55 protein-coding genes and 1 riboswitch (1 of these 56 only partly in view) are annotated in these 57,671 nt (G+C 45.4%); of the genes, 44 read left to right on the top strand and 11 right to left on the bottom strand.

Annotation, left to right across the window (positions count from 1 at the left end):
- The 7 genes from pepV to DESPCE1_RS0110900 form a co-directional block, all read left to right on the top strand.
- Positions 1-712, top strand: the 3' portion of a protein-coding gene (gene pepV, locus DESPCE1_RS0110930) for a dipeptidase PepV (protein WP_019850499.1). 686 nt of this gene lie to the left of the window's left edge; 712 of the gene's 1,398 nt are visible here — the last part of the coding sequence; its start codon lies off the left edge, out of view; it ends in the stop codon at positions 710-712.
- A gap of 35 nt (positions 713-747) precedes the next feature.
- Positions 748-1,809, top strand: coding sequence for a M42 family metallopeptidase (locus DESPCE1_RS0110925; protein WP_019850498.1), 1,062 nt, complete (start codon positions 748-750; stop codon positions 1,807-1,809).
- Positions 1,800-2,819 (top strand): M42 family metallopeptidase, encoded by a 1,020-nt coding sequence (locus tag DESPCE1_RS0110920; RefSeq protein ID WP_014794058.1) that lies wholly within the window; start codon positions 1,800-1,802, stop codon positions 2,817-2,819. Before DESPCE1_RS0110925 ends, DESPCE1_RS0110920 begins: the two co-directional genes overlap by 10 nt.
- 36 nt (positions 2,820-2,855) lie before the next feature.
- Complete coding sequence (locus DESPCE1_RS0110915; protein ID WP_019850497.1) at positions 2,856-3,866, top strand: M42 family metallopeptidase; 1,011 nt, start codon at positions 2,856-2,858, stop codon at positions 3,864-3,866.
- A 165-nt stretch (positions 3,867-4,031) separates the two neighbouring features.
- Positions 4,032-4,856, top strand: coding sequence for an AraC family transcriptional regulator (locus DESPCE1_RS0110910; protein ID WP_019850496.1), 825 nt, complete (start codon positions 4,032-4,034; stop codon positions 4,854-4,856).
- A 23-nt stretch (positions 4,857-4,879) separates the two neighbouring features.
- A complete protein-coding gene (locus tag DESPCE1_RS0110905) occupies positions 4,880-5,797 on the top strand; it encodes a DMT family transporter (protein ID WP_019850495.1) in 918 nt (305 codons plus the stop codon).
- Positions 5,798-5,941: 144 nt separating this feature from the next.
- On the top strand, positions 5,942-6,538 hold the full coding sequence (locus DESPCE1_RS0110900; RefSeq protein ID WP_019850494.1) for a 4Fe-4S dicluster domain-containing protein: 597 nt from the start codon (positions 5,942-5,944) through the stop codon (positions 6,536-6,538).
- Positions 6,539-6,542: 4 nt separating this feature from the next.
- Here DESPCE1_RS0110900 and DESPCE1_RS0110895 read toward each other — a convergent pair whose 3' ends face one another.
- Entirely contained in the window at positions 6,543-7,247 is a 705-nt protein-coding gene (locus DESPCE1_RS0110895; protein WP_014794053.1) for a Crp/Fnr family transcriptional regulator, read from the bottom strand.
- 142 nt (positions 7,248-7,389) lie between these two features.
- Positions 7,390-7,526, top strand: a riboswitch (molybdenum cofactor riboswitch).
- Between DESPCE1_RS0110895 and DESPCE1_RS0110890 the strand changes: the two genes are divergently transcribed.
- Positions 7,519-8,541, top strand: coding sequence for a molybdopterin-binding protein (locus DESPCE1_RS0110890; RefSeq protein ID WP_019850493.1), 1,023 nt, complete (start codon positions 7,519-7,521; stop codon positions 8,539-8,541). (Overlaps the previous riboswitch by 8 nt.)
- Before the next feature lie 59 nt (positions 8,542-8,600).
- Here the strand turns inward: DESPCE1_RS0110890 and DESPCE1_RS0110885 are convergent, their stop codons facing one another.
- On the bottom strand, positions 8,601-10,010 hold the full coding sequence (locus DESPCE1_RS0110885) for a VWA domain-containing protein (RefSeq protein WP_019850492.1): 1,410 nt from the start codon (positions 10,008-10,010) through the stop codon (positions 8,601-8,603).
- The gene (locus tag DESPCE1_RS0110880; RefSeq protein WP_014794050.1) at positions 10,007-10,903 is read right to left on the bottom strand and encodes a MoxR family ATPase; all 897 of its coding nucleotides are present in this window, start codon (positions 10,901-10,903) and stop codon (positions 10,007-10,009) included. Before DESPCE1_RS0110880 ends, DESPCE1_RS0110885 begins: the two co-directional genes overlap by 4 nt.
- Positions 10,904-11,165: 262 nt before the next feature.
- Here DESPCE1_RS0110880 and DESPCE1_RS0110875 point away from each other — a divergent pair, with 262 nt between their 5' ends.
- The 5 genes from DESPCE1_RS0110875 (at position 11,166) to pyk (ending at position 16,126) form a co-directional block, all read left to right on the top strand.
- Positions 11,166-11,567: a NifB/NifX family molybdenum-iron cluster-binding protein gene (locus DESPCE1_RS0110875; protein ID WP_019850491.1), complete on the top strand. Its 402-nt coding sequence runs from the start codon at positions 11,166-11,168 to the stop codon at positions 11,565-11,567.
- A 102-nt stretch (positions 11,568-11,669) separates the two neighbouring features.
- The gene (locus tag DESPCE1_RS24005; protein WP_014794048.1) at positions 11,670-11,801 is read left to right on the top strand and encodes a hypothetical protein; all 132 of its coding nucleotides are present in this window, start codon (positions 11,670-11,672) and stop codon (positions 11,799-11,801) included.
- Positions 11,802-11,984: 183 nt separating this feature from the next.
- The gene (locus tag DESPCE1_RS0110865; protein WP_019850489.1) at positions 11,985-13,085 is read left to right on the top strand and encodes a PRK06851 family protein; all 1,101 of its coding nucleotides are present in this window, start codon (positions 11,985-11,987) and stop codon (positions 13,083-13,085) included.
- A gap of 185 nt (positions 13,086-13,270) precedes the next feature.
- Entirely contained in the window at positions 13,271-14,281 is a 1,011-nt protein-coding gene (gene gap / locus DESPCE1_RS0110860) for a type I glyceraldehyde-3-phosphate dehydrogenase (protein WP_014794046.1), read from the top strand.
- A gap of 111 nt (positions 14,282-14,392) precedes the next feature.
- Positions 14,393-16,126 carry a pyruvate kinase gene (gene pyk / locus DESPCE1_RS0110855; protein WP_014794045.1) on the top strand — a complete coding sequence of 578 codons (1,734 nt, stop codon included), beginning with the start codon at positions 14,393-14,395 and terminating at the stop codon, positions 16,124-16,126.
- Positions 16,127-16,233: 107 nt separating this feature from the next.
- Here pyk and DESPCE1_RS0110850 read toward each other — a convergent pair whose 3' ends face one another.
- Both DESPCE1_RS0110850 and DESPCE1_RS22545 read right to left on the bottom strand, forming a co-directional pair.
- On the bottom strand, positions 16,234-16,497 hold the full coding sequence (locus tag DESPCE1_RS0110850) for a hypothetical protein (RefSeq protein ID WP_014794044.1): 264 nt from the start codon (positions 16,495-16,497) through the stop codon (positions 16,234-16,236).
- A 99-nt stretch (positions 16,498-16,596) separates the two neighbouring features.
- Positions 16,597-16,770 carry a DUF896 domain-containing protein gene (locus DESPCE1_RS22545; protein WP_014794043.1) on the bottom strand — a complete coding sequence of 58 codons (174 nt, stop codon included), beginning with the start codon at positions 16,768-16,770 and terminating at the stop codon, positions 16,597-16,599.
- 91 nt (positions 16,771-16,861) lie between these two features.
- On the opposite strand from DESPCE1_RS22545, the gene DESPCE1_RS0110840 reads away from it, so the two are divergent.
- From DESPCE1_RS0110840 to DESPCE1_RS0110790, 11 genes are all read left to right on the top strand, one after another.
- On the top strand, positions 16,862-18,313 hold the full coding sequence (locus tag DESPCE1_RS0110840) for a M23 family metallopeptidase (RefSeq protein WP_019850488.1): 1,452 nt from the start codon (positions 16,862-16,864) through the stop codon (positions 18,311-18,313).
- A 162-nt stretch (positions 18,314-18,475) separates the two neighbouring features.
- Positions 18,476-18,925 carry a thioesterase family protein gene (locus tag DESPCE1_RS0110835; RefSeq protein WP_014794041.1) on the top strand — a complete coding sequence of 150 codons (450 nt, stop codon included), beginning with the start codon at positions 18,476-18,478 and terminating at the stop codon, positions 18,923-18,925.
- Positions 18,926-19,209: 284 nt separating this feature from the next.
- A complete protein-coding gene (locus DESPCE1_RS0110830; protein ID WP_019850487.1) occupies positions 19,210-19,629 on the top strand; it encodes a hypothetical protein in 420 nt (139 codons plus the stop codon).
- A gap of 146 nt (positions 19,630-19,775) precedes the next feature.
- A complete protein-coding gene (locus DESPCE1_RS0110825; RefSeq protein ID WP_242835386.1) occupies positions 19,776-20,162 on the top strand; it encodes a hypothetical protein in 387 nt (128 codons plus the stop codon).
- A gap of 172 nt (positions 20,163-20,334) precedes the next feature.
- A complete protein-coding gene (locus DESPCE1_RS23280; protein WP_019850485.1) occupies positions 20,335-20,472 on the top strand; it encodes a hypothetical protein in 138 nt (45 codons plus the stop codon).
- Positions 20,473-20,628: 156 nt separating this feature from the next.
- Complete coding sequence (locus tag DESPCE1_RS0110815) at positions 20,629-21,474, top strand: DegV family protein (RefSeq protein WP_019850484.1); 846 nt, start codon at positions 20,629-20,631, stop codon at positions 21,472-21,474.
- A 14-nt stretch (positions 21,475-21,488) separates the two neighbouring features.
- Complete coding sequence (locus DESPCE1_RS0110810; protein WP_014794036.1) at positions 21,489-22,772, top strand: D-alanyl-D-alanine carboxypeptidase family protein; 1,284 nt, start codon at positions 21,489-21,491, stop codon at positions 22,770-22,772.
- Positions 22,773-23,003: 231 nt separating this feature from the next.
- Positions 23,004-24,092 carry a hydrogenase small subunit gene (locus DESPCE1_RS0110805; RefSeq protein WP_019850483.1) on the top strand — a complete coding sequence of 363 codons (1,089 nt, stop codon included), beginning with the start codon at positions 23,004-23,006 and terminating at the stop codon, positions 24,090-24,092.
- A 3-nt stretch (positions 24,093-24,095) separates the two neighbouring features.
- On the top strand, positions 24,096-25,652 hold the full coding sequence (locus tag DESPCE1_RS0110800; protein WP_014794034.1) for a nickel-dependent hydrogenase large subunit: 1,557 nt from the start codon (positions 24,096-24,098) through the stop codon (positions 25,650-25,652).
- Between the two features lie 71 nt (positions 25,653-25,723).
- Positions 25,724-26,347 carry a Ni/Fe-hydrogenase, b-type cytochrome subunit gene (cybH, locus tag DESPCE1_RS0110795; protein ID WP_014794033.1) on the top strand — a complete coding sequence of 208 codons (624 nt, stop codon included), beginning with the start codon at positions 25,724-25,726 and terminating at the stop codon, positions 26,345-26,347.
- An 81-nt stretch (positions 26,348-26,428) separates the two neighbouring features.
- Entirely contained in the window at positions 26,429-26,923 is a 495-nt protein-coding gene (locus DESPCE1_RS0110790) for a HyaD/HybD family hydrogenase maturation endopeptidase (protein WP_014794032.1), read from the top strand.
- A gap of 69 nt (positions 26,924-26,992) precedes the next feature.
- On the opposite strand, the gene DESPCE1_RS22540 is transcribed toward DESPCE1_RS0110790, so the two are convergent.
- Positions 26,993-27,169, bottom strand: a complete 177-nt coding sequence (locus DESPCE1_RS22540; protein WP_014794031.1) for a DUF1540 domain-containing protein — start codon at positions 27,167-27,169, stop codon at positions 26,993-26,995.
- 167 nt (positions 27,170-27,336) lie between these two features.
- Here DESPCE1_RS22540 and miaB point away from each other — a divergent pair, with 167 nt between their 5' ends.
- From miaB to DESPCE1_RS0110710, 15 genes are all read left to right on the top strand, one after another.
- Positions 27,337-28,677, top strand: a complete 1,341-nt coding sequence (gene miaB / locus DESPCE1_RS0110780; RefSeq protein WP_014794030.1) for a tRNA (N6-isopentenyl adenosine(37)-C2)-methylthiotransferase MiaB — start codon at positions 27,337-27,339, stop codon at positions 28,675-28,677.
- A gap of 73 nt (positions 28,678-28,750) precedes the next feature.
- Positions 28,751-29,146 (top strand): YlbF family regulator, encoded by a 396-nt coding sequence (locus DESPCE1_RS0110775; protein WP_014794029.1) that lies wholly within the window; start codon positions 28,751-28,753, stop codon positions 29,144-29,146.
- Between the two features lie 807 nt (positions 29,147-29,953).
- Positions 29,954-32,506 (top strand): DNA mismatch repair protein MutS, encoded by a 2,553-nt coding sequence (gene mutS / locus DESPCE1_RS0110770; RefSeq protein ID WP_019850482.1) that lies wholly within the window; start codon positions 29,954-29,956, stop codon positions 32,504-32,506.
- A 172-nt stretch (positions 32,507-32,678) separates the two neighbouring features.
- Positions 32,679-34,358, top strand: coding sequence for a hydantoinase/oxoprolinase family protein (locus DESPCE1_RS0110765; protein ID WP_014794027.1), 1,680 nt, complete (start codon positions 32,679-32,681; stop codon positions 34,356-34,358).
- Positions 34,355-35,680: a histone deacetylase gene (locus DESPCE1_RS0110760; RefSeq protein ID WP_019850481.1), complete on the top strand. Its 1,326-nt coding sequence runs from the start codon at positions 34,355-34,357 to the stop codon at positions 35,678-35,680. Before DESPCE1_RS0110765 ends, DESPCE1_RS0110760 begins: the two co-directional genes overlap by 4 nt.
- On the top strand, positions 35,677-37,725 hold the full coding sequence (gene mutL / locus DESPCE1_RS0110755; protein WP_019850480.1) for a DNA mismatch repair endonuclease MutL: 2,049 nt from the start codon (positions 35,677-35,679) through the stop codon (positions 37,723-37,725). Before DESPCE1_RS0110760 ends, mutL begins: the two co-directional genes overlap by 4 nt.
- Before the next feature lie 12 nt (positions 37,726-37,737).
- Positions 37,738-38,577, top strand: coding sequence for a class I SAM-dependent methyltransferase (locus DESPCE1_RS0110750; protein WP_014794024.1), 840 nt, complete (start codon positions 37,738-37,740; stop codon positions 38,575-38,577).
- Positions 38,574-39,518 (top strand): tRNA (adenosine(37)-N6)-dimethylallyltransferase MiaA, encoded by a 945-nt coding sequence (gene miaA, locus DESPCE1_RS0110745; protein WP_019850479.1) that lies wholly within the window; start codon positions 38,574-38,576, stop codon positions 39,516-39,518. Before DESPCE1_RS0110750 ends, miaA begins: the two co-directional genes overlap by 4 nt.
- 34 nt (positions 39,519-39,552) lie before the next feature.
- Positions 39,553-39,804 (top strand): RNA chaperone Hfq, encoded by a 252-nt coding sequence (gene hfq / locus DESPCE1_RS0110740; RefSeq protein WP_014794022.1) that lies wholly within the window; start codon positions 39,553-39,555, stop codon positions 39,802-39,804.
- A gap of 822 nt (positions 39,805-40,626) precedes the next feature.
- Complete coding sequence (gene typA / locus DESPCE1_RS0110735; RefSeq protein ID WP_014794021.1) at positions 40,627-42,459, top strand: translational GTPase TypA; 1,833 nt, start codon at positions 40,627-40,629, stop codon at positions 42,457-42,459.
- A gap of 68 nt (positions 42,460-42,527) precedes the next feature.
- Positions 42,528-43,493: an AAA family ATPase gene (locus DESPCE1_RS0110730; RefSeq protein ID WP_014794020.1), complete on the top strand. Its 966-nt coding sequence runs from the start codon at positions 42,528-42,530 to the stop codon at positions 43,491-43,493.
- Between the two features lie 38 nt (positions 43,494-43,531).
- A complete protein-coding gene (gene hflX / locus DESPCE1_RS0110725) occupies positions 43,532-45,124 on the top strand; it encodes a GTPase HflX (protein WP_014794019.1) in 1,593 nt (530 codons plus the stop codon).
- Positions 45,125-45,318: 194 nt separating this feature from the next.
- Complete coding sequence (locus DESPCE1_RS0110720) at positions 45,319-46,581, top strand: methionine gamma-lyase family protein (protein ID WP_019850477.1); 1,263 nt, start codon at positions 45,319-45,321, stop codon at positions 46,579-46,581.
- Between the two features lie 9 nt (positions 46,582-46,590).
- Complete coding sequence (lepB, locus tag DESPCE1_RS0110715) at positions 46,591-47,145, top strand: signal peptidase I (RefSeq protein ID WP_014794017.1); 555 nt, start codon at positions 46,591-46,593, stop codon at positions 47,143-47,145.
- Positions 47,146-47,279: 134 nt separating this feature from the next.
- On the top strand, positions 47,280-48,365 hold the full coding sequence (locus DESPCE1_RS0110710) for a D-alanine--D-alanine ligase (RefSeq protein WP_019850476.1): 1,086 nt from the start codon (positions 47,280-47,282) through the stop codon (positions 48,363-48,365).
- An 82-nt stretch (positions 48,366-48,447) separates the two neighbouring features.
- On the opposite strand, the gene DESPCE1_RS0110705 is transcribed toward DESPCE1_RS0110710, so the two are convergent.
- Both DESPCE1_RS0110705 and lexA read right to left on the bottom strand, forming a co-directional pair.
- Positions 48,448-49,566, bottom strand: coding sequence for a hypothetical protein (locus tag DESPCE1_RS0110705; RefSeq protein WP_019850475.1), 1,119 nt, complete (start codon positions 49,564-49,566; stop codon positions 48,448-48,450).
- A gap of 43 nt (positions 49,567-49,609) precedes the next feature.
- Positions 49,610-50,224: a transcriptional repressor LexA gene (gene lexA / locus DESPCE1_RS0110700; RefSeq protein WP_014794014.1), complete on the bottom strand. Its 615-nt coding sequence runs from the start codon at positions 50,222-50,224 to the stop codon at positions 49,610-49,612.
- A 170-nt stretch (positions 50,225-50,394) separates the two neighbouring features.
- Between lexA and DESPCE1_RS0110695 the strand changes: the two genes are divergently transcribed.
- From DESPCE1_RS0110695 to DESPCE1_RS0110675, 5 genes are all read left to right on the top strand, one after another.
- Positions 50,395-50,757 carry a LysM peptidoglycan-binding domain-containing protein gene (locus DESPCE1_RS0110695; RefSeq protein ID WP_014794013.1) on the top strand — a complete coding sequence of 121 codons (363 nt, stop codon included), beginning with the start codon at positions 50,395-50,397 and terminating at the stop codon, positions 50,755-50,757.
- A gap of 59 nt (positions 50,758-50,816) precedes the next feature.
- Positions 50,817-51,668: a M23 family metallopeptidase gene (locus tag DESPCE1_RS0110690; protein WP_019850474.1), complete on the top strand. Its 852-nt coding sequence runs from the start codon at positions 50,817-50,819 to the stop codon at positions 51,666-51,668.
- A 124-nt stretch (positions 51,669-51,792) separates the two neighbouring features.
- Positions 51,793-52,839, top strand: a complete 1,047-nt coding sequence (locus DESPCE1_RS0110685) for a D-alanyl-D-alanine carboxypeptidase family protein (protein WP_019850473.1) — start codon at positions 51,793-51,795, stop codon at positions 52,837-52,839.
- A gap of 100 nt (positions 52,840-52,939) precedes the next feature.
- Positions 52,940-53,161, top strand: a complete 222-nt coding sequence (locus DESPCE1_RS0110680) for a hypothetical protein (protein WP_014794010.1) — start codon at positions 52,940-52,942, stop codon at positions 53,159-53,161.
- A gap of 752 nt (positions 53,162-53,913) precedes the next feature.
- Entirely contained in the window at positions 53,914-54,897 is a 984-nt protein-coding gene (locus DESPCE1_RS0110675) for a tyrosine-type recombinase/integrase (protein WP_014794009.1), read from the top strand.
- A gap of 2 nt (positions 54,898-54,899) precedes the next feature.
- On the opposite strand, the gene DESPCE1_RS0110670 is transcribed toward DESPCE1_RS0110675, so the two are convergent.
- The 3 genes from DESPCE1_RS0110670 to DESPCE1_RS0110660 all read right to left on the bottom strand — a co-directional run bounded on the left by DESPCE1_RS0110670 (position 54,900) and on the right by DESPCE1_RS0110660 (position 57,385).
- On the bottom strand, positions 54,900-55,109 hold the full coding sequence (locus DESPCE1_RS0110670; RefSeq protein WP_242835385.1) for a hypothetical protein: 210 nt from the start codon (positions 55,107-55,109) through the stop codon (positions 54,900-54,902).
- Between the two features lie 54 nt (positions 55,110-55,163).
- On the bottom strand, positions 55,164-55,700 hold the full coding sequence (locus DESPCE1_RS0110665) for a GNAT family N-acetyltransferase (protein WP_019850471.1): 537 nt from the start codon (positions 55,698-55,700) through the stop codon (positions 55,164-55,166).
- A gap of 482 nt (positions 55,701-56,182) precedes the next feature.
- On the bottom strand, positions 56,183-57,385 hold the full coding sequence (locus DESPCE1_RS0110660) for an MFS transporter (RefSeq protein WP_019850470.1): 1,203 nt from the start codon (positions 57,383-57,385) through the stop codon (positions 56,183-56,185).
- Between the last annotated feature and the right edge of the window lie 286 nt (positions 57,386-57,671).

Here is a 57,671-nt window from a genome sequence, read left to right as displayed (position 1 = left end):
AGATCTTTCGCAGAAGCTTTCCCATTACACTTTCCCGGAGGGAGTCACGGGAAAACTTGAGACATCTTCCGGAGAGGATGGACTGGTCCTTAGGTTTAAGGGAGTGGGGGCTCATGGCAGCCTCCCGCAAAAGGGTAAAAATGCCGTACTCCATGCTCTTCAATTCCTCGCAAGCCTGGATCTGAGCCAAGAGGAAGCTGAACTCATTCACTGGTTAAATAACAGGCCGGGAAAGGGATATTTTGGGGAAGGCTTTAATGTTGCTTTTGCTGATGAACCCTCAGGAAAACTAAGTTTAAATTTAGGTATTATGGATCTTTCCGCCCGACATATTCGCTTTGTTATAGATGTAAGATATCCTGTAACCATTAAGGAAGATCAGATCCTCAAGCCGGTTACAGCATGTGGGCAGGAGATCGGGCTGCAAATGCTAACCCTGAGCCATCAGAAGGCCCACCATGTTCCGAAGGATAGCCCTTTGGTAAAGTCTCTTTTAAAGGCTTATTCCGATGTGACAGGCCTTGAAGCTTATGCCTTTGCGATTGGAGGGGGAACTTATGCTAAGGTATTACCCCAAGGAGTAGCTTTTGGCCCCTTACTTCCAGGGGAACCGGAGGTCATTCATTGTCCGGATGAATATATGGCTATTGACAGTCTAATCCTGGCATGCAAGGTCTATGCTCAAGCGATTTTGAATCTGGCAGGAGCTTAAACTTACAACACGAAGCTGGAAGGAGGCTGAGTCTATTGAATAACGCGCAATTATCCAGCGCGAAGGATTTTTTAAAACAACTCTCGGAAAATTCCGGTGTATCAGGATATGAACAAAGTCTGGCTCCTTTAGTTCTGGAATCATTCACTCCTTTAGCCGACCACGTCCGCCAGGATTCCTTGGGTAATATTTATGCTCATAAAAAGGGGACTCAGGGACGATATAAAATTATGCTGGCAGCCCATATGGATGAAATAGGCCTCATGGTAAAAGGGATCGAGCCAAGCGGATTCATTCGTTTTACCGCAGTGGGGGGAGTGGACCAGCGCACCCTGCTTTCTCAAGAGGTTATCATACATGGCAGGAAACCTATTCTTGGGGTCATAGGCTCCATTCCACCTCATTTAATGACCACGGATGAAGAAAAAGCAGTAAAAATTGAACAGATGGGAATAGATGTGGGAATGCCCTCTGAGCAGATCAAAGAGGTCATTCAGGTAGGAGATATCATCACCCTACGGCGGAAAACCTTGGAATTGCTGAATCATGTCCTAGCCGGTAAATCCTTTGATGACCGAGCAGGAGTGGTCGTCATGAAAATATGCCTGGAAGAATTGCAAAGACTGCAGCATGTTCATGATGTCATTGCGGTCAGCACGATTCAGGAAGAACTTGGGTACAGGGGGGCAACCACCGGTGCTTATACCTTAAATCCGGATTTGGCCATTGCTATCGATGCAACTCATGCCAGCACACCGGATACCAAGGGACAAGTGGAAAGAGAGTTAGGGAAAGGGCCAGCTATTGCCTTAGGTCCTAATATCCATCCTTTAGTCTATGAAGAATTGCTTAAGGCAGCAAAAGAAGCTCGTATTCCCTATCAAATATTACCTGTTCCAGGTCGCAGCGGCACGGATGCCTGGGCTATTCAGGTGGCTCAAGCCGGTGTACCTACGGGCTTAGTGTCCATACCTTTACGCTATATGCATACCTCCGTAGAAACTATAGATATGCAGGATGTGATCCTTACCGGAAAACTGCTGGCCTATTTTATTGCCGGACTTCCTGAAGACTTGGAGGGAAGAATATGCTACTAAAGACATTATCAGAACTCAATGGTACCTCGGGAGATGAAAAGGAAATCCGCCGTACCCTTGCCACGGAATTAGAACCTTTCGTGCATTCTGCGAGTATAGACAAAATGGGCAACCTCATCGTCCAAAAGAATCCCCAGATTTCAGGTCCCAAGGTGATGATAGCTGCCCATATGGATGAAGTAGCTCTAATGGTGACCTCCATCACCAGTGATGGATTCCTTAAGTTTCAACCCGTTGGCGGTATCGATCCACGGATATTGCTCTCTAAGCCCCTAAAGATTAACGCCTTGATGGGTGTTATCGGTGCCAAAGCGATTCACCTGCAGAAACCCAAAGAGCGGGAGCAAGCCTTGAAAATCGAGCAACTGTATATTGACATCGGTGCCAAATCTAAAGAAGAAGCAGAAAAACATGTAAAGATAGGGGATTATGCCTATTTTTTTACGGAGACAGAAACCCTGGGCCAAGGATATCTAAAGGGCAAAGCCTTTGATGATCGTGTAGGCTGCGCCATACTTGCCGAACTATTAAGAAGAGATTATTCCATTAATCTCGTCGGCGCTTTCACTGTACAAGAAGAAGTAGGGCTCCGGGGGGCAACAGTAGCTGCTTACCATGTCCAGCCGGATTTTGCTATTGTTCTTGAAGGAACTGTATCTGCCCATATGATGGAAGTAGAAGAAGGGGAGTGGGTTACAGAACCGGGAAAAGGTCCCGCACTCTCCATCATGGATAGCTCCACTTTATATCGGCCGCAACTTCTCCGGCAAGTGATCGACCTTGCAGAAAAGATGGGCATTCCTTATCAATTGCGCAGAGGGCATAGCGGGGGAAATGATGCTGGAAGAATTCATTTGACCCGTGAAGGTATTCCCACCATCGCCATCAGCATTCCCTGTCGGTATATTCACTCCACAGTTTCTGTCTTGGCCGAAAAAGATATTGAGAATGCCCTGGGTTTAGTGGACGGTATCTTAAAGGCTATTCCTCACGAGTTTTCGTTCCATTGAACCCAGTCCCTGAAGGAATTAAAAGGAGGACATTCCATGCCATACGATCACAAACCTTTGGATTATACACTTTTGGAGCGATTAACCCAATGCTTTGGTCCATCGGGTGTTGAAGGAAGAGTGACATCCCTTATTGCTGAAGAAATTCGTCCCTACTGTGATGAAATAAACACGGATGCCTTGGGAAACCTTATTGCAGTACGTCGGGGAACAGGCAAAAAAATTATGATTGCAGCCCATGCCGATGAAATCGGGGTGATGATCACTCATATTGATGAGAAGGGTTTTTTGCGTTTTGCCCCTATTGGCGGTGTCTCAATTCAGGGGTTACCTCACCGCCGGGTTGAGTTTCAAAATGGAGTCATTGGAACCATCGGGGTAGAAAAACTTGAAAAACCAAGCGATTTAAAGTTGAATAAGCTCTATATCGATATCGGATCCGCATCCTTTGAGGAAAGTAAAGCTAAGGTTCAGGTAGGAGAAAGCGCTGTCTTTGTGGGAAGCTTCCACAAACAAGAAAAGCGCCTTACCTCAAAAGCTCTGGATGACAGGGTGGGATGCTTTATCGCTATCGAAGTGCTGAAACGTCTCCAAACTCTGCATGAAGTGTATTTTGTCTTTACAGTACAGGAAGAGGTGGGGGTTCGTGGTGCTCAAACCGCGGCCTTTGCCCTGGAACCCGATTTAGCCCTTGCTGTGGATGTTACCGGAACGGGGGACACCCCCAAGTCCCACCCTATGGATGTGAAGCTGGGATATGGTGCAGCGATTAAAGTATTTGACCGTTCTATGATTACCCACCCCAAGATTAAGTCCTGGATGGCTCAAACCGCTGAACAGAATCATATTCCTTATCAATGGGAGGTTCTAGAATATGGCGGTACAGATTCCGGGGCTATCCATCTGACCAAGGGAGGAATCCCTTCCGGGGTCGTGTCCATTCCCACCCGCTATATCCATAGTCCCTCGGAAACTGTGGATCAAGGGGATATTGAGGGAGCTGCACAATTGCTTCTGGCTCTCCTGGAAGGACCTGCTGAATTGTAAGCCTAACCATCATCATAAAGAGCGTAAAAGCCGGATTCCCTCCATAGAGTTGGTGGGAGCCCGGCTTTTGTTTTCGGCGTTCATTTAGAGCAATATCATACAAGAACGCCATTGCCGCCTGTGGTACACTAAATATCAGATAACTGAGAAAGGAGGATAAGTTTTATGAAACAGGAAATGAGAATCGTAAAATATGACGCTGAATTGAAAGTTGAAGCCTATCATTTTCAAGGGATTATGCAGAAGTTTCCCAACCATTTTCATGAGTATTATGTGATTGGGTTTATTGAAAAAGGTCAGAGGTTTTTATCCTGCAAAAATAAGGAATATACCATTGAGCCGGGTGATCTTCTGATCTTCAATCCCCGCGACAATCATACGTGCGAACAAATTGATGGCAAAACATTGGATTATCGCTGTATCAATATCCAGCCGGAAATTATGAGTAAGGCGGTCTTGGAAATAACAGGGAAAGAGTATTTGCCCTATTTTACCACTCAAGTCGTTTTTCATAGCGAATTGGTTTCTATACTCCGGGAGCTGCACCAAATGCTTATGGAGGAAGAAAAAGATTTCAGGAAAGAGGAACTATTCTTCTTCCTTTTAGAGCAGCTAATAGAAGAGTATACAGAGCAGACAGTACCGGCAGAAAATATAGAACTAAGCACGGAAACAAGGGCTATCTGTGAATTCTTGGAAAAGCATTACATGGAAACTATCACCCTGGCTGACTTATGCAATTTGACTGGGCTGAGTAAATACTATCTGCTTCGTTCCTTCACAAAGCAAAAAGGCATCTCCCCCTATAGCTATTTGGAAACGATACGGATTGATAAAGCAAAGAAAATGCTGGAGAAGGGGATGTTGCCAATTAACGTGGCGCTATCGACTGGGTTTACCGATCAAAGCCATTTTTCTAACTTTTTCAAAAAGTTTATAGGGCTAACCCCAAAACAATATATGAGCATTTTTAAGGATTCTCAAAGCTGATTTTTTGAATGGAAAGGGTTTTCATGGACACAAAAAAAGAGGTTCAAGGACATTTGTTGGCATTGATTACGATTTTTATTTGGGGTACAACGTTCATATCCACCAAGTTGCTTTTAGAATCAATTACACCCATTGAAATACTGTTTTTAAGGTTTGCGATTGGTTTTCTTGTCTTGCTTCTCGCTTATCCTCACAGGCTCAAGATCAGGGAAAGAACACAGGATTTATATTTCGCCGCCGCTGGTTTATGTGGGGTTACACTGTATTTCTTGCTTGAAAATATAGCCCTGACTTATACCTTCGCCTCCAATGTAGGGGTAATTGTCTCAATTTCGCCGTTTTTTACCGCCATATTTGCTCATCTGTTTTTAGATACCGAGAAATTGAGAGTGCGGTTTTTTATGGGTTTTAGCGTTGCGGTTGTCGGAATTATCCTCATCAGCTTTAACGGATGCAACAACCTGCAACTGAATCCGTTGGGAGATATACTGGGCGTTTTAGCTGCCGTGGTATGGGCCGCCTATTCTGTTCTGACAAAGAAAATAAGCGGGTTTCAATACAACACCATTCAGGCAACACGGAGAATTTTCTTCTATGGGTTGGTGTTTATGATACCCGCTTTAATCATATTTGGGTTCAAGCCAGACATAACTGAACTAACACGACCGACTAACCTATTCAATATCCTGTTTTTAGGGTTGGGGGCATCGGCGCTTTGCTTTGTAACATGGAACTCCGCGGTTAAACTATTGGGTGCAGTGAAAACCAGCGTTTATATTTATATGGTTCCCGTCATAACCGTTATTACTGCCGTTATTGTGCTTCGTGAAAGAATTACCGGAGCCTCAGTATTTGGGATTGTACTTACGTTAGCAGGATTATTGATTTCGGAGAGGAAAGGTAGGCATATCCCCGAACACGCAGGAGCGGGTAAGGCTTAGCAACACCAAATTATACTTTAAGCATAGTCACATGGCTATGTTTTTTATTTGCTGTTGTGAACTTAAGAAGTGTGACCCAAAACACAAAACCACAGCCTGTGGATGGTACAATAAGTTTAAATGTGCAGTAATGGAGGAGGCATAATGATCGATAACCCTGGCTTTGTTCTGGAACATTGTCGGAAAAATTGCAGTAAATCTGCTCAGGATTGGTCTTTTTTATACCAACAGTTAGAGCAGATTCTAAAGAGTATGGATTTGTTTTCTCATCTGAACCAGAAGTTTCCGGTGATTCATTATCATCATTTGCCGAAGATAAGCATAGCCGGTTGTCCCAACGCCTGTTCTCAGCCCCAAATCAAAGATATAGGGCTAACGGGCTTTCTTATGCCCAAGTTCACAGGGGCAAGGTGTACGGGCTGTCAAGCCTGCTGCCGTTCCTGTCAAGAAGGTGCTCTGTCTTGGCAGGGAAGGCTGGAATTTGATGAAAGTAAGTGCATTGGTTGCGGGGATTGTGTGCGCTCATGTAAAACAGGCAAAATACTTCCCGGGGAATCAGGCTGGACTCTCCATCTTGGCGGGCGTTTGGGAAGGCATCCACAATTGGCACGATTGTCCCGGGAAAAGCTCCAGACGTCTGAACTCCCCGGTATAATCGGCCGCATCCTTGAAGACTATATAGAAAATGGCCTTCCGCTGGAAAGGCTCACTCATTTTCTTGACCGCCGACAGAATCTATAAAGAGTCACAAGGAGTTTTGGCGTTCATGAATCCATCCTCTCAGCTGGTCTAAATTGCTGACAGTTATTTGTTTCTTCTCCATTTTGAGAATTCCTAAATCCTTCAGTTCACTTAATATGCGGCTTACGGATTCCCGTGCTAAACTGCACATTCCTGCCAACTCTGTTGCGGTAAGGGGAATCGTAATGAGAATTCCCTCAGGAGTCTCTTGGCCGTGGACATGAGCTAAAGCGAAGATCTTAGCTCCCAACCGAGAACGAGCATCCCCCAGAGCAATATTCTTGATTTGCCGATAAGCTCTGCGGAGATCCAAAGCCATATTTCGATAAAAAGGCAGAAGTGCGGAAGGATTTTCATTAAAGTACTGAAGTAGCGCCTTTCGATCCAAAACGAAGACATCGGAGGCCTCGGCAGTGAGTGCTGCATAAGGATATACTTTATTATCTAATATAACTTCCGGGAAAAATGCGGGAGGTTGCAGAATCCGAAAAATTTTCTCAGTAAATTCACTCATGAGCAAAATTTGGATACGGCCTTTGAGTAAAAAATAGACTGAATTACCGTCTTCTCCGGAAAAGAAAAGGAATTGCTTTGCAGCATAATGGCGAACCCGTCCATGGTCAGAACAGTACTCCCAAAACGAATCAGGCAGTCCCTGCCAGTTGGGATTGTTTTTAAATATCTCGAACTTAAGAATATTACCAGCCATACTTCCCTTCCTTTCACAAAAGTGTCATCAAAGTATTATGTATGAACAAAATTCTATATTTCCTTGAAGAAACCCTTTAAAATCGAGGAAAAAATGATTTTCTTATGAAAGTGAATCATTCCCTGATTGCCAGTTATGGTTTATAATAATGAGTAGCCGAGCCATATTTCCTACCGAATTGATCTACGGAATTTGGCCGTTTCAGAGATGCCTGAAACCAGGGTGTGTTTAGAAATGAACATGCCTTCCGCAAAGAAAAGGAGGAAACCCCATGGAGAAGATTAGAGTGCAGGATGCGATCGGATCTGTGCTTATGCACGATCTGACACAAATTATCCCCGGAAAAACAAAAGATGCTCGCTTTAGAAAAGGTCATGTTATCAAGGAAGAAGATATACCGATTCTTCTCAGTATGGGAAAAGAGCGTATTTTTGTGTGGGATCAGACTCCGGGTCTTATTCACGAAGATGAAGCAGCAGAGCGTCTGGCCAAAGCAGTGGCGGGCCCAGGTCTTTCCTTTAGTGAAACAAAAGAGGGAAAGGTCAATTTAATTGCTGAGGAGGATGGATTAATCTATGCTTCTGAAGAAGGGATCTATGCCCTCAATTCTTTAGAATATATTATCCTCGCTACCCTTCATAATCACCGTCCCGTGAAGAAAGGGCAGAAAATTGCGGGGACCAGGGTCGTTCCTCTGATGATTGATGAGAAAGTTATTGTAGAAGCCGAAGAAATCGCCCGGCAATTTAAGGAACCACTTCTTCAAATCCGCCCCCTTCAACCCAAAAAGGTTGGAGTGGTTACCACGGGAAGTGAAGTATACCATGGCCGTATCCAAGATAAATTTGGACCGGTTCTCCAAGGAAAAGTGGCCGAATGGGGCTCTGTTCTCTTGGGACAAACCTTTGCCGATGATAATGTAGAGATGATCCAAGAACGCATCCGCGAGCATATAGCTCATGGTGCAGAAATGGTCCTGGTAACCGGCGGCATGTCCGTGGATCCCGATGATTTGACCCCTACGGCGATCAAAGGTTTGGGGGGAGAGTTAGTCACTTATGGTACTCCTGTTCTTCCCGGAGCCATGCTGTTATTGGCTTACCTGAATGATATCCCGATTTTGGGATTGCCCGGCTGTGTCATGTATTCAAGAAAAACGGTCTTTGACCTTGTAGCAACACGCATTCTAGCCGGTGAGCGGCTTACTCGTCTGGAAATTGCCAAATACGGTCATGGAGGATTGTGCCTGGAGTGTCCGGAATGCACTTATCCCCATTGTTCCTTCGGAAAATAAGACGAAGAACCTTCTCTTAGCCAAATTCCCAAGCGCTTGGGAATTTGGCTAATCGTTCTTTAGGAGAATACTTTTTTAGAGATCTGCCATAAATCACTGAGGTTCCGGCAGGGAAAAACCTGGGTGCAATACCTCCTATACTCCTTCATAAGATTGTCGGGTAAAGTCCAATCCTTTTCCTCCAAAGGGTTCAACCAAAAGATATGCTTAACCTTCTCTTGGATCTCCTGCAAATATTCTGCTTGAGCAGGGCGGAAATTGTTGCGGCCATCTCCCATGATCAACACGGTTCCCTTTGTGGAAAGAGAGGGAAGAACATTCTGGGCAAAGTCATTGAAAACCTTACCATAATCTGTGAATCCAGAAGAATGCTTGCGGCCCCAGGAACGGATCTCTGCCATAGAATCACCGGTGTTTAACCATTCTTCACAGGTGATATCCCAGATTCCATCAATAAAAAGGTAAAGCCGTACTTTGCGAAACCGGGATTTGATGCGTTGGCATAAGTAAAGAAGAAATTGAGAAAAGGGAGCTACGGAATTGGATACATCGCATAGTACAATAAGCTCGGGATGCTTTAAGACATAGGTTTCATATTCAAAGCGAAAGACAGATCCATTGCCCCGAACCATTTCTTTTAGCAAAGAGGAAACCCGCAGGGTTCCACGGGAGGCTTTCTTTTTACTCAATCCTCGATGAACAGCCAATCTGTTTCCCATTTGTCTAAGGGCTTGATGGACCATCCCTTCTTCATCGGCGGTAAATGAATTCAAAGGCTTAAAACGCCAATTCACTTCACGGAGAATATCCCAGCGATTTTGGCTCTGTAAACGTTCCTGCCAAAGAACCTGGCGAATCTGACGATTCCAAAAGTCCTGATAAGCTTCGAATGTTTGCCATTGGTCCTCCGATACTTCACCCCGGTTTTTAGCCAGTTCCAAAGAATTGGACCAAGTCAAAAATCCCGATTGTCCAAGAATGAATTTAACCTGCTTCTCAAAATCAAACTCCTGAGTTTCTTCTTCCTCGATGGTACCAGGGAATCCTTTAAGCCCCATTAAATAGTGGAGATCCGGCATTTGAAAAGAGGTTGCCGAGGATTGAGAAGACTCTCTTGAGGATTTAAGGATTAGGGTGATTCCTCCTTGCCCGGTACCGATCCCTTGGTGGGAGCCATCCCCAGTGTTTCCTTGGTCCGGGCCTGTACATTGTCCAGGGGCAGTATGCTCTGAATCCGGGGAGGATGACTCTGTGGATGCCAGGAGATCATAGACCATGTCATAAAGCTGATGATCTTCCGGGCGATGGATGAAAAGAGATTTTAGCACGAGTTGTGGTGAAAGATCCGGAAACAGAGTTAAGGCCTTTAAAGCATCCTGAACTTGATCAATTGTAATAGTGATGCCCACCGAACGCAGCACATAGATGAGCTTCAGCAGTTGCCAGCCGTTGATATTGAGTCCATTCATGAATATCCCCCGCTCTGGGTTTGAGTTCTTCTGGCAGCTTCCTGTTGCCAAGCCTTTAAACGCTCTTCAAGCTTTGCCAAATCACTGGGGTATTTTAAAAGTATGGATAGGGTACCTTCCAATTGCTTCATATCGAGAGATTCCTGGCGAAGAATATGGAGAGCACGGGCGAAGTCCATACTTTCAGATACACTGGGTAATTTGCGTAAAGGAATCTTACGGATTTTGGCTACGAACTCACACACATCCTGGATTAAGGCCGTAGTAATCTCCGGACACCTTTGGGCAAGAATCCTCATTTCTTGTTCCACATCCGGATAAGCTAAGAGCAGGTGAACACAGCGTCTTCTTAAAGCTTCGGAAAGATCCCTGGTGTTGTTACTGGTTAAGAGGACCATAGGAGAATTTTTGGCCTTAAAGGTTCCTACCTCCGGGATCGTGACTTGAAACTCGGCAAGAAGTTCCAGTAAGAAGCTTTCAAATTCTTCATCACTTTTGTCCAGTTCATCAATAAGAAGAATAACGGGCTCTTCAGCAAGCACAGTTTGCAGCAATGGTCTGGCTAACAAAAATTCAGGCCCATAAATATTCTCCTTAATTTCTTCCCAGCCGGTAATTCCCACCTGTAAGCGGAGTAATTGTTTGGCATAATCCCATTCATAAAGGGCCTTATTTAAATCAAGCCCTTCATAACATTGAAGGCGGATAAGCCTGCGGCCGGTGCTGCGCGCCAGGGCCAAGGCCAGTTGCGTTTTTCCAACTCCCGCCGGTCCCTCAATAAGACAGGGCTTGCGGAGTGCAAGCGCCAAAAATAAAGTAGTCCCTTTATCCTGATTAAGGATATAGCCTTCCTGTTCTAAGGCATTCATTAATTCTAGTGGAGACCCCCACATTATTACCCCTCCTCCAGACTTTACTGACACTGCCAGAAAGTATAAACTTGCGTTATACACTTTCTAAGCATAAGGGCAACCAGCGTTTTCGCCTTTTGTGAGGAGTGAAAATATAGGATCGGCGAAACCGGGTTTTCTATAAAATTTTACACGTTTTATCAAAGATTGACAATTGAAAATAAGGGAGTTAGGATAAAGGAGACACCCCCTAGGGGTACATAGAAGTTATCTCTCATACAAATCGAAAGGCAGGTAGGATTCCATGAACAGAAAAATCGCCATCCCCACAGAAGGGGAGAATGTTAATGCCCATTTTGGCCGCAGTCAGGCTTTTACTCTCTTTGTCATTCAAGATAGCAAGGTATCCGGTCAAGAGCGGATTGATACGGCTAATTTCCAACATCAACATGAAGGAATTGCGCAGCTTTTGAAATCTAAAGGAGTAGAAACCGTAATCTGTGGAGGGATTGGACCCGGAGCCATCGCCGGATTGGAAAATGCCGGCGTGGAAGTCTTGAGAGGCGCCAATGGGCCGGTTTTGGATGTGGCGCAATCCTATGCAGCAGGGACCTTTGTATCCACCAATGCCGTATGCAGCCATAACCATGACCACGATCATCACCACCATCATGGTCATAGTAATGATCATCATCACCACAAATAATGGGATTAATCTTCAATTTAATAAAACTGCATATTGATAAGTAAATTAACTCAGAATAAGTCATGGGTGCTCAAACTATAGCGTAGAAAGGGCGGATACGGCATGGGAAAACATAAAAAAGTCTCACGTCCCAAATCTCCTGTTACCGTGAGAGACCCCCATTATCAGGAATATGATAAGCAGAAAGAGCGGAACATCTACGACTATCAAGGATACAGCATCCGTAAACCATGAGAGGGACAGTTTAGCTGTTCCTCTTTTTGCTTCCACTATCTGAAAATAAATACCCAATAATCTTTGCTCTGATTTGTCTTGGAAAATAATACTGATCCGTTCTGCTGGAATTCCTGTCACCCTTGAACCTGCCTATGAATATAATTAGTGGTGCAGGAATATAGCGCGGAAAGGGGAGTCTCTATGACAAGGAATCCGGTAATTAGGAAAATGTTCCCCGGTGGTGTTACTTATCTTGGTTTTCACTCCTATTATAATTACTTGGCTGACGCTGCTGCGCAACATACCTATATCATAAAGGGTGGCCCAGGTGTTGGGAAATCAACCTTCATGAAAAAAATTGGGGAAGAAATGCTCAAAGCAGGTTTTGATCTGGAGTATCATTGTTGTTCCTCCGATAATCATTCCATCGATGGTATTGTCATTCCTGAGCTGAAGATTGCCTTACTCGACGGCACGGCTCCCCATGTGGTGGACCCCAAAACGCCAGGTGCTGTCGATGAAATTATCAATCTGGGAGACTATTGGAATGAATCTTTGCTAGTACCTTACAAAAAAGATATTATGGCCTGCAGTCATGAGATCAGCCGCTGTTTTCAAAGTGCTTATTTTGCTTTAAAAGATGCCAAAAACGCCATGGATGAATGGGAATTCTATATTACGCCTTATCAAGATTGGCAGAGGATCAATCAGATTTACTTAAAGATGAGGAATGAACTTTTTAAAGCATCATCAAGCCGGGGTACCGGAAAAACTCGTCATTTATTTGCATGGGCTCATACTCCCCAAGGCAGAACTCAGCATATAGACACTCTTATTCAAGGGATGCATTTCCTATACTCTTTAGCGGGGCAAGCCGGAACGGGAAAATCTACCCTTTTAGCTCGTCTTGCTGAGGATGCCAGGGTGCTCGATTATGATATGGAAATCTATCATAATGCCCTTGAGCCGGATAAGATCGATCTTCTTCTTATACCTGAACTTCATACCGCCTTGGTTATCTCATCAGAGCATTATCCTTATCGCCCGGAATTTAGCGGGACCATTCATTCTTTTAACTTAGATAATGAGCTGGACTTATCAGGGCTGTCCAACACCCTAGGTTTTATTGATTCTTGCCGAAACAGGATTGAGGAAAGTATACTCCGGGCTCAAACCCACTCCCAAAGAGCAAAAACTCTTCATGATGAACTGGAAAGATATTATATCCCAGCTATGGATTTTGAAGCCATGGATAAGAAACGTAATTCTATCTTAAGGATGATCATGGAAAATTATTCATAAAGTATAGACCATAAACATTTAATCGGGTATCCTAAAAGAAGGGGAGAGACTTACTAATGCAGAGCAACAGGCTGTGCAATTTTTTTGCCTTGATGGGGAACTATAACTTGAGAATGAAGCATAATCATTCCAGTATCCAAAAAACTTAAGCTGATGAGAACAGTATTTAAGGAGGGTTTTCCTGAATGAGTGTGAGAATTGCCATTAACGGTTTTGGCCGAATCGGTCGGCTTTCCATGAGAGCAATCCTGGAGCGAAAAAGCCCCATAGACATTGTTGCCATAAACGATCTGGGAAGTCCGGATCTATTAGGTCATTTATTCAAGTATGACTCGATTCACGATGAATTACCTTATGATGTTAAGGTAAATGAAAACACCCTTGAAGCTTTGGGTCAAAAGGCGGTGTTCTTGGCAGAAAAAAGCCCTGAGAAACTCCCTTGGAAGGATCTGGGAGTCGATCTTGTGATTGAATCCACAGGGCGTTTTACCAAGCGGGATCAAGCGGCTTTGCATATCCAGGCCGGAGCGAAAAAGGTCATCATTTCTGCACCGGGGAAAGATGAAGATATCACTATTGTCATGGGGGTAAACGAGGATCGTTATAACCCGGCTGAGCATCATATCCTCTCCAATGCTTCCTGCACGACGAATGGTCTGGCCCCCCTGGCTAAGGTTTTGCTCGAAGAATTTGGGATCGAGCAAGGTATGATGACTACTACCCACTCGGTCACCAATGACCAGCGGATTTTGGATTTAGAGCATAAGGATTGGCGAAGAGCCCGGGCAGCTTATGAATCGATGATCCCCACCACGACAGGGGCAACAAAGGCTGTGGAACTGGTTCTTCCCGAACTAAAAGGCAAACTCAACGGATTAGCGGTGAGGGTTCCCACTCCTAATGTCTCACTTATCGACTTTGTCGCTAATTTAAGCCGCTCTACCACCAAAGAAGAAGTGAATCAGAAACTTAAGGAAGCCGCCGCCGGAAGCCTCAAAGGCTACTTGGCTTATTCCGATCTGCCTTTGGTTTCTCACGACTTTAATGGCAACCCTCATAGTGTCATTATTGATGGATTGTCTACTATTATGCTGGGAGACCGCATGGTTAAAGTCTTGGCCTGGTATGATAATGAATGGGGATACTCCAATAGAATTGTGGATTTAGTCGAATACATTGCCGGCAAAGGACTATAACCCTCTATCTTTTTGTGGAAAAGAATAGTAAAATTTTATGTATGGTCTTTTTCGTTTTTATTCATAGCACTTTTTCTTAGCACTCTACAAAATCAATGACGGAGGGAAACTATGCGCCGAACAAAAATAGTATGTACCATCGGACCGTCCAGCGAATCCAATGAGAAGGTTCATCAATTACTTAAGGCCGGCATGAATGTCGCTCGTTTAAATTTCTCCCATGGAACCCATGCTGAGCATGGGAAACGAATACGTACGTTAAGAGAAGAGGCACAAAAACTTGGCGTTCATCTGGGAATTCTTCTGGATACAAAAGGCCCCGAAATCAGAACGGGAACGGTTCCGGATGAAGGAGTTCAATTAAATAGCGGAGAAACCTTTATTCTTGATACAGACCTATCCACTCTTGGCTCGGCAGAGCGAGTGGGTATAACCTACCTCCAGCTTTGGCAGGAGGTTCGCCAAGGGACTCATATCCTCCTTGATGATGGTCTCATAGACCTTGAAGTGATATCCAGTGAAGAAGAAAAGATCATCACTAAAATCCAAAATGGGGGAGTTCTTAAATCGAAAAAAGGGGTCAATGTACCCGGTGTTCCGATCCAGCTGCCGGCGATTACGGAAAAAGATCGTGATGATATCATTTTTGGACTAAGGGAAGGAATCGACTTTATTGCCGCTTCTTTTTCCCGGAAGGCTTCTGACATTTTGGCCGTACGACGCCTGGTTGAGGAAGAAGGAGCTAATGTCAAAATTATCGCCAAGATTGAAAGCCGCGAAGGTATTGATAATTTAGATGAGATCTTAGAAGTTGCTGATGGACTGATGGTGGCCCGCGGGGATCTGGGAGTGGAAATACCTGTAGAAGAGGTCCCCATTCACCAAAAGGACATGATTGAAAAATGCCATCGTTTAGGTAAACCCGTCATCGTCGCTACGCAAATGCTGGATTCCATGATCCGTAACCCGCGGCCTACACGGGCAGAAGCCAGCGATGTGGCCAATGCTATCTTAGATGGCACTGATGCCATTATGCTCTCAGGGGAGACCGCAGCCGGACAGTATCCGGTGGAAGCGGTAGAGATGATGAATAAGATCGCTCTGCAGATCGAGAAGCATTATGATTCAAGGCCCATTTATGACCCCCATATCAATATCGCTGAAGCCATCAGTCATGCCAGCTACACCATAGCCAGAGATCTGGAAGCTGCCGCTATCTTAACACCGACTCATTCCGGGTTGACGGCTCGCATGATATCGAAGTACCGTCCCACATCCTTAATTATTGCAGCCACACCCTTTGTTCATGTAGCACGTCAGCTCTCTTTGACCTGGGGAATTTATCCTTTGCTTATTCCAGAGAGTTTAGGTACGGACCAGCTTTTATCTGTTTCTGTCAATGAAGCCATTTCTCATCACCTGATTAAAACCGGTGATGTGGTTGTCATTACTGCGGGAGTTCCCGTTGGTAAAGTAGGGACCACCAATATCATTAAAGTCCAAGTCATAGGGGATGTACTTGCTAAAGGAACGGGGATTGGACGCAAAGCTTATTCCGGAACGGCACGAATCATTACCCCAGCTACTAAAGACTTCTTCCAGAAGGGAGATATTCTGGTAGCACCCTATACCGATAAAGAGCTGATCCCATTAATCTCTAAAGCCGGAGCAATTCTTGTCGAAGAAGGGGGACTCACCTCCCATGGGGCTATAGCCGCCTTAAACTATGGAATTCCGGCCATTGTCGGTGCCGCTGATGTGATTATGAAGATTAAGGATGGGCAGGTCTTGACCGTGGATGCTTTGGCGGGAGTAGTCTACGATGGTACAGTCAGCATTCTCTAGTAAAGTTAAGTGACTCAAAATAAAGAACATATAAATAGCTCCCTCCAGGCAGTTGCTTTGTACAGCCATCTGGAGGGAGCATATTTTGTCTGCAAAGGTTTCTTATTTTATAGATATCGATTGCTTTCATTTACTTCTTCAGTGTTGCCTTCAGCGTTCGGAGTCTGCTCATCCACAGTATCCTGATCGATGGTGCTTTGGGTGCGTTCATTAAGTATTTCAATCATCCCTGCATCGCTTAATTCACCAGCGATTTCAAAGAGTGAGTCCTTTTTATCGGGGGCAAGTTGATTAACGAAGCGGTTGATTTTGACTGGAGGTACAAGATTGCGAAATTTTACTCCCCCATATTTCATGACACGTTCCGGCAAAAAGAATCCCTCCTCAAGAAAGCATAATGATTTGTCTAAGGTTAGTATGCTTTCCTGAGGATTTATCATACGCCGGAAAGAAAAAACAGTCCCGTCTGCTTAGGATTTTTCAATTTTCACATGACTGAGGGTATCGATAACCTGGCCCCGGATAAAGCCCAGATACTCCTGCCTAAGAGCTTCCTGCTCAGCTTTTTCCCATTCTTCCAAGCCAATCGTTCTCTGCTTCCGTGAAAGCTCATTAATTCGCTCAATAAGAGTATTGATTTCCATGCTTGTAACTCCTTTTTCCTTTAAACCTCACACAAGGGCAATATAATTTTCTTTAATCATGGCGATTCTATGATATAATATTTAGTGGAACTTGTCCAATCGGAAAGGAGGCTCAGGCGGTATTATTCAAAGCATCAAAGAGAACTTGACTAAGCATTTAGAAAGGTTTTCTAAAGCAAAGCTATCTACGGGATTCCCCAAAATCGTCCTTGGGGTTATTGGACTGAGTGTAGTATTAGGCGGCAGCTTTTATTATAGCCATACAACCACGGCAGCCGCACTGATAGTTAACGGTCAGGAAATAGGTTATGTAAAATCCCCGGACGAAGGCAAACAATTCGTCGATCATATCCTTGTTTCCAAAGGGGACTCATCGGAACTTGTTGCAAAGACTCATGACAAACTTGAGTTCCAAAATACACGGATTAGTAAAGGGACTCTTCAGGAGAACTATGTAACAGAGGATAAGCTGAACAATTTAATACGTACATATTTTGAAGGAATAGAATTTTCTATCCAAGACACTCCTATAGCTGTTCTTCCCAGTGAAGAAGATTTTAAGAAGATTCTTACATCTTATCAGGAAATCTATGCTAAACCCAGCGAAAACAATACGATCTCTTCTGTAGAATTCAAAGAAAGAATCTCCTCTCAGCCCGTCGAAGTGCAGTTAGAGGAATTTAGTTCGCCGGAGGTTGTCCTTGACATATTAACGAAAGGGCATGAAAGCAGAACAGAGTATGTCGTACAACCCAATGACTCCTGGTGGCTAATCGCTCGTAAAAACGATATGCTGACAAAGGAAGTACTGGCCGGTAACCCAGGTATGGACGAGGATAAGACGATTCAAGTTGGTGAAAAAATCAACTTGGTTAAAGTCACTCCCTATCTCACCGTGGTAAGTAAAGGGATCTATACGGGTACTGAGACGATTCCTTTTGATGTCGTATCAAAGACAGATTATAGTTTGCCCAGCGGTTCTTCTGTGGTTCGCCAGGAAGGAAGCGATGGCAGCAAAAAGGTCACCTATTCCTATGTTCAGGAAAATGGCAGGAACATAGAAAAAGAAGTGTTGGAAGAAAAAATCACTCAGCAGCCTGTGACTCAGGTTATTGCTAAAGGTCCTGTCTATGCATCATCAGCCAATGTGGCCCTTTCTCGTGGAACGGGAAAAGCAAACGGCTTGAGTTGGCCCCTAAGGGGAGGGCTTAACTCCTATTACGGCTTCCGCTCAGGAAGTTTTCACATCGGTTTGGATATTGGCGGAGATACAGGGGAACCGTTTATGGCGGCAGCAGGTGGTACAGTATCCTCTGCAGGCTGGAGCGGGGGCTATGGCAATATGGTTATCATCGACCATGGTAATGGAGTAGCCACCCGTTATGCCCATGCATCCAAAATAAGCGTCTCTAATGGACAACAAGTAGGCAAAGGGGAGACCATTGGTCTTGTGGGCTCAACCGGCCGTTCAACCGGTCCTCATTTGCACTTTGAAGTGATTATTAATGGCGATACTGTCAATCCCCTAAATTATTTACCGTAATTTACCGTAAATATAAAAAGCGCCGTAGGGCGCTTTTTATTTCCATAGAATAAGCTGCACGACCCGGACAAAATCTTCACACTATGGAACCAATGGCCAAGATGTTTTATAATCCTAAATAAAGATAAAAAGATAAATAGAGGGTATTAAGGAGGAAGTGTTATGTTCTTAAACTATCAAACTCCAGTACGAGTCCGTTATGCTGAAACAGATCAAATGGGCATCGTCTATCATTCCAATTATTTGATTTGGTTTGAAATAGGCCGGGCTGAACTATTGCGCAATGCAGGATTAGCCTATACCTCATTTGAAGAACAAGGCCTTGCCGTCGCGGTGGTTGATGCTACCTGCCGTTATCGCCGCCCTGCACTTTATGATGATCAGCTGGTTATTGAAACAAGCCTGGAAAGCTTTTCTTCGCGTAAACTCACGTTTACCTATAAAGTCTGGAGAGAGGATACCTTGTTAGCTGAAGGGACAACCATTCATGTATTTGTGGATCGCACAGGGAGAAGCACCGATGCACGGAATTATCCCATCTGGAAAGAATTTGAAGAGATTATCAATGAAAACAGGGAGAGCGAAAAGACAGAGGCAGGAGCGCAGGTTTAATTCCATCTGCCGCTTGGTTGGGGGCATCGTCACTACTTCATTATAAGTAGTGACGATGCCCCTTTTTAATTGAGCCACCCGGGACGGGCACTTTGTGCAAAGACATGGAAAGATGCAATGATTCGAGAAACGAAAGTTAATGCTAAATTATACAAATAGGTTGAAAAAAGATTTCATAAATGTAAAATTATAGCGAACAAACAAAAATATAGGAGGGAGTGCGACGTTAATCAGCAATGTAGTGCGGATAAGCAAATAAAAAATACTTTAGGAGGAGAATCCTTATGAAAAAGTTAGGGGCTTTTCTACTGAGTGTTGTATTATGCTTTGGTTTATTAATTATTCCTTCGGCTGCCCTAGGTGTAGAGAACGAACTTATTCAGCCACAAGTTGTCCCACAATGTGGGCATTATGCAACCCATGATATGCTTTCAGCTGGTTGGGGAAACATTTTCAACAAAGGTACAGGTACTTCTCTCTTCTCAGGATGGCGTTCTTGTTTTCAATGTACACGCTGTTATTTGGTTCTTGTCTGTGAAAATGAGCCACTCAATGGTTACCCTTGTGGCTTATGGGCAACTTGGCAACCTAACGAACGCTTGACATCGACATATACAACTATTCTGAAGAATCCTAACGAGATATATTACGAATCTTCCGATAGAATTTACGATGTAACCTTCCGTTACCATCAATATAATTGATTATGAACCACATGAAAAAAAAGGTTTCCCGAAGTCTAATCATTACTTTAGCTGCCATTTTTGCTGCATTCATAGTGACGGTTGTTCTAGTATTCAGCTTTAAAAGCGGGATGGATGCGCCTGAAAAGTTAGCAAAAGCAGTGCTTATGAGAACATACGGTGCAACAAAGCAAGATTACGAAGATCTGAATCACGCTCTCTCACAGAGTCAGAGTCGGGACGATAATCAAATTCTTTTAGATTACATGCACACAGTATACGGAGAACAGTTAACAGATAACGGTTATGAAAAATGTATCGCTAATCGTATAATCTCCAGTGCGTCCCAAATCGCCTATGATGAAAACACTGATCTTAAGGTATCTGCCATTGAACTTCAACCGACAGATGCACTGGAGGGACGCAGAGGCTATTTGTTCACTGTACAGGTCCAAACTGAAAAAGATGTATCCAATACGTTTACCTTTAAAGGTTACATTGAGCTTGTACAAGAAGATGGGAATTGGAAGGTCGATATCATCTCACCCCGCTAAAATGATGAATCAGGTTATACGAAAACGGCTTCCGGCTATACTGCCGGTCGCCGTTTTTGCGTGCGTAGAGTAAATTTGATTTATCGCTCAAGATGAAAGCATTGAAATGGTTAAAGAATTATGGTATTATGTATACACAATACAATGTGCTAATAAGCAAGGAGGAATTATCATGTTTCTGGTCACATGGATAGAAGCAGAGGAGATTAATTATCGTTTGGTTAAGAAACATGAGCTCTCGCAGTTTATTTCGACACATCTCATTACCCCTTTGGATAATCATCTGATGGTTCAGGAATTATTGGTTTAGTGTATTTTATAGGGAATATTAAGCATAAAATAGGTTAAGCCCACGGAAGTGGGCTTTTTTTGTATAATAAAGTATTAGTAAAGAGCAAGATATAAAGCAGGAAAAAACCTTAATTTTCACGAATACTATTTACTTATTACTAAAGGAGGTAATGATATGGGTTATGTAGTTCTTGTCGATAGTTCATGTGATTTACCATGTGATTTAAGTCAAAAAGAAGGCATTGTGGTTGTCCCCATGCCTGTTAGCATAGAAGGAAAAACATATAATGAAGGAATCGATATTTTTCCCGATGTTTTTTATCCTCGGTTTGCAGAGTTCAAAGAACTCCCTAAAACGTCACAACCCAATCCTGGGACTCTCAAAGATGCTTATGAGGCAATCTTAGCCCAGGGGAATGAAGTGGTTGCAATTCATCTCTCATCAGGCTTGAGTTCAACCTTCAGCACGGCACAGATGGTTCGTGATATGTGTTCTCAGCCGGATAAGATCCATGTTATTGACAGCTTAGGGGCATCCTTGGGTTACGGTTTATTGGCTCTGGAAGCCAATCGCATCGTTAAAAAAGCTAATTCCTGGGAGGAAGCGGAAGCACAAATTTTTCAGGTTCGTCAAAACATGCGGTATGTTTTTACTCCTGATACTTTGGATTATCTGGTCAAAGGAGGGCGTGTCAGCAAGACTGCCGGTTTTATCGGCGGCTTACTGGATGTTAAGCCTATTCTCCATATTACTCCTGAGGGCCGTATCGAGCCTCTAGCTAAAGTACGTTCCCGGAAAGCCGCTATGCGAAAATTGGTCGAACTCATTCAAGAAGAAATTCGTCATCCTGAAGATCAGGAGATCGGCATTTCCCAAGCGGCTTGCCTTGAAGAAGCCCAGGCATTAGCTGAGGAAATTAAAAAGAATGTACCCGTCAAAGATGTTATCATTAGTGATATAGGGTGTGTTGTAGGAAGCCATACCGGTCCCGGCACTATCGCATTATTCTACCAACGCTAATAGGGGGAACATCATTGAAACGCATAATCGCTCTCATCACCTTATTATTGTATTTCTTTATCTTTGTCCCGACGTTATCGGCGGCTCCTGAAACCAATCAGGAAACAGCACCTCCGGAAATCAGCGGAGAAGCCGCCTACTTAATCGATGTGCAATCAGGACAGACACTGTACAGCAAGAATGGGGACCAGCTTATGGCCCCTGCCAGTACCACTAAAATCATGACAGGACTTTTGGGGATTGAGTTGGGGAATCCGGAGGATATCGTTACTGCCAGCGAAACCATGTTGGATTATAACACGGTTTATGGGACACGGATTTATCTGGAACCTGGAGAACAGCTTTCTTTAGAAGATATGCTTTACGCCCTCCTGCTTAATTCAGCCAACGATGCCGCAGTAGCCATAGCTGAGCATATTAGTGGAAATATGCCTGATTTTGTGAGCTTAATGAATCAGAGGGCCGCAGATTTAGGATTGAAACATACCACATTTAAGAATCCCAGCGGGTTGAATGAAGAGGGGCATTTAACCACAGCCCACGATCTTGCCCGCATCGCCCAGGCTGCTTACGCCAATCCAAAGTTTAGAGAGTATATAAAAACCAAATCCCATGTTATCCCGAGAGAAAAAGAAAATGTACCCATCGAAATGATCAATGAAAATAAGCTCCTTTGGCGTGATGATGGGATTACAGGAATGAAAACGGGATATACCTCTGTTGCCAAAAATTGTTTAGTCGCCTCCGCATCCCGGGATGGCCGTGATGTAATTGGCGTCATCCTAAAATCTCCCGGCCGTGAAATCTATACAGATATGCAGGCATTATTGGATTATGGATTTGAACAGTTTGAGAATACCCTCTATAAGGGGATAGGGGATTCCTTAGGTCAGATCGAAATTCAAGGTCAGCAGATTAATCTCCTGACAGATCAAGCCCTTTGGATTACGCAAAAAAGGGACAAGGCCTTAGCACAGCCGCGAATCAACGTTTTGCCCATACGTGGGGAACTTACAGACGTCGCAGCCGGACAAGTCCTTACTCACCTTGAAGTATGGGAAGAAGAAGAACGCTTAAGAGTCGTTCCTTTAGCTGCGGATCGGAGTATCATAACGGAAACCCCTGTGGAAAAGAAGTCCTATGCTTTATTCACTGGTTTGGGGCTTATGGTGAGCGGGGTTGTACTTTATGGGGCGGTACAGCAAAGAAAACATGCTGAACGGAGAAGAGAGAGAGCTCAACAGCGGAAAGAACGAAATGGGCAGAAGATTCATTATTCTAGATACCAACGCAGATGAGGGTATTTCAAAAAATGAGATACCCCCATTTTTTTCTAATTAAAAACGACATGAACTTTAGAAATGTTCGTGAAAGAACATGCAAATTTTAGTGAATATTTTAACATAGTCTGAAAAATCTAAAAATTATAGGAAATTTTGCAGGATTTTATTTGGGAATACCGAATATAGATTTTTATAGATTAGAAACCTTGCAGATTCAAAGGTCTATAAGGTAATGGAGGTATTGTTATGGGAAGATTAGATTTTCTTCAAGCCCGTGGAATCAGTCGTCGTGACTTCATGAAGCTCATGGCTGCTACAACCGCTGCTCTTGGCCTACCCGAGGTCCTGACTCCACAAGCGGCAAAAGCTGTGGAAGCAGCAATGGAAAAACCCCCTGTCATTTGGCTGCATGGTATGGAATGTACTGGCTGCAGTGAATCTTTACTGGCAACTCTTAATCCCAGTATCGAATCATTAGTACTTGATACTCTTTCCATTCGATACCATGAGACCATTATGGCCGCATCCGGCCATGTAGCAGAACAAGCTTATCAAGATACTCTTGATGAGAAGTTTGTGCTTGTCGTGGAAGGGTCCGTTCCGGCATCGGAAGAAACAGACTTTTACTGCATGGTGGGGGGAAGGCCCTTCAGAGAGACCGTTTTAGAAGCTGCTGCAAAAGCCCAGGCAGTTATAGCGATTGGAAGCTGCGCCACCGACGGAGCTGGGATCCCTGGTGCATGTGAGATTAAGCCCATTGGGGTCAGAGAGCTTTTGCAGAAAAACAATATAGCTACTCCTGTGATTAATCTTCCCTGTTGTCCGGTTAAACCTAACACCCTGATCGGAACCATAGTTTATTATCTAACTTTCAACGCCGTTCCTGAACTTGATGAGCAAGCCCGTCCCCTGATTTACTACGGAAAGCTGCTTCATGACAACTGTCCCCGCCGTGGTCAGTTTGAAGCCGGCAATTACCTGTCTGACTGGAATGATCCTGCCCAAAAAGGTTATTGCTTGCTGCTGATGGGCTGTAAGGGACCGAAAACCTATACCGACTGTGCTCAAGTCTGGTGGAATGATAATGCGAATTTCTGCATTAACGCCGGTTCTCCTTGTTCCGGATGTTCTGAATTTGGTTTCTATGGACAATTCAGTCCTCTCTACGCCAAACAAGAAAACTTCTCCTTGCCCGGACTCGGTCAGATTCATGCTGATACCGTTGGAAAAGTTGTGGGTGGGGCAACTGTCGTAGGCCTGGGAGCACACCTAATTGCCACGGTTGCCAGCGGCAGACTAAAAAATAACGACTCGGAGCAGAAGAAGGAGGACTAAGAGATGGGTAAAGTAGTTATCGATCCCGTGACTCGAATCGAGGGTCACTTAAAAGTAGAAGTAGAAGTTACCAATGGGGTGGTTACGGATGCCCGATCCATCGGGACCATGTTTCGCGGGTTTGAACCGCTGTTAAAAGGCCGGGATCCCCGGGATGCCACCTATGTCACGGAAAGAACCTGCGGTGTTTGTGCGAGTGCTCATGGTTGGGCATCTTCCCTCTGTCTGGATGATGCCTTTGGCGCGAAGGTACCTGCCGGCGGTCGGATCATCCGGAACCTAATCACCTCCGCCATGTGGCTTCATGATGCGGCACTGCACTTTTATCATCTCAGCGCCTTAGACTTTTTGGATATTACGGCTGTGGCCAAATACCAGGGACAAGATCCTGGCTTGCTGCGGGTTAAGGAGAAAATAGGCAAGTTAATCGCCGCAGGCGATACCGCTCCGTTAACTCCTCGCTACGAGCCCGATGAGTACTGCGTCAACGATCCTGAATTGGTTACCCTTGCGGTTTCCCATTACTTAAAAGCTCTGGATATGCAAGCCAAAGCCAAGAAGATGTCGGCACTTTTTGCCGGAAAACAGCCCCACCAATCTTCCATCGTTGTGGGTGGCGTAACCATGCTTCCTAATATTGAAGTCGTAGAGCAATACCGCTCTCTTTTATTAGAGCAGATCGATTTTCTTGAGAATGTCTATTTGCAGGATGTTCTGACCTTCGGGACGGGGCCGCTGCTTCCCCTTGCTCAGGCAGGAGTTGGCGGTGGGTATAACAACTTCCTCTCCTTTGGCGGCTTTGGCCTTGATGATGAGAAAAAGAACTTCTTCTTGCCGGCTGGAGTGATTATGGATGGTGACTTAAGCAAGGTAATGGCAGTAGATCAGAGCAAGGTTACGGAAGGAGTGACCTATGCCTGGTACAAAGATAGCCCCAAAGGGGATCATCCCTATGATTCGGATACCGTACCCGATATCAAACGAAAAGATGCCTATTCCTTTGTTAAAGCGCCACGTTATGACGGAAAGCCTGTGGAAGTAGGTAATTTAGCGAGAATGCTGGTCATGCAGCCGAAACCTTTTATGGACATTGTTGCTAAATACAGTATTAAGCCTGGTGTCGTGGCCCGCCATGCCGCCCGCGCCTACGAAGCCGTCATTCTGGCCAAGGAAATGCTTAACTGGTGTAATGCATTGGAAGCGGAAATCGGCAAAGGTCTCCGAATTCACGATACCGAGCATTGGAATCCTCCGGCAACCGGCCAAGGAGTTGGTTTAACAGAAGTTCCCCGGGGTGCTTTAGGCCATTGGATTAAGATTAAGGATCATAAGACAGAGAACTATCAGATGGTTGTTCCCACCACCTGGAACTTTTCTCCGAAAGATGCCCAAGGGAATTACGGTCCCTTGGAAAAAGCCCTCATCGGCGTTCCTGTTCCTGATGAAAACAACCCCATCAACATCGTTCGCGTGGTTCGTTCCCTTAATCCCTGCTTAGCTTGCGCTATTCATCTTATCGATCCCCAAACCAATGAAATCCACAAGTTTAAAATTAGCTAATAACTTTGGCTGATGGTTCATGAGGATGGATAAGGATCAATAAGAAATGGAAGAGAAAGCGAGGGAAAAGTATGGCGAATCCAGCCGAACATCCGTTATCTCATCGGATTACCCATTGGATTAACCTGATCAATTTTATTGCCTTGATCATTACAGGATTTATGATTCATTCTCCTTATCAGGGAATGCCGATGAATCTTGTCCGCAATATCCACTTTATCTTTATGTTTAGTTTAATCTTCACCGGCATAGTGCGCTTCTATATCTCTTTTTTCACCAAGCACAGGGATTTCAAAAAGTTTCTTCTTGACTCCCATGATGTCAAGACCTTCATACCCCAAATTAAATATTACTTGTTCATTCAAAAGGACCATCCCGCTAACCCCAATCCCTATAATCCGCTGCAGAAGCTTGCTTATATCGGTCTGCCTATCTTGGCCGTACTGCAGATCCTTACAGGGGCAATCCTTTATCTGCCCATGGCGTTTCCCGGCTTAGAAGCCACTTTAGGTGGTTTAGCTGCTATCCGTGGATTCCACTATGTTATCACCTGGCTGTTCATTGCCATTATCGCCGTTCATGTTTACATGGTATTCACGGAAGCTGTAGATCAATTCTGGTATATGTTTTTTGGCAAAACCCGTGCGAAGGATAAGACCACACCTTCTGGAAAGACGACTACGGCTCAACCTTAATCCTTCTGCAGTCCTTGACTGTATAGTTCGGGCCGCATATCATTAGAGAAAAGACGAAGGTTTTCAGAAAGGGTCAAAACAATGCTGCAACCGAAGATTATGGTCATGGGAGTAGGGAATGTTCTACTTTCCGATGAAGGGCTCGGGGTTCAGTTTCTCACGCTATTATCCCAGGAAACTCTGCCGGATAATGTAGAACTTCTGGAAGGTGGAACTGCAGGACTTGAATTGGTTCATCTCATTAAAGAAGTAGACTACCTCATCATCGTCGATGCCGTCAATGCCAAGGATGAGCCTGGGGCGATTTTCCGATTTGAACCGGAGGATATTCGGGTCATGCCCTCTCAATTTGAGGTATCCTTTCATCAAGTGGGAATCTTGGAAGTATTAGCTATGGCTAATATATTAGGGACTGCACCCAAAACTCTTATCTTTGGTATTCAGCCCAAAAGCCTGGACATGGGATTGGAATTGACTCCTGAGATTCGAGGGGTATTACCCAGAGTCAAGGATCTTGTTCTGGAAGAAATTCAGCACATTATTCAGCATGGAGAATTCCGCCAGGGGAACCCTTAATCCCATCCCGGAAGCAACTTAATAAAATGACTAAAGGGAACCGGTCTTTCCGGTTCCCTTATCACATGCTTAATCCACTACTTTTTCTCTTCCGTCACCTAATTCGAAGGTGCCGCAGTCGGTAGCTTCAGAAGTACGAACCTCAGCATGATGCTTCGTGACTTGAATTTCCCCGGCATGACATAGTCTTGCTGCTTCATTATATTTGCACTCTGCCACATTGCATAAAACTTTTGGATTAGCCATTCGTATCACCTCCATCATTAAGGATACCCAAATAAATCACCTTCTACACCGAAAAAGAACCAGAAAAAATTCGTAAAATCCTTCACGGTCACCCTTGACTGGCGGCCTGTATTGAATTATGTTATCCTTTATGAAGAATACTACTTTTCAGGAGTGAAACTATAAGTATGTCAAGCACCAAAGCCCAAAAGAAGGTCGTCACTCTAGCCTATGGGTGTCAAATGTCGGAGCGTGATGCCGATACCTTGACCGAGATATCCAGCCAAAAAGGGTATATCCGGTCTCAGGAGTTGGAAAAGGCCGACCTCATCATTATTAATACCTGTTGTGTTCGCGAAAGTGCAGAAAATAAAATTCTGGGTAAAATCGGCGAACTCAAGCACTTGAAAGAAGCAAATCCTCAATTGAAAATCGCCATTTCCGGATGTATGGTTCAGCAGCCGGGTGCCTTAGAACGGCTTAGAAAAAGAGCTCCCCATGTGGATATCTGGGCGGGAACCCATAATATTCATGAATTTCAGCGTCTCTTAGAGGAATCCGAGGAGAAGGGGAAAGTGGCCGAGGTCTGGGAAAAGCCGAAAGAAACTCAGGAATCGGTTCCTCTCGCAGAAAAAGGAAAACTTAAGGCTTTCGTCAATATCAGTTATGGCTGCGACAATTTTTGCACTTATTGTATTGTTCCTCATGTCCGCGGCCGTGAGCGCAGCCGTAAACCTGAAGATATCGTGGAAGAGATCAGTGCCTTAGTCAAGACAGGCTGTCGGGAAGTGACCTTACTCGGTCAAAATGTTAACTCATATGGTCAGGACTTAGACAGAGCTTATGATTTTGCTGATTTGCTCAAGGCCGTGGATGCCATTGATGGGCTATGGAGAGTGCGTTTTATGACCTCCCATCCTAAAGATCTATCGGATAAATTGATTGAAACCATCGCCCAGGGCACCCATCTTTGCGAGCATATCCATCTTCCTTTTCAGGCCGGTAGCAATGAGATTCTCAAAAGTATGAATCGTAAATACACCCGGGAATACTATTTAAGCCGGATTGCCAAAATTAAGGCCATCATTCCCCAGGCCAGTTTAACTACGGATATCATCGTCGGTTTTCCTGGGGAGACGGAAGAGGATTTTGAGCAAACCTTGGATTTAGTTCGGGAAGTGAGATACAGTCAAGCCTTTACCTTTATGTATTCAAAACGTTCCGGTACACCCGCAGCCCAAATGGCAGAGCAAATTCCTCTGGACATTAAGAAACGCCGCCTACAGCACTTAATCAATGTCCAGAATGCCCAAAGTCTGACTTGGCGGCAGGAAATGATCGGCAAGACCTACGAAGTTCTGGTGGAAGGGCCAAGTAAATCCAATCCCGATCGTCTTACCGGACGTACCAGAGGCAATGAGCTGGTAGTATTTCCTGGAGAAGCTAAATTAATGGGCACTTTGGTTCAAGTGCTGATTCAGGACGCCAATTCCTGGACATTGTTTGGAGAATGCGTCGAAGGCATATAATAAATAATAATTGAAGGTTAAAAGCAGGAATCAAGAAAAAAGTGTAGAATCAATCGAAGATGGAGGTGTTGTAATGACGGCGGAAATTATGGAAAAAGCCGAAGTTCTAGCTGCAGCTATAGCAAAAAGTGTTGAATTACAAAATTTACGCAGCACAGAAGAAGCCATGATGGCTGACGAGCAAGCTCAGCAAATCATTGCTGATTTTCAAAATGAGCAACAGCGAGTGTATGAGCTCCAAGCCCAAGGTCAAGAGTTAACAGATGAGGTACAACAGGCCATTGATGCTATGGAAGCGAAAGTGGAAGGGTATCCTCCAATTGCTGCCTATCTGCAAGCTCAAGAGCAATTCACGAAAATGCTGGATACCATTAATGGTGTATTAGCTCAAGCCATTGCCAATGATCCCAATGGGGGAAGCTGCTCCTGTGACACAGGATGTTCAGGTTGCGGGGGAAGCTGTTCATAAGCTCGCGATATTATAGAAATGAGTGGAGATAGTTACCTTATTTTGAGGGAGCGAAGGAAAGGGAAGAGTGTACACTCTTCCCTTTAGAATATACAGGATAGGTGGCCATGCCACTCAGGCGGTATCGGTAGGGAATGAAAAGCGTTGTCCGAGTTGTGTAGCTTTACGCACAATGCTCTCTCTATAGCTTCAGGGCTGGTCAACTCGCTTTCTTAACAGCTCCGCCAAACCCCGCTGCTTTCTGCATGTAAACCGGTGGCTCGCTACGTTAAGAAAGCCTCGTTAACCCGACCGCCCCTCCACTAAATCCGTTCGCTTTTGTGCGTAAAGCTACACTTCTGGGTCTTTTTCAGTTTCTTCTTGAGGTCCTGGGGCCTTTTGTAAGGACTTTCTGGGGTCGTTCCCAGAGTAGCCGACCATGCCGCTCAAGCGGCGTCGGTAAAGACGGAAAAAGTTGCTCGGGTCGCGTAACTTATCCTGCAAAGCCCTGCATAAACAGATCCGAAAAGCATCCCAAGGATTTTGCATTACAAAAGTGAGCGAATTTAAGCGAGTGGAAAGAAAACTTCGCGAAAAGTACGCAGCGGAGTCGGGTTGGAAACAGGACGTTTCCAACCGGCCATTGAGCAGGAGCGATTTGGCCGGAAACCCGACGGAGTGGAGAACTTGAGCGTTAGTTTTGTCCGCACAGCTTATTGAGCGAACGGTGTAAAGCAAAATCCTGGAGAATCTGCTTCGGAGCTTTCAATGTAGCGTTTTTCTGCACATCACCTACTAACAAAGTTTCTCTCTAAGGAGTCTATAACAATGACCACACCGATGATGCAACAATATAAATCCATAAAATCTCAAGCTCCTGATGCGATCCTTTTCTTCCGTTTAGGAGATTTTTATGAAATGTTTGGTGAGGATGCCCGGACCGCTGCTCCTATTCTGGAAATTGCCTTAACCGGCCGTGATTCCGGAGGAGGGGAAAGGATTCCCATGTGCGGTGTTCCCCATCATGCCGTAGAGGGCTATCTTGTGAAGCTGGTTTCCGCCGGTTATAAAGTAGCTTTATGTGAGCAAGTGGAGGACCCCCAAACCGCCAAAGGGATCGTGAAAAGAGAGATTATCCGGATCATTTCTCCAGGTACTTTAACGGATTCCTTAGTAGAGCAAGCCAATAACTTTTTAGCCGCGGTCTACCATGATCAGGAATGGGGATTGGCTTTTGTGGATGTCTCCACAGGGGAATTCACGGTTTTTCAGACTCAATCCTTAGATATATTAACCACTGAGCTTTCCCGGATTCGTCCTTCCGAATTGCTGCTCCCAGCGGAGCTCCTCAAATCAAAGCACTGGCGCCCTTATTATCTTACCCAGCGCGAAAAGAAAACCTATCAACACACCTTACTCGAAGAACGATTTACTGAACAAAGGGAGTTGTTTCAGGAATTTCCCACAGCGATGAAAGCCGCTAACGGCCTTTGGCAATATATCCTGGAAACCTCTCCCGGTATTGAACCTTCCCATATTCTGAAGGTCAATGCCTATCGACCTGAGCACTGGATGCTTCTTGATCCCTGGACCCGAAGAAATCTGGAGCTTACGGAATCCATTCGCGGACAGGGGAAAAAGGGAACCTTATTATCCGTTCTGGATTTTACGAAGACCGCCTTTGGGGGCCGCCTGCTCAGGCGTTGGATCGAGCAGCCCCTGCTTCTTAAAGAGGACATTGACAAGCGTTTGGATTATGTAGAAGCCTTGGTTGAGGATAGCTTTTTGCGGGGGGACCTTATTCAACTTTTCAGCAAAGTCTTTGATCTGGAGCGTCTGATGGGAAAAGTCTCCTATGGCACCGCCAATGCCCGGGACTTATTGTCCTTATCCCAGACCTTAGGGGTTCTGCCCCAACTCCGGGCTTTACTTGCCGAGGGAAAATCAGAGCCCCTTAAAGCCTTTATCCCCACCCTGGAAGGTCTGGACTCCTTAGCTTTGACTTTGGAACAGGCGATCAACCCGGAAGCACCGATCTCCTTGAGGGATGGAAACTTGCTGAAAGCCGGCTACTCAGAGGAAATCGATGAGCTGCGCAGCATATCCTCCGGAGGAAAAGCCTGGGTGGCAAAATTAGAAAGTATGGAAAAGGATCGGACCGGAATTCGCTCCCTTAAAGTGGGATATAATAAAGTATTTGGGTATTATATCGAAGTGACTCATGCTAATTCCCATCTCATCCCTCCTGAATACATTCGCAAACAAACCTTAGCCAATGCCGAGCGTTTTATCACTCCGGAGTTGAAGGAATATGAACAGAAAATCCTGGGTGCCGAGGAGAAAGTTACCCAGTTGGAATATCAGCTCTTTCTGGAACTCCGGGAAAAAGTCCGTCAGCATGCTGCCAGGATTTTAGAGGCTGCTCATTCTCTGGCCGAAATCGATGTCTATACCAGTCTGGCGGAAGCGGCAGTGCGCCATCATTATTCCCGTCCTGTGATGATGATGGAGGGGAGCCTCACCATCATCGAGGGGCGGCATCCTGTGGTGGAATCCATGCTTCAGGATACTTCCTTTGTCCCCAACGATACCCTCTTGACTCCGGACAAACATCTGGCCTTAATCACCGGTCCCAATATGGCCGGTAAATCCACCTATATGCGGCAGGTAGCCCTGATCGTCCTCATGGCCCAGATCGGCAGCTTCGTCCCTGCACAGCAGGCCACCATTCCCATCGCCGATCATATCTTCACCCGGGTGGGGGCATCCGATGATTTGGCCTCAGGACAAAGCACCTTTATGGTGGAGATGTATGAGGTAGCCCATATTCTGCGCCATGTTACACCCCATAGCCTCATCATCCTCGATGAAGTGGGACGGGGGACAGCCACCTATGATGGTCTCAGCATTGCCTGGGCTGTAGCAGAGTACTTAGCCGGTCAAGAGAACAAACCGAAAACTCTCTTTGCTACTCATTATCATGAACTTACTGATTTAGAAGAAACTCATGCCGGTATCTTTAATCTTCATGTCGGGGTTCGGGAACATGGGGAAGAGATTGTTTTTCTGCATAAGATTATTCCAGGCCGCGCCGACCGCAGTTATGGGATTCAAGTGGCAAAATTGGCCGGTCTGCCCGCGAATCTCTTGCAAAGGGCAAAAATCATCCTGCATGAATTGGAATCCTCCTCCAAGGAAAGCCGCCAAGCTCATTTGTTGAATAGGGAGAAGATGACCCAACTGTCCTTGTTCGAGGTTCAGCCCCTGGATCCGCTGTTACAGGAAGTTGGCGAGCTTTCATTGGAGGATTTGACCCCAAGGCAGGCCTTAGACTACTTGTTTGATTTAAAAGAACGCATTAAAGCATCTGAATCTATTTAGATTAGTAGGTTCATAAAAGACCCGCAAGCGTAGCTTTACGCACAGGAGAGAACCCATGGCAACGAAGGGGCGTGGAAGCGAAATGATGCCAGCCCCGGAGTGCTTGGGTGAACGGATGTGTGTAAAGCTACACGACCCGGACAATAATGTAAATTATACGAGGAGGGTAATTATGGCATACCAAGTTGGAATTGACGTCGGAGGGACGTTTACTGATGGGGTACTTATTCACAACAATCGCCTGATCAATAAAGCTAAAGTTCCTACTCAACAAGATAATTTGTTGGACACCTTGCTCCATGCTCTGGAACATCTTGATGTCTTTAAACAGCCTGTTGAGCAGATTACAGTCAGTACTACTTTGGTGACCAATGCCATTCTGGAAAACAAATTGCCTCCTATAGAATTATTTCTCTTTCCAGGCTCCGGTATGCGGTTGGATGCTCTGCCCTGGCCTGTACCCTATCATGCACTCATGGGTGAAATCGACTATCGGGGCAGGGAGGTGTCTCCCCCGGATGAGTTGGAATGGCGGAGGCTTTGCAACCGGCTGGATTTTGAATCCGTCCATCAGGCAGCCGTTGTCAGTAAGTTTTCTCACCGGAATAATCTTCTGGAAGATAGCTTAGCTCAGTTTTTGAGCAAGAAGTATCCCCAACTGGATATTGCTTTGGGCTGTGAATGGGGGCATGCCAATTTTTACCGCCGCAGTCTCACCACCTATCTCAACACCGCCAGCAAAAACCTTTTTAAAACATTCGCCTCCCAATTGCATCAGGCCGTGGAGAAAAATGGCTCGAAGGCTGGGATTACCGCTCTGAAAGCGGATGGAGGAATCTTACCCATTGATCAGCTCCGTCCGGTGGAGTCCATTAATTCCGGTCCTGCAGCCAGCGTCATTGGCGCTTTGGCCCAAACGGATCCCCGGCAGTCCTTTGTGGTAGTGGATATTGGGGGAACGACCACGGATATCGGCCTGATTCTGTCGGGAGAACCTCTCCTCAGTGCTCACGGTGCACAAATCGGTCCTTTTTTGACCTTGATTCCCACCTTAGCCACCCGTTCCATCCCTGTCGGAGGAGATTCTGCCGTTTTGCCTTCACCTGATGTGCCTGAGGGCTTTACCCTTGCTCCCTATCGCAAGGGCCCGGCCTATTGTTTGGGAGGGGAATACCCAACCCCCACCGATGCCATGCGCTATTTGAAACGGGTAGAGCATGGAGATTATGCCCGGGCTGAAGAAGGCTTAGCTTCTTTGTTATCTCCGGAAGCCCGGAATCCCCAAGCTCTTCATCAATTAGCTCTGAAAATTTTAGAGAAGTTTGCGGAAGAGGTAGCCAACGCTTTCTCTATCTTACATAAGGAGTGGCAAGAGGAACCCGCCTATAAGGTGTGGGAGGTTCTCCACCCCCATAGTGCCAAAGATTTTTATATCTGGGTCAGTGGCGGCAGTGCCCGGGGCATCGCTCCTTCCTTGGAAGACAAAGTCCACTTGCCTGTACGCTTTACCCAACATGCGGATGTCTCTAATGCCATCGGTGCGGCCTTAGCCCGGCCGACCTTATCCTGTACCCTTCATTTGGATACGACGATCCGCTCCTACCGAATTGAGGAATTCGGAGAACAGAGGGAATGGCTGGGTTCAAAACGTCCCCATAAGGAGATCCAGGAATTCCTGCACGGAATTGCCCGTGAAAGGGCCCAAAGCATTGGTTTAGATCTTAATGAACTGGAATTTAAGACCCAACCTTTTGATTTTTTCCCAGTTGTTAAAGGTTACGAAACAGTTGGTCAAATAATCCGGGGTTCTGTGGTTGTTCCCCCCGGAGTGGTCGGGAGGCTTGAGGTATGAAGCATACAGGATTATTATTTTTCCCCGCTTTTGACTGGTCTTTAGGAGATACCCATCCTGAACGGGAGGAAAGACTCCTTTATACCCAAGAACAATTGTTTGAAGAGGGGGTCATGGATTTACCCCAGATCAAACAGTATTCTCCAGGTCTTGCTTCATTAAAAGATGTCCAACGGACTCAGGGGATTTTTCCCTCCCCGGAAGGTCATGATTTAGATGCTCATTTGATCGCCGCCGGAAGTTCCCTGGTTCTGGGAGAGGCATGGGCCAAAAAGGAGATCCATAATGGCTTTGCCCTGGTGCGCCCGCCGGGTCACCACTCAGGAGCTACGGTCTTAGGGAACCGAGGGTTCTGCACCTTAAACAACGAAGCGATACTGATTAATCATCTTCGTACCTTCTATGGGATAAAAAAAGTAGCTATCGTGGATACGGATGTTCATCACGGAGATGGTACACAGGATATTTTTTATCATGATCCCAATGTGCTTTTTATTTCCATTCATCAGGATGGACGGACTCTCTACCCCGGAAGCGGCTTTATCTACGAGAAAGGCGGACCCAATGCCTGGGAGACTACCTTGGATATTCCTCTGCCCCCCGGTACCGGGGATGAAGATCTTCACCATGTCCTGGAAAACTGGGTTCTCCCTAAGCTTCGTGATTTCCAACCGGATCTGATTATTAACTCGGCCGGTCAGGACAATCACTTCACCGATCCCTTAGCTTCCATGAGTGTGACAGCCCGGGGCTATGGAAGAATCACAGAGCTGCTCAATCCGGACCTGGCTGTCCTGGAGGGAGGATATTCCATTGAAGGAGCCTTACCTTATGTGAATCTGGCCATTGTCTTAGCTTTAGCGGGAGAGGATTATCAGGGAGTGATCGAGCCCCAAAAACCTCGTCATCCCCACAGCGGCTCCAATGCCTTCCGGGGCTTCCTTAAGGAGTTGAAAGAGCAATACCGCCGGGCTAAGCCGGACTGGACCATCCGCACCGATAGTTTTCTTCCCTCGGGGAAATGGGTTTACATTCCTCACTCCGTGTATTATGATACGGAAGGTTTCCGGGAGGCACGTAAGGACTGGATCCGCCAGTGCAGTCATTGCGGCGGAACGGTGCTCATTGAAAGCCAGCATACTATAACAGGCAATACTTTTGCCTTAGTGCGGATTCCTTTTGAAGCTTGCCAACAATGCACCCAGGCGGGATATGATTTATGGGAGCATTTTATCGGGCGCAAAACATCCGTATTACTCCAAGATCAACGGAATAATGAGGTTGAGCTTTGGCATCTGGATAAGGGGGTAACTCATTTTTGACCGCTAAAATCCAAATCCTGGACATACAAGCTGCCAATCAAATCGCTGCCGGTGAAGTGGTGGAGCGCCCTGTTTCTGTGGTGAAAGAGCTGATTGAAAACGCTCTGGATGCCCAGGCTACTCTAATCGAAGTCATCATAGAGGGAAGCGGTGTGGAAAGGATCCGGGTCCAGGATAACGGACAGGGAATACCTGCCGACGATCTGCCCCTAACCGTCCTGCGTCACGCCACCAGTAAAATACGCAGCATTGATGATTTAAGCAATTTACTCACTCTTGGTTTTCGCGGTGAAGCTTTGCCCAGCATTGCTTCCGTCTCCAAGCTGGAAATCATCAGTCGTCCGCCCGAGGAAATTTCCGGGAGGGTTTTGCGGATTCTGGGAGGGGAGCAGCTGGAGTTCTCCGAGACCGGCTGTCCGCCGGGAACCACTATCACGGTCGATGATTTATTTTATAATACACCTGCCCGGCGTAAATTTTTAAAATCCAAAAACACGGAATTTGGCCAAATCTCCGATATCATCGGGCGGCTTTCTTTAGCCCGGCCTGATGTTTCCTTTACCCTGAAGCATCCAAAAATCCTTGTCCTTCAAACACCGGGAAAAGGACATTTGCTGGAGAGCATAGGCGCAGTCCTCGGCCAAGCCACGGCCCGTCGTCTCTTGCCCTTATCCTGCTCACTGGGGGATTGGCAGTTGGAGGGTTATATTAGTCCGCCGGATCTGGTTCGTTCCACTAAACAAGGAGAGACCTTGATCGTTAATCAGCGGATTATCCGTTCCAACAGTATCAGCCGTGCTGTTTCAGAAGGGTATCATACCTTGATTCCTTCTAAACTTTATCCCATCACCGTATTGAAATTGCATATCCCACCCCATGAGTACGATGTCAATGTCCATCCCACTAAAATGGAAATCCGCTTCCATAAAGAAAGAGAACTGATGGAGTTTATTGCCGACAGCATTCGCAGGACTCTTCTCGAGGCCCGTCCCATAGCACCCTTTGTCAAGAATTCCTCAGCCCCTAAAAACCCCCCCGCCGGCAGTGACAAGCCTGCCCAGGTGGCCTTGAACTTCATCCCTAAAGGCCCTCAGAGCCCGTCTCAGAGCAAAACTGCACCTATACCTTATAAACCCTTTGGCAACGCACCTTCAGAGCCTGCAAAAGGGATTTCCGCTCCGCAAAATAGCGCAATAGATTGGCGAGAGTTCATTGAGATAGGGGAGAATCCTACAAGGGACTCTAATTTCAAAGCTCCATTGCCCCTTAATGAGCATTGCAGAGAGAAAGAAGAGCATCCTTCTGAATTCTTCCCCGAATCACATGATACATTAAAAAACTCCCCCCAGAAGCCCGATATTTATTCAGTGGGAAAAGAGGTATGTACACCGCCAACCGCTGAGCAGGAAATGTTGGTTAAAGAAGAGGACTATGGAATCACCAATGACATCAAAGATCAAAGCCCTCTTCTGGCCTTAAGGCCTATCGGGCAGGTTTTTAACACGTATATTCTGGCCACAGATGGGGAACAGCTTGTCATATTTGACCAGCATGCTGCCCATGAGCGTATTAATTACGAACGCCTACTGGCTGAACACCAAAAAAATCCCGGAAACAGTCAAATGTTATTGATTCCACTGCCCATGGAGTTTACCCCCGGGGAGGAAGAGGCTTTGCTGGAGCATTTCCTTCTGCTCAACGATATGGGATTTATTCTTGAGCAATTTGGAACACGCACCTATCTCCTGCGCGGCATCCCAGCCTATAGCGGCCCCTACCAAGGGGAGCATCTCCTGCGGGACTTCCTTGACCAGGTCCTGCTCAATCATATTCCTCCAACCATGGATCAATTGTTGGAGGAGTGGATCTATATGCTGGCCTGTAAAGAGTCCATTAAAGCCAAGGAAAACCTGACCCATTTTGAAATGGAGCAATTGATCGTTCAATTGAGTAAAACCCTGAACCCCTATACCTGTCCCCATGGCCGGCCAACCATGATTCAACTCACTAAAGAAGAGCTGGAGCACCGCTTTTATCGTAGTTAGGAGCAGCATTTAATGAACCACTCAACAGTAATTCTCAAGATCACCCATCCCAAGGATCCGGATTTAAAGGCAAAGTCCCTTTGGTTTTCAGAGCAACCTGGCGTTACCTTGCTAACCCCTCAAAAGAAGTTCCTGGAAAAAACGGTCGAAGAACCAAAGTATCCCCTCCTCCATATTTCCCGTAAAGGAACCTATCTGGAAGCGGGGGGCAATCGATTGCAGTTTCATCCCAGTATGGCTTTGCTGCGGGTCCTGCAGATCCTCAGAGGAGAAGGGGATCGTTTTCTGGAGGCGACCGGACTGCAAGGAGGAGATGTCTTTTTAGATGCCACTTTAGGGCTGGGAACGGATGCTTTAGTAGCGGCCATGCAGGTAAGGGGACAGGGAAAGGTCATAGGTATAGAGCACTCTCCCATTTTAGCAGCTCTTGTTAAAGATGGGTTACGGTCCTTAGCTCAAGGGGATTACCCTCATGTCCAAAATCTGGACAAGGCCAAGGCCTGGCAGGCCTTATCAGAAGCTGCTCAGCGCATTGAAGTTTTTTGGGGAGATCATCTTGAACTGCTGGCCCGCTATCCTTCATCCTTTGCGGATGTGGTTTACTTTGACCCCATGTTCCGCCACACCCGGGAAAAAAGCGCATCCATCCGTCCTTTGCATGAGGTTGCCAATTCCTGCTCCTTGGAAAGTGAAGCTGTTGCAGAGGCCTGCCGCATAGCCAAAAGACGGGTTGTTCTTAAAGAGAGAAAAGGAAGTCAGGAATTTAGCCGTTTGGGTTTTTCTATTCGAGAAGGGGGGAACTATAGTCATATAGACTATGGGATAATCCACAAAGGGGGAGCAGGTTCATGAAACCCTTAGTCATCATCGTAGGACCTACAGCCGTAGGAAAGACAGCACTCGGGGTTGCCCTTGCTCAAGCCCTCCAGGGTGAGATTATCTCAGGGGACTCCGTTCAGGTATACCGTAAGCTGGATATCGGGTCCGCTAAGCCAACTTTAGAAGAGCAGGGAAATATACCCCATTATCTGCTTGATGCTTTGGATCCTACTGAACCTTTCACTGTGGCCCAATTCCAGACTTTGGCCCATCACTCCATTCAGGATATCCAAAGCCGGGGCAAAGTACCTATTGTTGTCGGCGGGACAGGACTTTACATCCGTTCCTTAATCGATCCTTTTCAATTTGCCGAGCACGGCTCAGAGCCTATTCGCAATTTCTGGACCGCATTTCTTTCTGAACGAGGTAAAGAGGCTCTACACCAGGAGTTGGAAAAAAGGGATCCGCTCAGTGCCCAACGTCTCCATCCCAATGATACGGTTCGCATTATCCGTGCCCTGGAAATCTGCCAATTAACCGGTAAGCCTTTTTCAGAAATCCGCGGTCATCAGGACACTGTTTATCCGCCTTTGGCTTCTTCAATTCTCTATGTAGGGCTTACCGCACCGCGGGACATTATTTATGAACGAATCAATCACCGTTGTGAGCAGATGGTGGCCTCGGGTCTGATCGAGGAAACTCAGAATTTAATTCAAGAAGGCTACTCCCCAAAGCTTAAGCCCTTGCAAAGCATAGGTTATCGACACGCCTTGCTCTATCTTTACGGCAAGGTGACCCTCCCGGAGATGATGAGAATCTTTCAAAGAGATACCCGGCATTTCGCCAAGCGTCAACTCACTTGGTTTCGCAGGGATCCGCGAGTGGTTTGGCATGATACTTATAACGAGAATATGACAAATATTCTTGAATTCTTGATAGACACTTGCAGAGGGATTCAAAGTCGTGTAGAATAGGAAAATAGAAATAGATGGTGGTGGAGGTAAAAAAATGAATAAAGCGCCCATCAATTTACAAGATACCTTTTTAAACCAAGTCCGAAAAGAGAATATGCCGGTCACGATTTACTTAGTGAATGGCTTTCAATTAAAAGGTTTAGTCCGCGGATTTGATAATTTTACAGTTGTCATTGAATTTGAAGGTAAACAGCAAATGGTCTACAAACATGCTATTTCAACTGTAATGCCTCTTCGTCCCATTAATCTAATGGCTGCGTCCCAAGCCTCGGCTGAAGAACGTTAAGAATAAGGTCAATAGGTAAAGCCTGATTCAAATCAGGCTTTTTTCGTGTTTCAGAATTGCTTGGAGCTTGAGCGGCATCAATTGGGAGATGAAAAGAAGTGTCGTCCGGGTCGCGTAGCTTTACGCACAACGGTCACTCCATAGCTCCGGGGCTGGTCCACTCGCCTTCTTAACAGTCGAGCCAAACCTCAGGGTAATACCTGATGTGAACCATGGCTCGCCTATGTTAAGAAGGCCTCGTTGACCCGAACGCCCCTCCGCTAAAGCCGTTCCCTTTTGTGCGCAAAGCTACGCCTTGTGGATCTTTTTCAGTTTCTTCTTGAGGTCCTGGGGCCTTTTGTGAGAGCTTTCTGGGTTCGATTCAGGGTCGCCGACTCATGCCGCTCAAGCGGCGTCGGTAAGGACGGAAAAAGCTGCTCGGTTAGCGTAACTTATTCACAAAGCCCTGCATGCATAGACCCGAAAAGTAGCCCAAGGATTTTGCTTTACAAAAGGGAGCGAATTTAAGCGAGCGGAAACAAAACTTCGCGAAAAGCACGCAGCGGAGAAAGGTTGGAAACAGGACGTTTCCAACCGGCCATTGAGCATGGAGCGAATTGGCCGGGCACCTTTCGGAGCGGAGAGCTTGAGCGTTAGTTTTGTCCGCGCAGCTTATGGAGCGACCGGTGTAAAGCAAAATCCTGGAGAATCAACCTTCAGATCTTTTTCAATGTAACTTCAGTGCAGCGCGGAAAATATAACTAAAAATAACGTGTTGTAGAGATAATAAAGGCATGGTATATTTAAAGTTAGTGTAATTTAGTCATGAAAGGGAAATTATTGATGAAATCAATGAATATTCGTAATATCGCCATTATTGCTCACGTTGACCATGGCAAGACAACCTTGGTTGATGCGATGCTTAGACAAAGCGGAACCTTCCGAGCCAATCAAAATGTTGTGGAGCGGGTTATGGACTCCAATGACCTGGAGAGGGAGAGGGGTATTACCATTCTCTCTAAGAATACAGCGGTCAATTGGTTGGATACAAAAATCAATATTGTGGATACACCAGGTCACGCCGACTTTGGCGGTGAGGTGGAACGGGTCTTGAAGATGGTGGACGGGGTACTCTTGATTGTGGACTCTTTCGAAGGGCCCATGCCCCAAACACGTTTTGTTTTAAGAAAGGCTTTAGAGCTTAAACTTGTTCCCATCGTGGTGATTAATAAGATTGACCGTCCGGATGCTCGTCCTGCTGAAGTAGTGGATGAGGTCCTGGACTTATTTATCGAATTAGGTGCCGATGATGAACAGCTGGATTTCCCGGTGATCTACGCCTCTGCACGGGATGGACTGGCCGGTATGGAGCCTGATCAGCTCACCCATAGCTTTGAGCCCCTTTTCAAGGTAGTTCTGGAGCATATTCCTGCCCCCAGTGTAGATGTGGAAGCCCCTCTGCAGCTTTTGGTTACCACCCTTGATTACGACGACTATGTGGGCAAGATCGTCATCGGCCGGATTGTCCGCGGTAAGGTTCGTCAAGGTGAAAGTATCACCTTGATCAAACGGGATGGCAGCTTTGAGCGGGCCAAAATCGGCAAAGTCTATACCTATGAAGGGTTAAAACGCATCGATGTACCGGAGGCAGAGGCTGGAGAAATCGTGGCTCTCACAGGCTTAACTACCGCTAATATTGGGGAAACTGTAGCTGATGCCAGCAATCCGGAGGCTTTGCCGGTGATTGAAGTGGATGAGCCTACGTTGACTATGAATTTTATTGTTAATAACAGCCCCTTTGCCGGACTGGAAGGGGAATTTGTTACCTCCCGTAAACTGAGGGAACGCTTATATAAAGAGATTGAGACCAATGTAAGCCTCCGGGTTGAAGAAACGGATTCGGCAGATTCCTTTAAGGTATCCGGCCGTGGCGAGCTCCATTTATCCATTTTAATTGAGAACATGCGCCGAGAGGGCTATGAGCTCCAGGTTTCCAAGCCTGAGGTGATCTATAAAACCGTGGATGGAGAGAAATGCGAACCGATTGAGTATCTCATCTGCGATATTCCTGAAACCTCCATGGGAACGGTCATCGAATTGCTGGGGAAACGGAAGGCGGAAATGGTCAATATGACCCATATTTCTCAGACCCAAATGCGGGTGGAATTTAAAGTTCCCGCCCGCGGACTCATCGGTTTCCGGGGAGATTTCCTAACCGAAACCAGGGGAGAGGGGATCATGAGCCATGTCTTTCACGGTTATGAACCCTTTAAGGGAGAAATTCCCGGCAGAAGCCGGGGGGTTTTAATAGCTTTTGAGACGGGAGAAGCCACAACCTACGGGCTGCATTCTGCTCAAGAGAGGGGAATCACCTTTATTGAACCCGGCACCAAGGTCTATGAAGGAATGATCGTCGGGGAAAGCAACCGGGAGCAGGATATTGAAGTCAATGTGGCACGAAAAAAACATGTCACCAATATGCGCTCCAGTAATGCCGAGGAAGCTCTTCGTTTAGAGAAGGCAAAAATCTTTACCTTAGAGCAGGCCCTGGAGTATATTGATGACGATGAACTGGTAGAGATCACCCCGAAGAGCATTCGCTTGCGGAAGAAGTATCTCGACAAAAATGCCCGTGTCCGCTATGCAAAATCCCTGGCTTCCAACAGCGCAAAATGAGATAATAATTAAGGACACCTTTCCCGTCTTTCTGCGTATAGTAGTAAAGACGGGAGGTGTCACATCTTATGGCAATACGTATTACCTTTCCGAGGGAAAAAAATCAGCCTCCGATCGTTCAAACACCGCGGACTCACAAGACAGCGGCCATCGTGGATTCATCTTCTGAATTATCCCGTGGACGAAAGGTAACTCAACATTCATCGGAAAACAGCACCACGGCTGAGATCATTGCTGAACTCAATGCCCTCGTTGGTTTAACCACAGTCAAACGTCTCATCTACGAGATTCAAGCTTACATAGAGATCCAAAAGAGACGGACACGAGAAAAACTGGTGGCAGAACCCCTGGTCCTTCATATGATTTTCCGAGGCAATCCTGGAACAGGTAAAACCACTGTGGCTCGTTTAATCGGCAGGCTCTTTAAGGAAATGGATGTTCTGCAAAAAGGACATATTATTGAATGTGAGAGAGCGGATCTCGTGGGGGAATACATAGGTCATACGGCACAAAAGACTCGGGACATGGTCAAAAAGGCTTTGGGAGGGATTCTCTTTATCGACGAAGCCTATTCTTTAGCCCGAGGGGGAGAAAAGGATTTCGGCAAAGAAGCTATTGATGCCTTGGTGAAGGCCATGGAGGATCATAAAAATGATCTCATTCTCATCTTAGCCGGCTATAAACACGAGATGGAGTGGTTTTTACAAACCAATCCCGGCTTAAGATCCCGCTTTCCCATCCATATTGATTTCCCTGATTACTCTATCGAAGAGCTGCTGAGCATTGGGGACTCCATGCTTAAAACACGCCAATATCAGTTCACCTCTGATGCCCGTGACGCTTTCCGCTTTATGCTGCAGGGAGTCCTGAATTCCCACCCTTATGCAGGGAATGCCCGCTTAGTACGCAATATGGTGGAGAAAGCTATTCGCAAACAGGCCGTACGACTCTATGAAAAATCCACTTCATCCCGTGAAGAACTCATGGGGATTCTACCCTGTGATTTGAGCCTGGAGGATGAAGACTTAAAGTAACAGGAATGACATTCGTTATTTATACAGCGGAGGTTCAAATGGATATTTTGGGTGATACCTCTGGGATTCGCGGAACCCAGCTTAAAGAACTCAAAGATTTGACTTCGCTCCGGACGGCCCGTCCGGAGCTTATCCATTATGATTTATTAATGGGAATCTGCAATTTAACCAGTCTGTGGAATAAAGAAATAGCCCTTTATATCAATCGCTCGGGAATGGTCAGCGCCGTGGCTGTCGGACAGCATGCTGCGGTCAAGCTGCCCCCTCTTCCAGCCCGTCAAACGGGACGTTTGCGCTGTATCCATACCCATCCCAGCGGAAACCCTCAGCTCAGTCCTATGGATCTAAGCGCCTTGAGTTCCGCCGGGCTGGAAAGCATGAGCAGTATCGGGGTTAGAAATGGACAGGTCACAGGAGTTGAAATTGCCTTTTCAGGAGATTCAGGCTATCCAATCCTGGCCTTAAGTCCTGAGGAGCTTATGAACTTTTCCTACGACACGGCAGTTCAGGACTATCGCCTACGCCCCCCCAGCCCGGTTCTCAAGGTATCTGAGCGGGAGAAAGCCTTTCTGGTCGCTCTGGAGGAAGAAGAACCGGGACTTGAGCTGCTGACGGAGCTGTCGGAACTTGCCCATTCTTCAGGTGTTGAAGTGGTGGGACAGATTCTTCAGCCCAAACGGTATGGGAGCCCGGTGAGTTACCTGGGAAAAGGAAAACTGCAGGAGTTAACCCAGCACCTGCAAAACAGCGGTGCCAATGTCCTTATCTGTGATGATGAGCTTTTACCTGTACAGCTGCGAACTCTGGAGCAGGCTACAGGGATTAAGGTGCTGGACCGTACCACATTAATCCTGGATATCTTTGCCCAACGAGCCAAATCAAGAGAAGGTAAGCTTCAGGTGGAGCTGGCCCAGCTTAAGCATCTTTTACCCCGATTGACCGGTCAGGGACTCAGTCTTTCCCGGCTGGGCGGGGGAGTAGGAACCCGTGGCCCCGGAGAATCCAAACTGGAAATGGATAAGCGGCGGGTAAGAAAGAAAATCAATCTCTTAGAGGATGAACTGGGTGAAATCCGCAAGACCCGCACCACTCAGAGGCGGCAAAGAGAAAAAAGCGGCATCCCCCTGATTGCTTTAGTCGGTTACACCAATGCGGGAAAGACCACTTTTTTGCAAAAGGCCATGGAGCAAACCCGTTCCAAGGGAGAAAGTGTCAAGGGAGAGGACAAGCTCTTTGCCACCCTTGATCCTATCGTACGAGGGATACGCCTGGATCGAAAGACGGAGATATTGCTTAGTGATACCGTAGGATTTATTCAGAAATTACCTCATCAACTTCTCCATGCCTTTCTCGCTACTCTTGAAGAAGTGCAGAATGCCGATATTTTAGTTCATGTTTTGGATGCCAGCCACCCCAGAGCCTTAGAGCGTGCCGATACGGTTCATAACATTTTAGGGCAATTGGAGTGCAGCCACAAGCCACGGATTACCTTACTGAACAAAATTGATAAAATAGACCATCCTTCCGATCTAAGCCGTTTAGCTCAAGAACTGTCCCATCCCATACCCGTGTCCCTCATTGAAAACAATTCACTGACCCCCGTATGGAATAAAGTCCTTGAACTCCTCTAGTGTAGTGGCACGTTGACTTTCAGCCAAATGACACAGGATGAATTTTCAGTCTGCAAGGCGGAGGAGTGAGGCGTAGTGGTGCTACGCCGATGGACGACAACGCAGCAGATGGAAATTCAGACAAGTCATTGGGCGAAATGTGAACGTGCCACTACACTAACTGGAAAGATGGATACAACGAGGAGGTTTCACCATTGTTTTTAGATAATCTGCCCAGAAAAATTCTCGAGGCAAAAGGTCAGGCTGAACAGCTTTTACAGCTGCAGGAAAAGACCCTACTTGATATTGCGGAACATAATCACGCCAAAGTACTGGAAGCCTTTCAGGAAGAGAGAGTAAGCACCTATCATTTGCAGGGCTCCACAGGTTATGGCCTTGGAGATAGCGGCAGAGAAACTCTGGATCGGGTCATGGCCCGGATCCTGGGCACGGAAGCTGCTTTAGTCCGGGGACAATTTGTCTCCGGAACCCATGCCATTGCCACAGCCCTATTTGCTGTCCTTCGACCCGGTGATCATTTTATTTCCGTTACGGGAGATCCCTATGATACACTGGAAGAAGTGATTGGCATCCGGGGAACAGGGCAGGGGAGCCTTAAGGATTTCGGGGTAGCTTATGACTCGATTCCCCTTAGTGAAGAGGGAACAATTCAGTATCCTTTGGTTGGTCAAGCTATAAAACCCAATACGAAACTGCTTATTCTTCAGCGTTCCCGGGGTTATGCCTGGCGTAATTCCCTTCATATGGAGCAAATCGCCGAATTTGTGGATTATGTCCGTGAGCATTTTCCTAAACTTATTATTTTTGTGGACAATTGTTATGGCGAACTTGTAGAAAAACGCGAACCCGGGGATGTGGGAGTAGACCTCTTAGCAGGATCCCTGATTAAAAATTTGGGAGGGAGTTTAGCTCCCACAGGAGGATATATTGCCGGCAAACAAGAACTCGTTGAGAAAGCCGCCTGCCGTTTAACAGCTCCAGGGATTGGGGGAGAGGTGGGAGCTACCCTCAGCTGGCAGCTTCAGTTCTTCCAAGGGCTTTTCTTCAGTCCTTTGACCGTGAGTGAGGCGATTCGGGGGGCGATTTTTTCCGCCGCCTTTTGGCAGGCCTTAGGGTTCGAAGTGAATCCTCTTCCCAATGCCCTGCGGACGGATCTTATTCAAGCCGTCAAGCTCAATTCGCGAGAGGCCATGATTGCTTTTTGTCAAGGCTTCCAGAAAGGCTCGCCTGTCGATAGTCATGTCCTGCCCATTCCGTCGGGAATGCCGGGGTATGAGGATGAAGTCATTATGGCAGGAGGAACCTTTATTCAAGGTGCGACCAGTGAGTTCTCTGCAGACGGTCCTATGCGGGATCCCTTTATCGCTTACCAGCAAGGCGGGATCTCCATGAATTATATTAAGTTTGGGAATCTATTAGCGGCTCAAAAACTTTGGGAACAAGGATTACTAAAGTGAGGTGCACACATGGAAAACGAACAAGATATCAAAGTAAAAGCGAAAAGTACCTTAAAACTCATGATTGAAATCATCGAAATTGTGATTATTGCCTTTGCCTTATCCTGGGTCATTCGCACCTTTGTATTAGAGGCAAGGTTAGTCCCAACCGGGTCCATGCTGCCGACGATTCAGCTGCAAGACCGCATTATTGTCGATAAATTCTTTTTTAAGCATTTTGGTGATTTTGAACGAGGAGATATCATCGTTTTTCATCCACCTTCCAGCGCCCATTCTTCCGACGATTTTATCAAACGTTTGATTGCCTTACCAGGGGATACCATTGAAATAAAAGACCATAAGACCTTTATCAATGGCCAACAGGTGGAAGAGCCCTATGTCATGGAGCCTCAGATTAAAAATTTGGAGCCCTTGGTTGTGCCGGAAGGTTCTGTTTTTGTCATGGGAGATAATCGCAATAACAGTGCCGATTCCCGGGAGTGGGGTTTTTTGCCGATTGAAAACATCTCCGGAATGACTCTGTTCCGTTATTGGCCCATGAGCCGATTTGGAGCGATTGATTAAAGGCAGCTTTTTCACCCCTTTGCATATAGTATAGAGTAGACTGTTGCTCGGGTTGTGTAGCTTTACGTTGCTATGGACTCTTTTCAAGTTTTCTGGGCTATTTTCTAAATAGAATAGAGAGGATGGGTGCGCGAATGACACGGCAAAAAATTATTATTCTTTTCGGAGGTCAGTCCGGAGAACACGAGGTTTCCCTGAACTCTGCCAGTTCTGTACTTAAGGCCATTGATAAGGAAAACTATGAGGTAGAGACCCTTGGTATTTCCAAAAGCGGCCAATGGCATTGGGGAATACGTCCTGAACAATGGCAGCAAGATCCCACTTTACAAGGTATTCTCGTCAATCTCGTCCACGACCCTTCAAACCCCCGCTTTATAGCCTTGGACGGCAGCACTCTTCCTCAGGATGGGACATTTGACTTGATTTTTCCTGTTCTGCATGGACCCTTCGGAGAGGATGGAACCATCCAGGGATTGTTTGAAATGGCTAATATTCCTTACGCAGGCTCAGGAGTCCTTGGCTCCGCACTGGGTATGGATAAAGACCGTATGAAAGCAGTGTTTACCGAAGCCGGCCTGCCTCAAGCCCCTTATCTCACCGTACTTAGAACGACGCTCCAAAAGATGATGGAAAAAGTGCTTCATGATATTGAACACTCTCTGGGCTATCCTTGTTTTGTCAAGCCGGCTAATTTGGGTTCCAGTGTGGGTATTTCCAAAGCACGGAACAGAGAGGAGCTCATCAACGCCCTTCATCTTGCGGCAGAATACGATCGCAAAATTGTGGTAGAGCAAAACATTGTGGGACGTGAAATCGAGCTGAGTGTACTGGGAAATGAGGATGCGAAAGCCAGCATCCCGGGAGAAATTCTTCCTTCCAAGGATTTTTATGATTATGAAGCCAAATACATTGACACCGGCTCTCGATTGGTGATTCCTGCTCCTCTGGACCAAGAGGTGGTAAAGAGCTTGCAGGAAAAAGCTGTTGCAGCCTTTAAAGCCGTCGAAGCCTGCGGCTTAAGCCGGGTAGATTTCTTCGTTACTGAAGGCAATCAGATCTACATCAACGAAATCAATACCATGCCGGGGTTCACTCAGATCTCCATGTATCCAAAGCTTTGGGAAGCCAGTGGAATCCCATACTCCGAATTGATCACCCAATTGATTGAACTAGGCTTCCAGCGCTTTAGGGACAGTCGTTCCCGGAAAATATCCCTTTAATATGTCGGTACTCAGCCCTGAAAGCCGTTTAGATAGCGGAATTCAGGGTTTTACTTATGTATGCGTATAATCGTGATTAACTTCATAAATTCTCCCCGTTATATCGTTTAATGGGATTATTTCTTCCGAAGTTGACGGTATACACCGCTTCAAGAATTTCATTTTTGCGGGCGGTGATTTCAGCTTTCGGCAAGTCTAAAATTATATCCTCCAACACATAGGGACCATTTTTAAAATGCCCGACTGAAGCTCCGCGAAACTCACCGTCAATCAGCAGATATTGCAGGGTCTCATGCTCCGGGTGCTTGAATTGTTCTTTCAGCCGATGCTCATTGGACTTGACTAAAAAATCATTGCGATGCATGGCAAGGACGAATTTGGGTGTTTCCTTGGCATAAGTTTGCAGCAATGCCCAATCAGATTTCAGTAGGTAACTGTTTTCCATCTCTATAAAAATGCCGTCGGCAAGCATCCCCTCAATCGCCTTTTTGATCTCTTTCCCCGGCAGTTTATAAAACGACTTTACCATATCCCCATCAAATAAAACATGGCGATAGGCAAAGCGTTGTAATAGGATCTTCAGCGACTCCTGCCGAGAATAACGTGCCAGATCTGCATTGGGAAACATTTCGGTAAATTTATACCAGCTCCGATCCCATTCTCCGTCGTATTGATCTTCGTAAATTAAAAATGCTTCCTGCAGGCGGTGGAGTGCAGGGGTTATCTCCTTCACCAGCATCCCGGTGAATTCCTTCATCTGCTGGATGGTTAAGGGACCTTCCCGCTTAATCAGATCCAGCAGCACGTGTTGGCGTTCCGACGGTTTGTCAAGGGGCTTGCGATACAGCGCGGCGAACAATTCCAAATCCTCAACCATAATCCAGCCCAGATTGCCGCCCGCAAACCGCCCTTTGATGAGTTTACGAGTGCTTTGCCTTTTTCGGTTGAATTCGATGTCGTCAAAGTCAGCACGGAAGGTTAAACTTGGCGGGTCGCCGAAACCATTCCAGTAAATACTCTGCCCAGGCTGTGCGTCACGGTAAAGTGATATGTATTCTTCCTCACTTGCCTTGTATGAAAGAAATTGCCGCTCCATGCGAAGGGCCCTAATAGTTTGACTGTCAACGATCTTAATGACCTCCTTTACTTGTACTTCAAGTTCGTATTGTGCAATAAAAAAGCAGATATCCACCCACATCATTGTGGAATGGAGGTCTGCTTTTTATTGCCACGTACCTTATAAATCAGTGTAAAATACGAAATACCCCAATAACCTTACCCAAGACAGTGACATCCTGGGAGTAGATAGGCTCCATATAAGGATTTTCAGGTTGAAGGCGGATGAGTGTTTTTTCTTTGTAGAACCGTTTTACCGTAGCCTCTTCACCGATCATGGCAACCACGATCTCTCCGTTACGGGCCAGTTTTTGCTGGCGTACTAAAATAAGATCCCCGTCCATAATTCCTGCATCAATCATACTTTCACCTTTAACTCTCAGCATGAACACCGTATCTGAGTTAACCAGATCCATTGGAAGCGGGAACGTATCTTCGATATTTTCCTGGGCCAAAATAGGCTGGCCGGCGGTCACCTTGCCAATAATGGGGACAAAAACAGTTCTCTTTTCATTGGGATCGCTGGAGCTGTCTAATATCTCAATGGCTCGAGGTTTCGTTGGGTCGCGGCGTATGTACCCCTTTTCTTCAATGGTCTGCAAATGCCCGTGAACAGTAGAGCTGGACATTAATCCAACTGCATCGCCTATTTCGCGAACAGAGGGGGGATAACCCTTTTCTCGAATAACCCGTTTAATATACTCTAATATATCAGTCTGTCTCTGCGATAAATCAGGATACACCCAATTTCCTCCCTTCATATATTCTAAATCTATTTTAGCATTAAATACCTCCGTGTGCAAACAAATGTTCGAAAAAGTATTGACGAATTCCCGTACTCTCCTTTATACTGTTCTCAGGAACCTATGTTCGTATATATTTGGATTTTATGAGAACATAAAGGAGGATTATTATGAGTACTTGTTCTTCTTCCGTCCGCCATTATAGAAGCTATAATAGAGACTATCGAAATTATCGAATGAGAAAACTGCTAAGGCAACTATGTTCTTATTTGCTGCTTTTTCTCATGATATTTGGAAGTATGGGCTGGTTCTTCTGGGATTGGAATCAGGCAAACAGCAGAGTAGAGAAACTTGTTTTCCAACCGCAAATCGTTCAATCCGGAGATACTCTCTGGTCCTTAGCTGAGAACTCCGGCCTGCAAATCGATACCCGTACACTCGTTCTTAAGATTATGGAATACAATCAACTCACCGATACCACGATACAAACCGGTCAAGTGATTTATACTCCTATCTCAGAGAATCAACCTTAACTATACTTCTAATCCAGCCTTTCCTCCCATATTATGCATTGTAGAGAGGGGAGAGGGGAATGAGGATACGCAGGAGTATCAAACCGAGACAAAAGCACTGGACTTTATTCCTAAAAGTCCTTGTGATCATCTTGATCAGCACAGCCGTCTGGAAGGGCATACATAAGAAACCGGCCATCTCTTCCGATATCTATCCCTATCTCCTGAATCTACCGGCTGAGCTTGTTTTACAATGTCAGAAGGAAGGGAAAGAGATTTCTCCTACGGCCTGGGCAGATTTAATAGCGATACGAAGCACCGTCACTAAGGATGAGGAACTCTATCTCGTCCAACAGTTGCAACAGGATATAGATTTCGAAGAACTCTCCTGGCAAAACAGTGAGTTTCAGATCGATGAAGCAGTGGTCAAACAAACCCTCTGGAAGCGACATGTTCTTTTAACCTATCCCTTTTATGAACCGGGCCGTTTTGTTTTTCCGGTGATTGGTAAGGTCTGGTACATGGATACCTTTGGAGCAGACCGGGAGGGCGGGGTACGCAAACATGAAGGAACGGACATTTTCGGCGCAGAAGGTATTCCCGTCATCAGTATTGGGAACGGCAAAATTGAGAGGTTAGGTTGGAATCGGCTTGGAGGAGAACGGGTAGGTGTTAGGGGAGAGGACGGCAACTATTATTACTATGCTCATCTAAACACCATAAACCCTCATCTTCAGGAAGGTCAAAAAGTTAAGAAGGGGGATTTTTTAGGAACCTTAGGGCATACCGGAGATGCTCTTACAACTCCTGATCATCTACATTTTGGTATTGAGCTTCCTAATGGAGAGTGGGTCAATCCTTATCCTTTCCTAACTATTTGGCAGCAAAGTCAGGAAGAGAACGCTCTTTCACAGAAGAATTCGATTTCATAGAAAGGACTCTTCACGCAAAAGCTTGCCCTTATCCTTAAAATTAATTATTATATATAAGAGGTCAAGACTAAGATCACCCGATCTACAAGAAAGATTTCAATACATTCAATAAAGAAGGCAAGATATGAGTAAAAAATCAAAGAAAAGAATTCCCCTTACGCTTTTAACGATTATCATCACAGCGATAATCGTTTTAACCTTTTTTCCAGGTTTGTTGGACCGAACAGGTTTAGCGGATACCCTCCATACCCTAAGTTCCAGTCCATCAATTAACAAAAGCGATCCTGTTACAAAGGATGCAGAAAAGACTAACCCAAACACATCCGGAACTTCTCCTGCTCAATTTTCGGATACCCCTGAATATACTCCGCCTGAAGACTCCAGTTATCTCATGCTTAACCTAAGAACAGGGGAGAGGCTTCTGGAGAAAAACGGAGATACACGCCGAGCACCCGCCAGCACAGTAAAACTTTTAACTGGGCTTCTTGTTCATGAAAAACTTCAAGAGGATGAGCTCATTACCTTAGGAGAAGAAGTCAAGGTCGAAGGATCTGTACTTGGCCTTAAGCCTGGTGATAAGATACTTGTAAAAGACTTATTTACAGCAATGTATGTATTCAGTGCCAATGATGCGGCTAGTGCGTTAGCTGTGGCAGCTTATGGTTCCATGGATGACTTTATTCAGGCTATGAACCGGTATGCCCTTGAACTCGGCTGTACGGATAGTCAGTTTAAGACGGCCAATGGCATGCCGGCACAAGATCAATATACCACGGCAAAAGATTTAGCCATCATTGCCTCAAAATTCACGGAGAATCCAACTCTCATGGATTATGTTAAGCAAAAAAAGGCATCTGTAAACTGGACTGATGCCAACGGATGGAAACAGGTTCGGGAAATCTCTAACACAAATCAACTTTTAGGTATTTATCCGGGAGATCAAGGCCTTAAAACAGGAACCACCACTGAAGCGGGCCAGTGCCTTGTTACATATGTCACAATGGGGGATGGAGACCTCTTATTGGTCCTATTAGGCAGTGAGCAGCGTTATACGGACACAGTTGAGTTATTGGATCAAGGAATAGCTAAGATACGAACACGGGCGGCATTAAAAAATATCTTAAGCAGTCCGGAGGCATTTTATAATATGCCGGGATTTTTCGCACCATAGTCGAGAATGAATAGGGTCAGTTATCTGTTATTGCATAAAGTAGTATCAATAAAGTGATTACCAATCGAAGCTTAATCATTAAATATTGGAGTGCTGAATCATGAAACAATACGGAGAACCTTGTGTTCTTGAACATCGACTCTGTACAGAATGCGGTGAATGCGATCGCTGCGAATTAAATAGGGAAAAAATCTGTGATAATTGCTGTCAATGTATAGAATCTACAGCTGACTATGTAGGGATTGAAATCGACGAAATTATAATCAATACCGAAGATATCCGAACCGAGCACCCTGGTAAAGCTTTTAAAATCAAACACTAAGACAAAACCTTCCCGAAAAGGGAAGGTCCTTATTTTTTTATTTTGGGTCCTATAATGAATATTATGTAAAGTAATAAGGATGGTTAGATAGAGGTGGCCCTGAATTAGCCTGAATTAGCCTGAATTAGCCTGAATTAGCCTGGTTGAATTATTTTACTCATTTTATTTTGTAATGTGCCAAGTCTATGTGTAATTTCTATAATGTAATGCAATTTTGCTATTTAGCTTTTACTTTGTAAGCATACCATTGCAAACACTTTAATACTTATACGATAGTATTTATGACGTATTCAATGACGCTGCTCACAAATGCAATTCAATCCGATAGTATAATTTAATTTTAGTATTCAATTGACCTTTAGCTTGGATTACTCTTAAAATTACGGCTAAAGCAAGATACGGAGCATTTAAAAGCCTCAACAAGGTTTAAAAACTTAATGGCCAATGCTATTTCTATTAATACAGCGGTATTATTACAATTACAACTGTATCTATGTCAAACAATCAAAATTACACAGTTTTCTATAGAACATTTTTCTGACATTGACTCTAAAATCCGCCTAAGATTTGCGTGGTTACATAGAACATACTATCAAACCCGATACTGTGCTTACCACCCAATTTTAACTCTGCGCTAAATATCGTTTTAATACATAGTTGATTTTGCCTCTTTTATCCCCTAGAATATGAGTTATAGAGATCAATATGATCAGCAAATCGATACTCAAATAACTGAATGTAGGTGAATCATCATGGCAGATATTTTTAATATCCCTCTACCCTCTTATGCATTTACATATATTAATCATTTAGGAGTAATCAATCGATCCCCACATACACAAAAGGCCTATGCTCAGGAACTTTTTCTCTTCCTGCAATTTATTTGTGACTGTAAACCGGACTTTCCTCCCTCCCCTTCTTCCTTGACTATCGAACATATTCAGCAAATTCAACATACTGATATCGAAGCTTACTTAAACTGGGCCCGAACCCATAGGAAAAATGGCGTCAGAGCCTTAGCTCGCAAGCAAGCAGCCATCAAATCCTTTTATCGCTACTTATTGCGAGAGGACTTCATCTCAAAAGACATTACCATAAAGCTTAATCCAATTGCACAGAATCAAAAAGCTCCCAAAGCCCTTGAACCGGAGCAAATTGCTGACTTAGTGGATATCATTGAGACCGGTACGGGCTTAAGTGAAGGTCAACTTAAATACCATCTCTATACAGAGAAAAGAGATTATGCCATCTTCCTGACCTTCATAGGTACGGGCTTGCGATTAAGTGAGCTATATGGCCTAAACTTACAAAGCATCGACTTTAACAAGGGTTGTTTTTTCGTTATCCGCAAAGGAAATAAAGAAACCAACATCTATTTTAACGCCGAAGTCGCGACGGCCATACAGGATTATATTAAGAATGAACGCCCTCGCTATGTCATCCAACAAACCGATGCCCTTTTTCTTTCGATCCAGGGCAATCGCATGAGCAAAAGAGCTATCCAGGATCTGATCAAAAAGTATATGACCATTCTCCAAAACTTTGGTCATAATACGGAGAGCTTCAGTGCTCATAAATTGCGCTCGACCTTTGCGACCCTCCTGCTGCGTGAAACAGAAAACCTGGCCATCGTTCAGGACGCTCTTGGTCATAGCGACCCTAGAACCACAAGAATCTATGCCAAAGTTCTGGATGAGCAGTTAAGACGAGCAGCTGAGCATATTAAATTTCGATGATCTCATTCTCCCCCGTCATCAGCAATCTCTTCGATTGAGTCGATGGTACTGACATTAACCCGATCTCCGTCTGTAAGGGTAATATGATATTCCGCTTTAAGCAGCCCGGTAAAACTTTCTTCAACGGCCTCCAGGTCCTTTTCCGTTAAATAGGCTTGCCCCAAAAATCTCTCCTCATCACCAGTTAGAGTATAAATAGCGTATAGTTTCAACAAGCAAATCATCCTTTACAAAGAATTATTCTGATACTCCACATGAGTAAGCCTTTAATCTATACATAAGCCCATACAGCAAAAATCATAAAATTTCTCCGAAATCATAAGTTCTCTTGTAATCATTCCTTCCTGAACAAAGCCAAAACGCTTATATAGCTCAATCGCTTTAGCGTGATCACTTCTAACCCGAAGATTGAGCTTCTTAATCGTATTCGAATCCTTTGCCCATCGAATCAATTCTTTCAGCATAGCGCTGCCAATTCCTTGCCCCCAATAATCTTTTAAGACCGAAAGTCCAAACTCTCCGGTATGCTGGGTTCGTGCCCTTGCCCCATTAACAAAGCTCAAACATCCAATCACCTTGTTGTCGACTAAGGCAAGTAGCATAATCTTATTCTTGGCATTGCGACTTTCTTCAATAATGGATTCCTCATCATTTGCTGATATACTAAGCTCTCCGGATCCGAAGGTCAGAAAATCGGATTCGCCACCAATCTTGTGTAAATAGTTAACTAATTCCTGAGCATCTTCTTTCACTGCTTCTCTGATTAAAATGAGTTGCCCATTTTTAAGCTGAATTGACTTCACATGTTCAACCTTCCTTCCTAACCATAGATTAATAACCACAATCTCATAATGTTCAGAGGGTTTGCGATGTCGGGTTAATGCATGACTATTCTCCCGATGTCCCAAACCCTCTGTCACATCTCATCAACATAGAGTTTTTGCACTCTTTATAAAGATATTCTTCGTAAATCTAACTTTTCCTTCAAACTAGAAACCATCAATCATTGTCTATGAAATCGAAAAATTTGGCTGTTCTTGGATTAGGTTGTCACATCAATAGGCCAACTTCATATACTATATTAAAAACCCGGGAAGATATATGATATTCGCCAGGAGTACAGACTGGTGATGGGTGGCGCCTTGGGCGAAAAGAATTCAAAATCTTCATCGATGAAGATTTTGCCTTACTCTTAGACCTCAGTCCTGCTGGATATTAAGTATAAACCCTATAAAAAAAGCTGCGGTTTCCGAAGACCCCGTAGCTTTTTATTCTTTTTTAAAATTTAATGAGAACTTGCTTGGGAGGGACCAACCGGGGTCGCCCGCTTTTTGACGGAAAAGAGAATCAAGAAGAATACAAGCAGAGCTGTAAATCCGACCATACCGCTATAATATTGGAATCTCAGCGTGGTGATGCCCAATGCCCCCATGACGGCAGCGTAGATATAGCCGGAGAGGAAACCACCCAGATTCATGCCGGTTACAATGATAGACATCGCCATTGGAGTCTGACTGGGGTGTACTGAAGCTCCAGCCATCATATTGATGGAAGTCATAGAAAGGGTTAAGCCGATTCCCATCAAAGCTTCACCAACAATAAAGAGCGGTACACTTTGACTAAAGGCGAACAGGACCTGAGATAAGATGAAAAAGACGAGCCCGAGAGAGAGAGTTTGACGACCAATCTTATTGAATACTTTACCAAAGACTATCCCTGCCAACATACCACCTATGGTCATGAACATCAAGACTATTCCGGCAACTGCAGAATTGGCTCCGATAGTTTCAAGAACAGAAGACATATTGGTCAAGGACGGGTAGTCCAAGATGGTGACAACCCCAAAGGCAATTCCCCAGCCAAAGATCGAAACAGGCATTTTCAGTTTTTCAGCCGGCGCATCTTCCGTACCTGCAGGAAGTTCATGCTTTTTAGGTTCAGGCAGGAAAAATAGAGTGATCAAAAATGTAATTAAACCAAAAGCGTGGGCGAGGAAACTGTAATTCCACTGGATTGAGGCAAAAACTCCGCCCAGCAATTGAAGGACAATACCCCCGATATTCATGACAACTCCGTTGATCCCCATGATGTTTGCTTGCTTGTCAGGTGGGATAAGATTGAAAATCAGGGCAGTATTGAGGGGCATGATCAGACCCAAACCCAGGCCGAAGAACGCTCTGGATACCAGAATCAAAGTAAAATTCGATAAGAAATAAGGAATTATACCGCCGATAGTGAACATCAATGCTGCAAAAAGCACTAAAGTTCTGTACTTAACCGATTTCCCGGCAATGCTGCCTCCGATAATGGCTACCGGAATTGAAACAAGGGAAGGAATAGTGGAAACTAATAAGAGAGTGCTGAATCCAACGTGGGGAAAGGCTGCTCCGATCGCAGCTATGGCAGGTGTAATCGTTCCAACGCCCATCGCGATAAAGGCAAATGAAAAAATGGCCAATAATACTAGGGATTGTTTCTTTTCACTCATACTTACCATCCTTTCCAGTAAATCTTACAACGGATCCTGAGTCGGAGCTTTATTGCTTCTCAGCATTTAATTTGAGTACTTTTACACATTTACCCTCCTTTCCTAATATCGTTATTCCCAGAACTTGAATATATGTCTATACAAATCTATGTCTCATTCTTTATAATAATACGAATATTCTTTATGTCAAGAAATTTTTGTCTTTATATTCAGATTTATATAATAAAAGAGCTCATTCAGGATCAGACCACCTGAATGAGCTCAGAAAAGAGCCGTTAATAAACTA

It is taken from the genome of Desulfitobacterium sp. PCE1 (genome assembly GCF_000384015.1).
In the GTDB taxonomy this organism is placed as follows: Bacteria; Bacillota; Desulfitobacteriia; order Desulfitobacteriales; family Desulfitobacteriaceae; genus Desulfitobacterium; species Desulfitobacterium dehalogenans.
This window is presented reverse-complemented; position numbering and strand designations above follow the sequence as displayed.

Excerpts from the sequence above, each read along its gene's own strand:
- DESPCE1_RS0110920 (WP_014794058.1), top strand. The coding sequence starts at position 1,800 with ATGCTACTAAAGACATTATCAGAACTCAATGGTACCTCGGGAGATGAA.
- DESPCE1_RS0110915 (WP_019850497.1), top strand. The coding sequence starts at position 2,856 with ATGCCATACGATCACAAACCTTTGGATTATACACTTTTGGAGCGATTA.
- DESPCE1_RS0110910 (WP_019850496.1), top strand. The coding sequence starts at position 4,032 with ATGAAACAGGAAATGAGAATCGTAAAATATGACGCTGAATTGAAAGTT.
- DESPCE1_RS0110905 (WP_019850495.1), top strand. The coding sequence starts at position 4,880 with ATGGACACAAAAAAAGAGGTTCAAGGACATTTGTTGGCATTGATTACG.
- DESPCE1_RS0110900 (WP_019850494.1), top strand. The coding sequence starts at position 5,942 with ATGATCGATAACCCTGGCTTTGTTCTGGAACATTGTCGGAAAAATTGC.
- DESPCE1_RS0110895 (WP_014794053.1), bottom strand. The coding sequence starts at position 7,247 with ATGGCTGGTAATATTCTTAAGTTCGAGATATTTAAAAACAATCCCAAC.
- DESPCE1_RS0110890 (WP_019850493.1), top strand. The coding sequence starts at position 7,519 with ATGGAGAAGATTAGAGTGCAGGATGCGATCGGATCTGTGCTTATGCAC.
- DESPCE1_RS0110885 (WP_019850492.1), bottom strand. The coding sequence starts at position 10,010 with ATGAATGGACTCAATATCAACGGCTGGCAACTGCTGAAGCTCATCTAT.
- DESPCE1_RS0110880 (WP_014794050.1), bottom strand. The coding sequence starts at position 10,903 with ATGTGGGGGTCTCCACTAGAATTAATGAATGCCTTAGAACAGGAAGGC.
- DESPCE1_RS0110875 (WP_019850491.1), top strand. The coding sequence starts at position 11,166 with ATGAACAGAAAAATCGCCATCCCCACAGAAGGGGAGAATGTTAATGCC.
- DESPCE1_RS24005 (WP_014794048.1), top strand. The coding sequence starts at position 11,670 with ATGGGAAAACATAAAAAAGTCTCACGTCCCAAATCTCCTGTTACCGTG.
- DESPCE1_RS0110865 (WP_019850489.1), top strand. The coding sequence starts at position 11,985 with ATGACAAGGAATCCGGTAATTAGGAAAATGTTCCCCGGTGGTGTTACT.
- gap (WP_014794046.1), top strand. The coding sequence starts at position 13,271 with ATGAGTGTGAGAATTGCCATTAACGGTTTTGGCCGAATCGGTCGGCTT.
- pyk (WP_014794045.1), top strand. The coding sequence starts at position 14,393 with ATGCGCCGAACAAAAATAGTATGTACCATCGGACCGTCCAGCGAATCC.
- DESPCE1_RS22545 (WP_014794043.1), bottom strand. The coding sequence starts at position 16,770 with ATGGAAATCAATACTCTTATTGAGCGAATTAATGAGCTTTCACGGAAG.
- DESPCE1_RS0110835 (WP_014794041.1), top strand. The coding sequence starts at position 18,476 with ATGTTCTTAAACTATCAAACTCCAGTACGAGTCCGTTATGCTGAAACA.
- DESPCE1_RS0110830 (WP_019850487.1), top strand. The coding sequence starts at position 19,210 with ATGAAAAAGTTAGGGGCTTTTCTACTGAGTGTTGTATTATGCTTTGGT.
- DESPCE1_RS0110825 (WP_242835386.1), top strand. The coding sequence starts at position 19,776 with ATGAGAACATACGGTGCAACAAAGCAAGATTACGAAGATCTGAATCAC.
- DESPCE1_RS23280 (WP_019850485.1), top strand. The coding sequence starts at position 20,335 with ATGTTTCTGGTCACATGGATAGAAGCAGAGGAGATTAATTATCGTTTG.
- DESPCE1_RS0110815 (WP_019850484.1), top strand. The coding sequence starts at position 20,629 with ATGGGTTATGTAGTTCTTGTCGATAGTTCATGTGATTTACCATGTGAT.
- DESPCE1_RS0110805 (WP_019850483.1), top strand. The coding sequence starts at position 23,004 with ATGGGAAGATTAGATTTTCTTCAAGCCCGTGGAATCAGTCGTCGTGAC.
- DESPCE1_RS0110800 (WP_014794034.1), top strand. The coding sequence starts at position 24,096 with ATGGGTAAAGTAGTTATCGATCCCGTGACTCGAATCGAGGGTCACTTA.
- cybH (WP_014794033.1), top strand. The coding sequence starts at position 25,724 with ATGGCGAATCCAGCCGAACATCCGTTATCTCATCGGATTACCCATTGG.
- DESPCE1_RS0110790 (WP_014794032.1), top strand. The coding sequence starts at position 26,429 with ATGCTGCAACCGAAGATTATGGTCATGGGAGTAGGGAATGTTCTACTT.
- DESPCE1_RS22540 (WP_014794031.1), bottom strand. The coding sequence starts at position 27,169 with ATGGCTAATCCAAAAGTTTTATGCAATGTGGCAGAGTGCAAATATAAT.
- miaB (WP_014794030.1), top strand. The coding sequence starts at position 27,337 with ATGTCAAGCACCAAAGCCCAAAAGAAGGTCGTCACTCTAGCCTATGGG.
- DESPCE1_RS0110775 (WP_014794029.1), top strand. The coding sequence starts at position 28,751 with ATGACGGCGGAAATTATGGAAAAAGCCGAAGTTCTAGCTGCAGCTATA.
- mutS (WP_019850482.1), top strand. The coding sequence starts at position 29,954 with ATGACCACACCGATGATGCAACAATATAAATCCATAAAATCTCAAGCT.
- DESPCE1_RS0110765 (WP_014794027.1), top strand. The coding sequence starts at position 32,679 with ATGGCATACCAAGTTGGAATTGACGTCGGAGGGACGTTTACTGATGGG.
- DESPCE1_RS0110760 (WP_019850481.1), top strand. The coding sequence starts at position 34,355 with ATGAAGCATACAGGATTATTATTTTTCCCCGCTTTTGACTGGTCTTTA.
- DESPCE1_RS0110750 (WP_014794024.1), top strand. The coding sequence starts at position 37,738 with ATGAACCACTCAACAGTAATTCTCAAGATCACCCATCCCAAGGATCCG.
- miaA (WP_019850479.1), top strand. The coding sequence starts at position 38,574 with ATGAAACCCTTAGTCATCATCGTAGGACCTACAGCCGTAGGAAAGACA.
- hfq (WP_014794022.1), top strand. The coding sequence starts at position 39,553 with ATGAATAAAGCGCCCATCAATTTACAAGATACCTTTTTAAACCAAGTC.
- typA (WP_014794021.1), top strand. The coding sequence starts at position 40,627 with ATGAAATCAATGAATATTCGTAATATCGCCATTATTGCTCACGTTGAC.
- DESPCE1_RS0110730 (WP_014794020.1), top strand. The coding sequence starts at position 42,528 with ATGGCAATACGTATTACCTTTCCGAGGGAAAAAAATCAGCCTCCGATC.
- hflX (WP_014794019.1), top strand. The coding sequence starts at position 43,532 with ATGGATATTTTGGGTGATACCTCTGGGATTCGCGGAACCCAGCTTAAA.
- lepB (WP_014794017.1), top strand. The coding sequence starts at position 46,591 with ATGGAAAACGAACAAGATATCAAAGTAAAAGCGAAAAGTACCTTAAAA.
- DESPCE1_RS0110710 (WP_019850476.1), top strand. The coding sequence starts at position 47,280 with ATGACACGGCAAAAAATTATTATTCTTTTCGGAGGTCAGTCCGGAGAA.
- DESPCE1_RS0110705 (WP_019850475.1), bottom strand. The coding sequence starts at position 49,566 with ATGATGTGGGTGGATATCTGCTTTTTTATTGCACAATACGAACTTGAA.
- DESPCE1_RS0110695 (WP_014794013.1), top strand. The coding sequence starts at position 50,395 with ATGAGTACTTGTTCTTCTTCCGTCCGCCATTATAGAAGCTATAATAGA.
- DESPCE1_RS0110690 (WP_019850474.1), top strand. The coding sequence starts at position 50,817 with ATGAGGATACGCAGGAGTATCAAACCGAGACAAAAGCACTGGACTTTA.
- DESPCE1_RS0110685 (WP_019850473.1), top strand. The coding sequence starts at position 51,793 with ATGAGTAAAAAATCAAAGAAAAGAATTCCCCTTACGCTTTTAACGATT.
- DESPCE1_RS0110680 (WP_014794010.1), top strand. The coding sequence starts at position 52,940 with ATGAAACAATACGGAGAACCTTGTGTTCTTGAACATCGACTCTGTACA.
- DESPCE1_RS0110675 (WP_014794009.1), top strand. The coding sequence starts at position 53,914 with ATGGCAGATATTTTTAATATCCCTCTACCCTCTTATGCATTTACATAT.
- DESPCE1_RS0110660 (WP_019850470.1), bottom strand. The coding sequence starts at position 57,385 with ATGAGTGAAAAGAAACAATCCCTAGTATTATTGGCCATTTTTTCATTT.